The 57,671-nt window shown below is 50.1% G+C and carries 55 protein-coding genes (2 of these 55 cut by a window edge); 13 read left to right on the top strand and 42 right to left on the bottom strand.

The genetic code is table 11. The features are described from left to right. Together H8K26_RS09345 and H8K26_RS09340 are read left to right on the top strand one after the other, a co-directional pair. Nucleotides 1–244: the 3' end of a PilT/PilU family type 4a pilus ATPase gene (locus H8K26_RS09345; RefSeq protein WP_190479065.1), read on the top strand. The gene continues 893 nt to the left of window position 1, outside the view; only the last 244 of its 1,137 coding nucleotides appear in the window; its start codon lies off the left edge, out of view; it ends in the stop codon at nt 242–244. 2 nt (nt 245–246) lie between these two features. Continuing rightward, nucleotides 247–732 carry a glutathione peroxidase gene (locus H8K26_RS09340; protein WP_186882885.1) on the top strand — a complete coding sequence of 162 codons (486 nt, stop codon included), beginning with the start codon at nt 247–249 and terminating at the stop codon, nt 730–732. Nucleotides 733–768: 36 nt separating this feature from the next. On the opposite strand, the gene H8K26_RS09335 is transcribed toward H8K26_RS09340, so the two are convergent. From H8K26_RS09335 to rplM, 11 genes are all read right to left on the bottom strand, one after another. Continuing rightward, complete coding sequence (locus tag H8K26_RS09335) at nt 769–1,494, bottom strand: LrgB family protein (protein WP_186882884.1); 726 nt, start codon at nt 1,492–1,494, stop codon at nt 769–771. Further along, nucleotides 1,491–1,823: a CidA/LrgA family protein gene (locus H8K26_RS09330; RefSeq protein WP_186897016.1), complete on the bottom strand. Its 333-nt coding sequence runs from the start codon at nt 1,821–1,823 to the stop codon at nt 1,491–1,493. Before H8K26_RS09330 ends, H8K26_RS09335 begins: the two co-directional genes overlap by 4 nt. A gap of 9 nt (nt 1,824–1,832) precedes the next feature. Continuing rightward, nucleotides 1,833–3,062: a glycolate oxidase subunit GlcF gene (gene glcF / locus H8K26_RS09325; protein ID WP_190479064.1), complete on the bottom strand. Its 1,230-nt coding sequence runs from the start codon at nt 3,060–3,062 to the stop codon at nt 1,833–1,835. 6 nt (nt 3,063–3,068) lie between these two features. After that, entirely contained in the window at nt 3,069–4,133 is a 1,065-nt protein-coding gene (glcE, locus tag H8K26_RS09320; protein ID WP_190479062.1) for a glycolate oxidase subunit GlcE, read from the bottom strand. 33 nt (nt 4,134–4,166) lie between these two features. Next, entirely contained in the window at nt 4,167–5,654 is a 1,488-nt protein-coding gene (locus tag H8K26_RS09315) for an FAD-linked oxidase C-terminal domain-containing protein (RefSeq protein ID WP_190479060.1), read from the bottom strand. A 140-nt stretch (nt 5,655–5,794) separates the two neighbouring features. Next, entirely contained in the window at nt 5,795–6,145 is a 351-nt protein-coding gene (gene erpA, locus H8K26_RS09310) for an iron-sulfur cluster insertion protein ErpA (protein WP_186882879.1), read from the bottom strand. Nucleotides 6,146–6,195: 50 nt separating this feature from the next. Further along, on the bottom strand, nt 6,196–6,588 hold the full coding sequence (locus tag H8K26_RS09305) for a bactofilin family protein (RefSeq protein WP_186882878.1): 393 nt from the start codon (nt 6,586–6,588) through the stop codon (nt 6,196–6,198). A 78-nt stretch (nt 6,589–6,666) separates the two neighbouring features. Further along, nucleotides 6,667–7,392: a DUF6776 family protein gene (locus H8K26_RS09300; RefSeq protein WP_190479058.1), complete on the bottom strand. Its 726-nt coding sequence runs from the start codon at nt 7,390–7,392 to the stop codon at nt 6,667–6,669. A gap of 7 nt (nt 7,393–7,399) precedes the next feature. Next, a complete protein-coding gene (gene argC / locus H8K26_RS09295; protein WP_190479056.1) occupies nt 7,400–8,437 on the bottom strand; it encodes an N-acetyl-gamma-glutamyl-phosphate reductase in 1,038 nt (345 codons plus the stop codon). 149 nt (nt 8,438–8,586) lie between these two features. After that, the gene (rpsI, locus tag H8K26_RS09290) at nt 8,587–8,979 is read right to left on the bottom strand and encodes a 30S ribosomal protein S9 (protein WP_162039944.1); all 393 of its coding nucleotides are present in this window, start codon (nt 8,977–8,979) and stop codon (nt 8,587–8,589) included. Between the two features lie 9 nt (nt 8,980–8,988). Further along, nucleotides 8,989–9,417, bottom strand: a complete 429-nt coding sequence (gene rplM, locus H8K26_RS09285; RefSeq protein WP_186882875.1) for a 50S ribosomal protein L13 — start codon at nt 9,415–9,417, stop codon at nt 8,989–8,991. Between the two features lie 291 nt (nt 9,418–9,708). Between rplM and H8K26_RS09280 the strand changes: the two genes are divergently transcribed. Further along, complete coding sequence (locus H8K26_RS09280) at nt 9,709–10,164, top strand: OsmC family protein (protein WP_190479054.1); 456 nt, start codon at nt 9,709–9,711, stop codon at nt 10,162–10,164. Here H8K26_RS09280 and H8K26_RS09275 read toward each other — a convergent pair. The 16 genes from H8K26_RS09275 to H8K26_RS09200 all read right to left on the bottom strand — a co-directional run bounded on the left by H8K26_RS09275 (nt 10,155) and on the right by H8K26_RS09200 (nt 26,833). After that, nucleotides 10,155–10,928 (bottom strand): BPSS1780 family membrane protein, encoded by a 774-nt coding sequence (locus tag H8K26_RS09275; RefSeq protein ID WP_190479052.1) that lies wholly within the window; start codon nt 10,926–10,928, stop codon nt 10,155–10,157. The two genes, H8K26_RS09280 and H8K26_RS09275, sit on opposite strands and share 10 nt — an antisense overlap. Further along, on the bottom strand, nt 10,925–11,890 hold the full coding sequence (locus tag H8K26_RS09270; protein WP_190479050.1) for a homoserine kinase: 966 nt from the start codon (nt 11,888–11,890) through the stop codon (nt 10,925–10,927). The genes H8K26_RS09275 and H8K26_RS09270 overlap by 4 nt, the downstream gene beginning before the upstream one ends. Before the next feature lie 29 nt (nt 11,891–11,919). Further along, a complete protein-coding gene (locus H8K26_RS09265; protein ID WP_186882871.1) occupies nt 11,920–12,282 on the bottom strand; it encodes a hypothetical protein in 363 nt (120 codons plus the stop codon). A gap of 233 nt (nt 12,283–12,515) precedes the next feature. Next, nucleotides 12,516–13,517: a porin gene (locus H8K26_RS09260; protein WP_190479048.1), complete on the bottom strand. Its 1,002-nt coding sequence runs from the start codon at nt 13,515–13,517 to the stop codon at nt 12,516–12,518. Nucleotides 13,518–13,864: 347 nt separating this feature from the next. Beyond that, nucleotides 13,865–15,100, bottom strand: coding sequence for a multidrug effflux MFS transporter (locus H8K26_RS09255; protein WP_190479046.1), 1,236 nt, complete (start codon nt 15,098–15,100; stop codon nt 13,865–13,867). Between the two features lie 104 nt (nt 15,101–15,204). Next, the gene (locus H8K26_RS09250; protein WP_190479044.1) at nt 15,205–16,686 is read right to left on the bottom strand and encodes an NAD-dependent succinate-semialdehyde dehydrogenase; all 1,482 of its coding nucleotides are present in this window, start codon (nt 16,684–16,686) and stop codon (nt 15,205–15,207) included. A 237-nt stretch (nt 16,687–16,923) separates the two neighbouring features. Then, nucleotides 16,924–18,126, bottom strand: coding sequence for a THUMP domain-containing class I SAM-dependent RNA methyltransferase (locus H8K26_RS09245; protein WP_223826936.1), 1,203 nt, complete (start codon nt 18,124–18,126; stop codon nt 16,924–16,926). 113 nt (nt 18,127–18,239) lie between these two features. Beyond that, nucleotides 18,240–18,662: a CopD family protein gene (locus H8K26_RS09240; protein ID WP_190479041.1), complete on the bottom strand. Its 423-nt coding sequence runs from the start codon at nt 18,660–18,662 to the stop codon at nt 18,240–18,242. Between the two features lie 41 nt (nt 18,663–18,703). Beyond that, entirely contained in the window at nt 18,704–19,972 is a 1,269-nt protein-coding gene (locus tag H8K26_RS09235; RefSeq protein ID WP_190479039.1) for a glutamate-5-semialdehyde dehydrogenase, read from the bottom strand. A 136-nt stretch (nt 19,973–20,108) separates the two neighbouring features. Then, complete coding sequence (gene holA, locus H8K26_RS09230) at nt 20,109–21,128, bottom strand: DNA polymerase III subunit delta (protein ID WP_190479037.1); 1,020 nt, start codon at nt 21,126–21,128, stop codon at nt 20,109–20,111. Next, nucleotides 21,129–21,638: an LPS-assembly lipoprotein LptE gene (locus tag H8K26_RS09225; RefSeq protein ID WP_190479034.1), complete on the bottom strand. Its 510-nt coding sequence runs from the start codon at nt 21,636–21,638 to the stop codon at nt 21,129–21,131. Nucleotides 21,639–21,661: 23 nt separating this feature from the next. Next, on the bottom strand, nt 21,662–24,289 hold the full coding sequence (gene leuS / locus H8K26_RS09220) for a leucine--tRNA ligase (RefSeq protein WP_190479032.1): 2,628 nt from the start codon (nt 24,287–24,289) through the stop codon (nt 21,662–21,664). A gap of 86 nt (nt 24,290–24,375) precedes the next feature. After that, nucleotides 24,376–24,822 carry an ExbD/TolR family protein gene (locus H8K26_RS09215; RefSeq protein WP_190479031.1) on the bottom strand — a complete coding sequence of 149 codons (447 nt, stop codon included), beginning with the start codon at nt 24,820–24,822 and terminating at the stop codon, nt 24,376–24,378. 2 nt (nt 24,823–24,824) lie between these two features. After that, on the bottom strand, nt 24,825–25,511 hold the full coding sequence (locus H8K26_RS09210; protein ID WP_190479029.1) for a MotA/TolQ/ExbB proton channel family protein: 687 nt from the start codon (nt 25,509–25,511) through the stop codon (nt 24,825–24,827). Between the two features lie 12 nt (nt 25,512–25,523). Continuing rightward, nucleotides 25,524–26,336 carry a 4-hydroxy-tetrahydrodipicolinate reductase gene (gene dapB / locus H8K26_RS09205; protein ID WP_190479027.1) on the bottom strand — a complete coding sequence of 271 codons (813 nt, stop codon included), beginning with the start codon at nt 26,334–26,336 and terminating at the stop codon, nt 25,524–25,526. Between the two features lie 11 nt (nt 26,337–26,347). Continuing rightward, a complete protein-coding gene (locus tag H8K26_RS09200; RefSeq protein WP_186882860.1) occupies nt 26,348–26,833 on the bottom strand; it encodes an outer membrane protein assembly factor BamE in 486 nt (161 codons plus the stop codon). A gap of 130 nt (nt 26,834–26,963) precedes the next feature. Between H8K26_RS09200 and fur the strand changes: the two genes are divergently transcribed. Beyond that, nucleotides 26,964–27,392 (top strand): ferric iron uptake transcriptional regulator, encoded by a 429-nt coding sequence (fur, locus tag H8K26_RS09195; RefSeq protein ID WP_186882859.1) that lies wholly within the window; start codon nt 26,964–26,966, stop codon nt 27,390–27,392. Between the two features lie 64 nt (nt 27,393–27,456). Here fur and H8K26_RS09190 read toward each other — a convergent pair whose 3' ends face one another. From H8K26_RS09190 to H8K26_RS09180, 3 genes are read right to left on the bottom strand one after another with little or no spacing between them, the layout of a single operon-like run. After that, on the bottom strand, nt 27,457–27,840 hold the full coding sequence (locus H8K26_RS09190; protein ID WP_186882858.1) for a response regulator: 384 nt from the start codon (nt 27,838–27,840) through the stop codon (nt 27,457–27,459). Nucleotides 27,841–27,852: 12 nt separating this feature from the next. Beyond that, nucleotides 27,853–28,872 (bottom strand): heat-inducible transcriptional repressor HrcA, encoded by a 1,020-nt coding sequence (hrcA, locus tag H8K26_RS09185; RefSeq protein WP_190479025.1) that lies wholly within the window; start codon nt 28,870–28,872, stop codon nt 27,853–27,855. Nucleotides 28,873–28,916: 44 nt separating this feature from the next. Next, complete coding sequence (locus H8K26_RS09180; RefSeq protein ID WP_190479023.1) at nt 28,917–29,603, bottom strand: HAD family hydrolase; 687 nt, start codon at nt 29,601–29,603, stop codon at nt 28,917–28,919. Nucleotides 29,604–29,677: 74 nt separating this feature from the next. Here H8K26_RS09180 and H8K26_RS09175 point away from each other — a divergent pair, with 74 nt between their 5' ends. The 6 genes from H8K26_RS09175 (at nt 29,678) to H8K26_RS09150 (ending at nt 38,104) form a co-directional block, all read left to right on the top strand. Beyond that, nucleotides 29,678–30,571: an NAD kinase gene (locus H8K26_RS09175; protein WP_190479022.1), complete on the top strand. Its 894-nt coding sequence runs from the start codon at nt 29,678–29,680 to the stop codon at nt 30,569–30,571. Nucleotides 30,572–30,725: 154 nt separating this feature from the next. Next, nucleotides 30,726–32,372: a DNA repair protein RecN gene (recN, locus tag H8K26_RS09170; protein WP_190479020.1), complete on the top strand. Its 1,647-nt coding sequence runs from the start codon at nt 30,726–30,728 to the stop codon at nt 32,370–32,372. Between the two features lie 13 nt (nt 32,373–32,385). Continuing rightward, nucleotides 32,386–33,492 carry a ferrochelatase gene (hemH, locus tag H8K26_RS09165; protein WP_190479018.1) on the top strand — a complete coding sequence of 369 codons (1,107 nt, stop codon included), beginning with the start codon at nt 32,386–32,388 and terminating at the stop codon, nt 33,490–33,492. Nucleotides 33,493–33,503: 11 nt separating this feature from the next. Next, the gene (locus tag H8K26_RS09160; protein WP_190479017.1) at nt 33,504–34,331 is read left to right on the top strand and encodes a symmetrical bis(5'-nucleosyl)-tetraphosphatase; all 828 of its coding nucleotides are present in this window, start codon (nt 33,504–33,506) and stop codon (nt 34,329–34,331) included. Nucleotides 34,332–34,561: 230 nt separating this feature from the next. Beyond that, nucleotides 34,562–37,402, top strand: a complete 2,841-nt coding sequence (locus H8K26_RS09155) for a DUF1631 family protein (protein WP_190479015.1) — start codon at nt 34,562–34,564, stop codon at nt 37,400–37,402. 57 nt (nt 37,403–37,459) lie between these two features. Beyond that, entirely contained in the window at nt 37,460–38,104 is a 645-nt protein-coding gene (locus tag H8K26_RS09150) for a hypothetical protein (RefSeq protein ID WP_190479013.1), read from the top strand. A gap of 304 nt (nt 38,105–38,408) precedes the next feature. On the opposite strand, the gene H8K26_RS09145 is transcribed toward H8K26_RS09150, so the two are convergent. The 6 genes from H8K26_RS09145 to H8K26_RS09120 all read right to left on the bottom strand — a co-directional run bounded on the left by H8K26_RS09145 (nt 38,409) and on the right by H8K26_RS09120 (nt 43,261). After that, nucleotides 38,409–39,143, bottom strand: coding sequence for a lysophospholipid acyltransferase family protein (locus H8K26_RS09145; protein ID WP_190479012.1), 735 nt, complete (start codon nt 39,141–39,143; stop codon nt 38,409–38,411). 188 nt (nt 39,144–39,331) lie between these two features. Beyond that, nucleotides 39,332–40,615, bottom strand: a complete 1,284-nt coding sequence (locus H8K26_RS09140) for a dihydroorotase (RefSeq protein ID WP_190479010.1) — start codon at nt 40,613–40,615, stop codon at nt 39,332–39,334. An 82-nt stretch (nt 40,616–40,697) separates the two neighbouring features. Then, entirely contained in the window at nt 40,698–41,672 is a 975-nt protein-coding gene (locus H8K26_RS09135; RefSeq protein WP_186883317.1) for an aspartate carbamoyltransferase catalytic subunit, read from the bottom strand. Next, nucleotides 41,665–42,177, bottom strand: coding sequence for a bifunctional pyr operon transcriptional regulator/uracil phosphoribosyltransferase PyrR (gene pyrR, locus H8K26_RS09130; protein ID WP_190479008.1), 513 nt, complete (start codon nt 42,175–42,177; stop codon nt 41,665–41,667). The genes H8K26_RS09135 and pyrR overlap by 8 nt, the downstream gene beginning before the upstream one ends. Further along, complete coding sequence (gene ruvX / locus H8K26_RS09125; protein WP_223826935.1) at nt 42,174–42,581, bottom strand: Holliday junction resolvase RuvX; 408 nt, start codon at nt 42,579–42,581, stop codon at nt 42,174–42,176. The genes pyrR and ruvX overlap by 4 nt, the downstream gene beginning before the upstream one ends. Continuing rightward, complete coding sequence (locus H8K26_RS09120) at nt 42,581–43,261, bottom strand: YqgE/AlgH family protein (protein WP_186897045.1); 681 nt, start codon at nt 43,259–43,261, stop codon at nt 42,581–42,583. The genes ruvX and H8K26_RS09120 overlap by 1 nt, the downstream gene beginning before the upstream one ends. Before the next feature lie 85 nt (nt 43,262–43,346). Between H8K26_RS09120 and H8K26_RS09115 the strand changes: the two genes are divergently transcribed. Beyond that, nucleotides 43,347–44,834: a cryptochrome/photolyase family protein gene (locus H8K26_RS09115; RefSeq protein ID WP_190479006.1), complete on the top strand. Its 1,488-nt coding sequence runs from the start codon at nt 43,347–43,349 to the stop codon at nt 44,832–44,834. 157 nt (nt 44,835–44,991) lie between these two features. Here the strand turns inward: H8K26_RS09115 and H8K26_RS17720 are convergent, their stop codons facing one another. From H8K26_RS17720 to H8K26_RS09085, 6 genes are all read right to left on the bottom strand, one after another. Beyond that, nucleotides 44,992–51,333 carry an Hpt domain-containing protein gene (locus H8K26_RS17720; protein WP_223826934.1) on the bottom strand — a complete coding sequence of 2,114 codons (6,342 nt, stop codon included), beginning with the start codon at nt 51,331–51,333 and terminating at the stop codon, nt 44,992–44,994. A gap of 90 nt (nt 51,334–51,423) precedes the next feature. After that, nucleotides 51,424–53,634 carry a methyl-accepting chemotaxis protein gene (locus tag H8K26_RS09105; protein WP_390366684.1) on the bottom strand — a complete coding sequence of 737 codons (2,211 nt, stop codon included), beginning with the start codon at nt 53,632–53,634 and terminating at the stop codon, nt 51,424–51,426. A 183-nt stretch (nt 53,635–53,817) separates the two neighbouring features. Then, nucleotides 53,818–54,399: a chemotaxis protein CheW gene (locus tag H8K26_RS09100; protein ID WP_190479003.1), complete on the bottom strand. Its 582-nt coding sequence runs from the start codon at nt 54,397–54,399 to the stop codon at nt 53,818–53,820. Between the two features lie 54 nt (nt 54,400–54,453). Further along, nucleotides 54,454–54,819 (bottom strand): response regulator transcription factor, encoded by a 366-nt coding sequence (locus H8K26_RS09095; protein ID WP_186882842.1) that lies wholly within the window; start codon nt 54,817–54,819, stop codon nt 54,454–54,456. Nucleotides 54,820–54,845: 26 nt separating this feature from the next. After that, a complete protein-coding gene (locus tag H8K26_RS09090) occupies nt 54,846–55,247 on the bottom strand; it encodes a response regulator (protein WP_186882841.1) in 402 nt (133 codons plus the stop codon). A 137-nt stretch (nt 55,248–55,384) separates the two neighbouring features. After that, nucleotides 55,385–55,537: a rubredoxin gene (locus tag H8K26_RS09085; RefSeq protein ID WP_186883314.1), complete on the bottom strand. Its 153-nt coding sequence runs from the start codon at nt 55,535–55,537 to the stop codon at nt 55,385–55,387. A gap of 173 nt (nt 55,538–55,710) precedes the next feature. On the opposite strand from H8K26_RS09085, the gene thiD reads away from it, so the two are divergent. Next, nucleotides 55,711–56,529: a bifunctional hydroxymethylpyrimidine kinase/phosphomethylpyrimidine kinase gene (thiD, locus tag H8K26_RS09080; RefSeq protein WP_190479001.1), complete on the top strand. Its 819-nt coding sequence runs from the start codon at nt 55,711–55,713 to the stop codon at nt 56,527–56,529. A gap of 63 nt (nt 56,530–56,592) precedes the next feature. Further along, nucleotides 56,593–57,671 carry the 5' portion of a glutamate-1-semialdehyde 2,1-aminomutase gene (gene hemL, locus H8K26_RS09075; RefSeq protein ID WP_190479000.1) on the top strand. Its footprint extends 202 nt past the window's final position, so 1,079 of the gene's 1,281 nt are visible here — the first part of the coding sequence; it begins with the start codon at nt 56,593–56,595; its stop codon lies off the right edge, out of view.

The raw sequence follows: 57,671 nt of genomic DNA, 5'->3' as shown, positions 1-57,671 counted from the left end.
CGATCTGATCTTCAAAGGCCAAGTGCATGAGATCAAAGAAATCATGAAGAAATCACGTGAACTCGGTATGCGTACGTTTGACCAGGATTTATTTGATTTGCATGAAGCCGGTAAAATTACCTATGAAGATGCACTGCGTAACGCGGATTCTGTGAACGAATTACGTCTCGCAATCATGTTGCAGGGTAAAGAGTCAAAAGAGCGTGACCTTAGCGCTGGCACACACCATTTAGGCATCGTTTAACTATGAGCGCACTTGATTACACCGTCACTAATTTGCAGGGACAAGCAGTTGACCTGAAACAGTATCTGGGAAAAGTGGTACTGATCGTTAACACCGCTAGTAAATGCGGTTTTACGCCCCAATACAAAGGCCTGGAAGCAGTCTATCAGCAGTTTAAAGACAAGGGCGTGGTGGTGCTTGGATTTCCATGCAATCAATTCGGTCATCAGGAACCGGGGACGGCTGATGAAATCGGCAGTTTCTGCGAAAAAAATTATGGCGTTACTTTTCCTCTGTTTGAGAAAATTGATGTCAACGGCAAAAATGCGCATCCGCTGTTTCAACACCTGAAATCTGAAGCGCCCGGTCTTTTGGGCATACAGGCGATTAAGTGGAATTTCACTAAATTTTTGATTAAGCAAGACGGCTCGGTATTTAAACGCTATGCGCCGCAAACAGCACCGGCAGATATTATTCAGGACGTGGAAAACCTGATCGCCGGAAAATAAGTCGTGTTTTCAGTTGCATTGTATGGTTGGGAAAGATCATATTATCCCCAACCATTGCAATGCCAGCGGCAAAAATATTGCTGTCAGTAACCCCGACAATCCCATTGCCAGGCCAGCAAACGCGCCCATTTCCTCACTTAACTGAAAAGCTCTGGCAGTTCCTATGCCATGCGCACTCACGCCTAATGCGAAGCCGCGTACACTGTCATCTTTGATATGCAGAAAATTCAGGATACCCGTCGCCATCATCGCGCCGAGTATGCCAGTCAGCATGACCAATGCTGCAGTCAACGACGGCAGGCCGCCGACTTTTTCCGTAATCCCCATCGCAATCGCCATCGTTACCGATTTTGACGCCAGCGATAATACCGTCACATGTGAAGCACCGAACCATTGCGCAAGCAACATCGCAGTGCCAATCGCAGACGCACTTCCCAACACGGCAGCAAGCAGAAACGCCCGCCACTGCGAGCGTAGCTTGTTCATCTGCTGATACAGCGGCACTGCCAAAGCCACCGTCGCCGGACCAAGTAAAAAATGGACGAACTGCGCGCCTGAAAAATAGGTCTGATACGACGTACCTGTTCCAATTAATACCAGCACGAGCATTGCGACGGCAATCGCGACCGGATTCGCAAGCGGGCTGAATTTACATCGGACATAGATCGCATAGGCAAGCTGATAGGCAAGCAGAGTTGCAGTGAGCCCCAGCAGAGGCGACGCTGCCAGATAAACCCACACGTCCGCTAATCTTGCGTTCATCGCGACATCCACTTTACACACAAGGCTGTCACAACAATCGAAATTGCGGTGCTCAGCACCAGTGCGATGACCAACGGTATCCATTCATCCAAAACAGTTTTTCCGTGCACCATGATGCCAACACCGGCCGGAATAAACAGCAGGGATAAATGTCTGAGTAACTCTTGCACGCCTGGTATCAGTTTGGGAGCAGCCTCTTTTTTCAGCAACAAAAATCCAAATAGCAACAACATCCCGATAACGGGCCCTGGGACGGGCATTTTCGACATAAAGACAAAGCCTTCGCCCAGACACTGAAAAATCAGGAGTATTAAAAACGTCCGGATCATGATGTTGACTCAGGCGCTGGTTAACGCATGATCAATTAATTCGACCCAGTGTTTGACCGGTGTATCTGTTCCTGATTGCAAATGCGTCAGGCAACCGATGTTCGCCGATAAAATAATGTCTGGTTTTGTCGCCAGCAGATTGTGCAATTTCTTATCCCGCAACTGATAAGACAATTCCGGTTGCAAAACAGAATAGGTGCCTGCCGAGCCACAACATAAATGGCTGTCGGCACACATTTGCACATCAATTCCCAGCGCTTTCAGCAAGCCTTCGACTTTGCCGCGAATTTGCTGGCCATGCTGCAAAGTACAAGGCGGATGCCAGACTATGCGCTGTTTGAGTTTGCCTTGTAATCTGCCAACCAGCGCGGTCTCAAATGCAGGCAACACTTCACTCAGGTCGCGCGTCAGAGCAGAGATACGCTGCGCCTTTTCGGCATAAACCTCATCATGCGCAAGCAGATGCCCATATTCTTTCACGGTTACGCCACAGCCGGATGCGGTCATAACGATGGCTTCGGCACCAGACTCTACATATGGCCACCAGGCATCAATGTTATTGCGCATATCATCCAGTGCCGCATCCTGCTCATTCAGGTGATGACGAATAGCGCCACAACATCCGGCTTTCGGAGCACGGATCAGCTCGATACCTAAAGTGTTCAACACTCGGGCGGTCGCATAATTAATATTCGGTGACATCAATGGTTGCACACAACCATCCAGCAATAACATTTTCCGCGGATGCTGTTGCTGCGGCCACAATCCGGCAGCTTGCCTTACCGGAACCTTATTCTGCAATGTTTTGGGTAATAATGGCCGCACGGATTGACCCAGAGTCATTACCGGTTTAAATATCCAGGGCGTCGGCAACATCGTTTTCAGTGTGCTCCGAATGAGCCTTTGTTTAAGCGAACGCGGCACTTGCTCTTCCACAACTTTACGGCCAATATCGAGCAGACGCCCGTACTGAACACCGGAAGGACAGGTCGATTCGCAATTGCGGCAAGTCAGGCAGCGGTCAAGATGCTGCTGCGTTTTTTCGGTAGCAACTTTTCCTTCCAGCACCTGTTTGATCAGGTAAATGCGGCCACGCGGGCCGTCGAGTTCATCTCCCAGCAATTGATAGGTAGGGCAAGTCGCTGTACAAAAACCGCAATGCACACATTTGCGCAATATGTCATCGGCCTCTTTACCCTCACGGGTATTCTTAATAAAGTCTGCGAGATTAGTTTGCATAGCGAATTAAAAGTCCTTGTACAGGCGGCCAGGGTTAAAAATACCTGAGGGATCGAAAGCGACTTTCAGACGCTGATGTATCTTTGCCATTGGAGCGGATAAGGGCGTAAAGACGCCGATACTCTTGTCACCTCCACGGAACAGGGTCGCATGACCGCCAGCAGCTTGTGCCGCAGCGCGTATCGTTGCAGGGCTCTCGTCGCTGAACAACCAACGCTGCGCACCACCCCACTCTATCATCGACTTCCCGGTCAGAGCTAAAGGTGCAGTGGTAGATGGAACGGATAAACGCCACAAACCATGTGCCTCATCCTGTGAAAAAAAATCATGCGTCTGTTCACGCAAATCGTTCCAGGCAGAAGCGGCATCCTGCATCTCCTCGCCACCCAGTCGTTGCTTCGCTGCGCGCACAGCGGCCTCAGCGCCGGAGAGTCGCAACATCAGGCGCCCCACGTGCCAACAGCTACCGGACAACGGCAATGCCTGCCCAGCCCACTCATTCATCTTCTGAATCGCATCGGCTTCCGATAAAGCAAATACCAATGTCGTTTCCGCAAACGGGCGCGGCAACACTTTGACGGAAATATTCAGTACCAGCCCCAATGTTCCCATGGAGCCTGTCAGCAAACGCGAGACGTCATAGCCAGCAACATTCTTCATGACCTGGCCACCGAACTCCAGTACTTGTCCACGGCCATCCATCAATGTCGCACCAAGAATAAAATCACGTGCAGCCCCGACATACGGACGGCGCGGACCTGACAAGCCTGAGGCGAGCATGCCTCCTATGGTTGCCGTTGCGCTGAATTTCGGCGGCTCGAATGCCAGCATCTGATTGTTTTCGGACAGTAGTGCCTCGATCTCGGCAAGCGGTGTACCGCAGCGTGCTGTCAATACCAGTTCGGTCGGCTCATACGCCAGAATGCCGGAATACGCCCGGGTATCAAGCACGTCACCTTGCGGAGCCTGTCCATACCAACGCTTACTGCCACCGCCTTCGATTTGCAGTGGAAGGTGGTTCTGCGAGGCATTTAATATCCGTTCCCGGAAGCCTTCGATTATGTTGTTCATTGCTGTGTCCATCTGTACGTTTTTTTATTTTTTTCAGAAACGAGGTAAATCCGGAAATTTCAGATTTCCCTGTTTCACATGCATACGCCCATATTCAGCGCAGCGATGCAAGCTTGGTATCGCTTTATCCGGATTCAGCAAACTATGCGGGTCAAATGCACGCTTCACCGCAAAAAATGCATCCAGCTCTTCACGCGAAAATTGCACGCACATGGAGTTAATTTTTTCGATACCGACACCATGCTCACCGGTAATCGTGCCGCCGACGGTGACACATAATTCCAGTATCTCCGCACCGAATGCCTCAGCCCGCAGAAACTCGCCTTCCTGATTCGCATCAAACAAAATCAACGGGTGTAAGTTACCGTCACCGGCATGAAACACATTTGCGCAGCGCAAACCATATTTTTCTTCCATATGAGTAATGCCTATCAATACTTCCGATAAGCGCTTCCGGGGAATCGTGCCATCCATGCAGTAATAATCCGGCGATATACGTCCCGCTGCGGGAAACGCATTTTTACGACCGGACCAGAAACGCAAACGCTCAGCTTCACTCTGTGAAACCGCAATTGCCGTCGCACCAGCCTGTTCCAGCACGGCAGACATGCGAGCGATTTCTTCCTCAACTTCTTCCGTCGTGCCGTCAGACTCACACAGCAAAATCGCTTCCGCATTGATGTCATAACCGGCTTTAACAAAGGGTTCGACCATGCGTGACGATGTTTTATCCATCATCTCCAAACCTGCGGGAATAATACCGGCAGCAATCACGTTTGCGACCGCATTTCCGCCTTTCACCACATCATCAAATGACGCCATAATGACGCGGGCAACCTGCGGTTTAGGCACCAGCTTGACCGTCACCTCGGTGACGATTCCGAGCATTCCTTCTGAGCCGATAAAAACCGCCAGCAAATCTAAACCCGGAGCATCCAGCGCTTCGCTACCCAACTCAACAACGTCACCATCAATGGTGACTACGCGCGCGCGCAGCACATTGTGTACGGTCAGACCATACTTCAGGCAGTGAACACCGCCAGAGTTTTCCGCTACGTTGCCGCCTATCGTGCAGGCAATCTGCGACGAGGGATCCGGCGCATAATACAAACCTAAAGGTGATACGGCTTCCGAGATTGCCAGATTACGCACACCCGGTTGAACCACAGCCGTTCGCGAGTAAGCATCTACTTTCAGAATTTTATTGAATTTGGCAGTAGATAACACGACACCATCGGCGATCGGCATCGCGCCACCAGATAAGCCAGTTCCTGCACCGCGCGGTACGATAGGAACATTCAAACGGCGGCAAACTTCCATCACCGCGATAATCTGTGATTCATTTTCCGGCAGACAAACGATCATGGGCAACTGGCGGTAGGCTGCCAGACCATCACACTCATATGGACGAACATCTTCTTCATGATGCAAGACACAATGCCCGGGCAATACCTGACGCAGCGCCTTCACGACTTCCTGCTGCCGCCCGCCATACAAATCATTTGAACTGTTTTGCTCCATCGCTTTACCCCATCTGTTTTTTTGTCAGTGTAATCAGCTTTGATGTATCTGGGATGAATACTTTAAACTTTACTGACTGAATTTTTTTCAGGACATAAAAAAAGGACGCCACAGCGTCCTTTTTTTAGCATTCAGGGTGCTTACACGGAGAATGAAGATCCGCAACCACAAGTGGTGGAGGCATTAGGATTTTTAATCACAAACTGTGCACCTTCCAGATCGTCTTTATAATCGATTTCAGCGCCCACCAGATACTGATAGCTCATAGAATCGATCAACAACTGCACACCATTTTTTGTCATGGTGGTGTCGTCTTCATTCGTGATTTCATCGAACGTAAAACCGTATTGAAAACCTGAACATCCGCCACCTTGTACAAAAACGCGTAATTTCAAATCAGGATTACCCTCTTCTTCAATCAACTGAGCAACTTTTGCAGCTGCGCTTTCTGTGAAATTGATTGGTGTTGGCATTTCGGCTACAGCATTCATTTTTTGCTCCTTGGATCTAAGATGTTCTCATTATAGTCCCGACTCCGGAACTATGCATTGGACGCTGCAAGTTTCAGAGTTGCCGGCTCTTGAGCAAGATCATGCGTGAGTTTTCCGGATACCAGAGCACCACTGAGCATCTCCAGAGTTTTGTAATGAACGTCACCAGAAATTTTTGCCTTAGGCTGCAACTCTAACAGTTCTGTTGAAAACACTGGCCCGTTAATCACACCATTCACGACGATGTGTGCCGCCCTTACTTCACCATCAATAACGGCCTGCTCTGAAATGACCAGCATGCTCAATGACTCAGTATCAGCAATAACGTTGCCACGAATGTGCCCATCAATACGCAAGCCACCTTTGAAATGCAGATCGCCTTCAATTCTTGTAGTGGATCCAATAAGACTATCGATAGTGCTTTTGGTTTTACGACTGAACATGAAAGAATTCCTTTTCAGGACATAGATCAAAAATATTCATGAGCTTCATCATCCAACTCAGAAATAATTGATGCTGGTTTATAAATTAACCGCTTGTTGAGCGCGGACTTGCCCCCGGTCTAACACTTTTACCTGGACATTTTTGGCGACCGCACCATCCGGAAGAGTAATGACTCCCTCCAATCGCTGGTAATGTCTAAACGATAATTTTAATTTACCAGCTTCGCCCGATTTGGGATCAGGAAAATACATCGTAGCAGGTTTACCTGCCTGCACCAAACCTAATAAAAATTGTAATTCACCATTAAAATCTCTGCCATTTTTTACGCCTTGCATTACCAAAGCTCGATAACGCAATTGGCCGGGTGCGAGCATTTCTATCTTCAGATTCTGAACGGTAATACCATCATTCCCAGTCGTTGAAGGCATCACGCCTTCAAAAAAAGCCAGATCATCTTTCAGCTTTTGATTTTCTGCGGTCAGTGCTTTGATCTGATCCGTCAGCTCTTTCTGCATAGAACGATCAATGTTCTGCTTACTTTCTATCGTGTTTGCTTCTAATAGTAACTTATCGCGCTCAGCTGTCAGCTCTTTTACCTGTGTTTCAAGTGACTGCATCTGATTCAGATTAAACTTTGTGCCGAATGCAAAGCTCTTTCCAAGATCATAGGTCCACCATGCGACAGCAGACGTCAGTGCAATGACCAATGCCAGCATGGCCAGCCGGAGCGGCCACGGCTGTTGATGCGTAATGGTCATTTTCGACGCCAGATGGCGTCGTTGCCAGAGTCGTTTCTTTGCCATGAATGAATTACGGCAAAACAGGAATATGCTGCAATCCTGTTACTTCATCCAATCCAAACATCAGATTCATACACTGCACAGCCTGCCCGGATGCACCTTTTACAAGATTATCCTGCACGACAAGAACGATCACAGTTTTGCCATTATTTGGCCGATGCAACGCAATACGCAGCATATTGGAAGCGCGGGTAGAACGTGTTTCCGGATGAGAGCCAAATGGCATAACATCAACGAATGGCTCATCTTTGTAGGTACTTTCAAACAAAACCTGTAATTCGTCATTACTGATATCAGTGTTCAGGCGAGCATACAACGTTGAGTGCATACCGCGTACCATCGGAACAAGGTGAGGAGTGAATAACAGTCCCACTTTTTGCTCAGTCATACGCTGTAATTGTTCTACTGTCTCCGGTGTATGGCGATGGCCTGAAACGCCGTAAGCCTTGAATGTGTCGCTCGCCTCGGAAAACAAAATACCAATTTCAGCTTTACGTCCGGCACCTGACACTCCGGATTTGCAATCAGCAATCAAATCCGTTGCATCGACAATTCCCGCCTTCAATAATGGATAGAAACCCAATTGCATGGTCGTTGGATAACAACCCGGATTACCAATAACTCGTGCGGTTTTGATCGCATCACGATTCAGCTCAGGCAAACCATAAACAGCTTCGCTCAGCACATCAGGACACGTGTGTGGAATGCCATACCATTTCTCGAACTGCGCAACATCTTGCATCCGGAAATCTGCGGCAAGGTCAATTACCTTGACACCAGCCATCAACAATTCTTGCGCTTGTGCCATAGCAACACCATGAGGTGTCGCAAAAAAAACGACATCACACTCCGTCAGCTTTGCTTTATCAGGCGAAGAGAATGCCAGGTTAACACGCCCACGTAGTGATGGATACATGTCCGCCACAGGTAAGCCATCCTCTTTACGCGAAGTAATTGCCGTCAGTTCCACTGCTGGATGCATTGTCAGCAAACGCAATAACTCAACCCCAGTGTAACCCGTGCCACCTACTATTCCAACTTTAATCATTGACGTTCCTTGCAAGAAATTTTCCGTTATTTTAACAGCAGTCGCTCATCTCAAAACGCACTTCACGGAACTCATCCGCAATCAGCACACAAAAGCAAAAAGCCGCCCAAAGGCGGCTTTTTGTAGCAATTCCTGCCAGCGATAAAAAATTAACGCTTGGAGAATTGTTTTGCGCGACGTGCTTTGCGCAGACCAACTTTTTTACGTTCAACTTCGCGGGCATCACGAGTAACGAAACCAGCTTTGGACAATTCAGATTTCAAAGTTGCATCGTAGTCGATCAGCGCACGAGTGATACCGTGACGAACTGCACCGGATTGGCCGGATTCGCCGCCGCCGTGAACGTTAACCATAATATCGAATGTCTCGAGATTATTAGTCAGTTCCAGAGGTTGACGGATGACCATCAGGCCAGTTTCACGAGAGAAGTACTCGTTAGCTGGTTTGCCGTTGACAACGATCTTGCCGCTGCCGGATTTCAGGAATACGCGAGCAACTGCGCTCTTGCGACGGCCAGTTCCGTAGTTGTAATTACCGATCATGGCTAATCCTTAGATGTCGAGTACTTGTGGTTGCTGAGCTGCGTGCGGATGTGTTGCATCTGCATAGACTTTCAGCTTCTTGATCATTGCATAGCCGAGTGGGCCTTTAGGCAACATGCCTTTAACTGCTTTCTCGAGTGCACGACCTGGAAAACGCTGTTGCATTTTCGTGAAATTTGTTTCATAGATACCGCCTGGATAACCAGTGTGACGGTAGTATGTTTTGTTCAGAGCTTTAGTGCCAGTCACGCGCAGTTTGCCTGCATTAACAACAACGATAAAATCGCCTGTGTCTACGTGTGGAGTAAATTCTGGTTTATGTTTGCCGCGTAAACGGAGTGCCACTTCGCTGGCAACACGTCCGAGTACTTTATCTGTCGCGTCAATCACGAACCAGTCGCGCTGAACCTCATGGCCCTTAGCGGAAAAGGTTTTCATGTTGAATCCTAAAAAGTTAAATACGCCCTTTTTTGGTGGTTCTGCCTATGATTTGACAGACTCTCCCTTGTTAAACTCTCAGTCGGGCAAATTGAGAATCGGAAATTATAGGGTTTTCAAGGAGTTAGTGCAAGAACTGTTTAAATTTTAAGCAAAATTTCCATAAATTTCCAAAGCAGATCGGCAAATATATTTTTAAATAAATAATAATTTGATGCAGGCTCTCAGATTCGCCTGAATCATATGCAGTAAAATCTCTAACGAGTTAGATCACATCATAACGAGGAATAAATGGAAGCTACCGTACGCTGGACAGGCTTATCTGGCATGTCTTTTTTGGCAGAAACTGGCTCAGGCCATGCAGTTTTAATGGATGGTGCACCAGAAGGTGGTGGTCACAATCTGGCGCCACGCCCGATGGAAATGGTGTTATTGGGAACGGGCGGATGCACGGCCTACGATGTCGTATTAATTTTACGTAAGAGTAAACAAGATATACGTGGCTGCGATGTAAAACTCAGCGCGGAAAGAGCTGAGACAGAACCTAAAGTTTTTACCAAAATCAACTTTCACTTCACCGTTCGTGGACGTCAGTTAAAAGCTAATCTGGTCGAACGCGCAATCAAACTTTCACATGAAAAATACTGCTCTGCGTCTATCATGCTTGAAAAAACGGCTCAGATAACGCATAGCTATGAAATCATTGAAGATGCTGAGATACCTTCTGAGCACGATACTCAGGGATGAACGGGCTCTTCAGGTTGCTCAAAAATATCGAGATATGTCGGATAAAACGTGCAATACCTGATCGTCGTCAATAAAGCCAGAACAGGCATCATCAACAACACGACAAAACCGGTGTTGCCTGTGACCAGCGCTAAGATCTCAACAAAAATGGCTGGCAATAATCCTGAAATGAGAAACCAGGAAAGTGCGTAAATCAAAAACGCCTTGGCGGCACGTTTTACCGAAAAAAAACTGTAAAACAGCGCTTTTGGTACTGACATCCCGCGCCACATAATTAACGGCCCGGCAAACCAGAAAGCCATCAAAGCCGGCAAAAAGGCGAGTACCGCCATCAACATTCCTAAAAACAGACGCCCTTGAGGTAAATCCTTAGGATCAACTGGCTTTTCACTGGAAATAAACTCGAATAAGGCGCCATTATCAAAAAGTTGCGATATCAATGCTGCGCCGGAAATGGCCAGCAGGTACAGGCAACCTAAAGCGAATAAACGTAAAAAGAACTCAGAACGAAAACCCACCAGCAATACAATCGGCTTCACCCGCACACCATCCTCAATCAGACGGCAAGCCTGCATAAAGCTCATGGCAAATACGGGAATTAACACCAGAGGCAAAAAGCGGCCGATAAATGGCACCAGGCTAATTCCCATGTTAAAAAACATATATGCAAAAAAGAGTGTCAACATTTCTGCAGGTTGCTGGCGAAACAGGGCAAAACCACGTTTAACCCATACCCACCCCGTTGAAGCTGGTACTGAATTCATAAATCACTTGTTAAAGGGGGGACAGGCAAAGACTCGCGCAAACGTAAAATCCGTTCAAAGTGTGCGGGATCATGCGGCGTCAGCATTTCTGCATCTCGTGGTTGGTAGTAGTCATACAAGCGGGACAACCAAAAACGCAGAGCGGCTGCCCGCAACATCGGCTTCCAGGCAACCGACTCTTCAGGAGTAAACGGCCGCACCAGATGATAAGCATTCAACAAAGCCCTTACCCGCGCAACATCCAACTCACCGGTTGCAGTATCGATGCACCAATCATTCACGGTCACGGCAACATCGAAAATCCAGGCATCACAGCCCGCAAAATAAAAATCAAAAAAGCCTGTCAGCTTTTCGCCGTCAAACATGACGTTATTACGGAACAAATCCGCATGGACAGGTCCTCTTGGCAAAGCACGATAGATTGGCGTGCTGTCAAAGGCATCCTGATAATGCACCTCGGCGCACAACAGATGTCGCAACTCATCAGAGAGAAAAGGAAGAACTTTCGGCGTGGTTTCATGCCACCAGTTCAAAGAGCGTAAATTTTCCTGATACAAGGGAAAGTCTTTTCCAGCAAGATGCATGAGCGCAAGCATCGCACCGACTGCGGCACAATGCACGGGTTCAGGATGCATCTGCGATGCCCCTTCTAACTTGCTGACGATAGAGGCAGGTTTTCCGTGTAAAGCTGTCACCAGCTCACCATCGATATTCGCAACAGGTGCAGGTACCAATACTCCCCTATCGGCGAGATGGCGCATTAACTTCAGGTAAAACGGTAATTGCTCGAAAGTCAGATTTTCAAAAATCGTCAGAACATACTCACCGGTTTCTGTCGTAATAAAAAAATTACTATTTTCAATTCCAGATGCAATCCCTTTAATTGCCAGCGCTTTTCCCAACGGGAATTGTTTTATCCAGGAACTGAGGTCGTCGAGTGTGACTGAGGTAAAAACTGCCATTGTGATATCGCAAAAATAGAATAGAAAACTTACTTACCTGTAGCACTGGCTGGTACGGCCTGCGCTGGAGCTGGTGGCAATACAGGCGGCTGCTCGATTTCTTTGCTTTCTTTTTTTCCGCCGAATTCGAGAATAGTCCACTGCGGCGCCCGGTTTGCATTTCCCTGAACGGTACCTTTGGGAGCATTACCGACTTCAGGATCCGCTTTTAAGGTGTAATTACTTTTGCCCGACTTCACCTGCACTTCAGTGACTTTGCCAGCATTATTGCGTTTCTCAGTTACTTTATTCTTTGGTTCAGGTTTGCCTACAGATAATGAAGGATCTGCTGCGCCGTCTTCCAATTTATCCAGCTTAGGTGGCGCCTGGTCGGGCTTTTGCGTCTGAGCCAATACTACTCCTGAGAAACTCAACAAGAAGAGGCCAGAAAGAACTCCTGACAGGATTTTCGACATTTTTTTCATGGTTAATATCCAATTGGCTTGAACTGGCAGACATTGTAACAAAGCAGTGCTCTCACTGACAGAGAATATACGGTTCCAAATTCGATAAAAAAAAAGAGTCGTCTGACGACGACTCCTTTTTTGAATTTTCTAAATTAATTCGGGTTTAAGCCCGAATTCAATTAGAACTTGTGACGAATACCTACGCTGAACATTTTGTCTGTAGAGCCGTTCGCCGCTTTCAACATACCAGCATTTGCTAAGTTGTAAGAAGCATTGCTGTCGTTAGTTGTGCGTGCAAACGATGTGTAGACATCAGTACGCTTGGACAAATCGTATGTGTAACCGATAGCGAATTGTTTGCCGTCAGCGTTAGAAACTGCTTTGTTTTTCACTTGCGTGAAGTCAGCAAGGAATGCACCTGGACCGAACGGTACTGTCGCACCGATCATCCAAACGCGTTCGTCGTTAGTGCCGCCTTTGATAGTTTCGTACGCAGCGTGAGCTTTTACAACTGTGAAGTCATAAGTGCCACCAACGAATGTTTTCTTACCAGCATTTGCATCATTACCAGTTGCATCGTTCAGTTTTTCATAAGCGATTGCTGCGTACACTGGACCTTCAGAGTAAACACCGGAAACGCCAACTTTACGATTTGCGGAGTTATTGCCTGCAGCTTCACCGAAGCCATATTGCAAAGAACCTACAAAACCACTCAGGTTGTTTGTAGAATATGTGATTGCATTGTCAGTACGTGTCGATGTTTTGAACAAACGACCGATGTCGCCAGCCAGACCGATGTGGAATGGATCAACGTTATCGCCGATGTCATAAGTTACAGATTTTTGACGACCCAGGTTCACAGAACCGAAATCACCGGACAAACCAACATAAGCTTGACGACCGAAAGCCAGACCGTTTTGATCAGATGCGCCAGTATCAGTTTTCAAACCCATTTCCAAAACGAAGTTTGCCTTCAGACCGCTACCCAGATCTTCAACGCCTTTGAAACCCAGACGTGAACCGTTTTGAACACCACTATCCAAAGCTGTTCTTGCGCCAGCGCCGTTGTCGTCACGAACCAGACCCATGTCAACAATACCGTAGATAGTTACGGAAGATTGCGCGAAAGCTGCGCCAGAGAATGCACTCATCAGAGCAAGTGCGAGGAATGATTTTTTCATTGTCTAGTATCCAAAAATGAATGTTAAATTTTTGCTGCACCACAAACAAAACGCGGCAAAAAACTGAATTGCAGGTCAATTTACAGCCTTGAACCAATAATTGATCCAATGACAAATGTCACGATACCTGCGAAAAATGACATTTTGATGAAATCAGACTACTTAATAAACAAGGACTTACAGAGCGTTGCAATATAAAGACATAGCCAATTTTGAAAAAATTAATCAGGTATTTAACAAAGCCAGCGATGTCCAGGCTCGCATTATAGGCATTTTTTACCTTTGCTGCACAGCACCAGTCAGATAAGGGATATCCCGTATTTTTCAATAGATAGAAAAAAACATATTTATCCGACGGTTTCCCATGCATTTTGTTTCTGCGCCGTTTTCGACCGCCAGTAGGCACGACCGCTGTACCAGAGCACTGCCGCAATCAATGCACAAACCAGCTGACCAAGAGCTAACGAGAGAGCCGAATGATCTAACGCCGGCGCGACAACACCAGCAATTACTGCCCCAAGTAAAGTCAACGTTGCCGACTGGCAGGATGCAACGATACCTCTGATTGTAGGAAACAAGTCCAGAACCAGCAAGGTCGCGCCTGGTGCAACCAGTGACATGCCAAACGTGTAAAAAAACAACGGAGTTACCGACCAGAGCAGCACTGGCGAGGAGAAAAAATGAAATGTCACGTTAAAAACGGACGCTCCGATAAGGAAGCAGAAACCGATACTCACCTGCTTCCATACAGAGAGTTTGCCAGCCAATCTGTTTGCCGCCAGAGCACCTAAAAAAATGCCAGCGACAGAGGGAACAAATTGCCAGCCGAACTGATCGGCAGCAAGCTTCAGATGTTGAGTAATAAACACCGGGGCAGCAGAAACATATAAAAACATGCCAGCAAAATTAAAGGCAACAGTACCGGCTTTTAGATGGAATAAAGGAGACTTAAATACTTTTCGGTAACTAAGCCATAGAAATTCCATACTGAATTCCTGCCGTTTATCTTTCGGTAAAGATTCAGGTAAGAACTTAAAGCAGGCAAACCATAGCGCAATTGTGTACAAAAAAAGCAATAAAAAAATTGCGCGCCAGCTCATAAAGCCCACAATCCAGCCGCCGAGTATCGGCGCAATTGCAGGGGCTATCGAGAAGATCATTGTCACCATCGACAACAAGCGCTCCGCCGGAGCACCGGCATAAAGATCACGGATCATTGCCCGTCCGACCACCATCCCGGCACCGGCCGAAACGCCTTGCAGAATACGAAATCCCCACAGGTAATGAATGCTGTGTACCGACGCGCAACCAAAACTGGCGACGGCAAAAATCGCTAAGGCAGCCAGAATGACGTTACGCCGCCCGAACGCATCCGACAGCGCGCCATGCCATAAAGTCATAAACGCAAACGACAACATATAAGCGGTGAGCGTCTGCTGGACTTCCAGTGAAGTTGCCGCCAGGCTGCTCTGTATATTTGGGAAAGCTGGTAAATAAGTATCAATGGAAAATGGTCCCAACATCGCCAGTGCAGCTAATAAAGTGGCAAGTCCGGCATTGCTGAGCTGTTGGCGGGAGTGCATTTGTTGCCCAATCATTCAAAAAAATAAATAAAATGCTGTTACAAAAAAAAAGAAAAAAGGCGAAATATTTCGCCTTTTTGTTGCTAATGCGAGACACATCAGAATTAAATTCCCCCCATACAGAGGTATTTCATTTCCAGATATTCGTCCATCCCGTATTTGGAACCTTCACGTCCGAGTCCGGATTGCTTGACGCCGCCAAACGGCGCGACCTCATTGGAAATTAAGCCTGTATTAATCCCCACCATGCCGTATTCCAGCTTTTCGGCGACGCGCCAGACGCGGCCGATATCGCGTGAATAGAAATACGAAGCCAATCCGAAGTCGGTATTATTTGCAGCCGCGATGACTTCCTCTTCAGTAGTGAATTTCACTACTGCAGCGACCGGTCCGAAGGTTTCCTCATTCATCACCAGCATGGATGCTGTGACATCCGCCAACACTGTTGGTTCATAGAATAATTCCCCGGCACTATGTGGCTTGCCACCGGCGAGCAAGCGAGCGCCCTGCTCCATCGCGTCCGCAACGTGCTCTTCTACTTTCGCCACCGCTTGTGCATCGATCATGGGGCCCTGATTAACACCGGCATCGAAACCATCACCGACTCTGATTTTTTTTGCACCGGCAGCTAATTTACTGACGAATTCATCGTAGACCGATGCGTGTGCATAAAAGCGATTGGTACACACACAGGTCTGGCCCGAGTTGCGGAACTTGGATAACAAGGCGCCTTCGACAGCAGCATCAATGTCAGCATCCTCAAATACGATAAACGGTGCATGACCGCCCAGCTCCAACGCCAGCTTCTTGACCGTCGGGGCGGACTGACGCATCAGAATACGGCCCACCGGCGTCGAACCGGTAAACGACAAATGCCGGACGACAGAGCTATCGCATAAAACTTTACCGACAGTAATAGATTGCTCCGCATCGGCAGTAATAATATTAATGATCCCGGCAGGAATACCTGCGCGGTGTGCCAGTTCGGCAATCGCCAGCGCCGACAAAGGCGTCTGCTCAGCTGGCTTGATGACAATCGAACAGCCAGCGGCCACAGCCGGAGCGACCTTGCGGGTAATCATCGCAATAGGAAAATTCCAAGGCGTGATTGCGGCACACACACCAATCGGTTGCCGCAACACGACCATGCGCTTATCGCTCCAGGTCGAGGCCATCACGTCGCCCGCGACACGTTTCGCCTCTTCGGCAAACCATTCAACGAAACTGGCGCCGTAGATGACTTCGCCCTTTGCCTCGGCAAGCGGTTTTCCTTGTTCGGCAGTCATGATCGCTGCCAGATCATCGGCATGGCTGATAATCAGATCAAACCAGCGACGCATGATATTGGCACGCTCTTTTCCTGTTTTCGCCGCCCACAACGGAAAAGCAGCCTGCGCGGCAGCAATAGCGGCATGCGCATCTGGTTCCGCTAAATTAGGTACTGTCGCCAGCACAGCCTGGGTTGATGGATTCACCACATCAAACTTCGTTTGCGCCTGCACCCACGCGCCATTGATATATGCAGCGTCACGCAACAACGATGCGTCTTTTAAGCCTAATGATTTTGCAGTTTGTTCTGATGACATCACTCCGTCTCCATCATGTTTTGACTGATTAATGAATAGCAACTACCGGACTTATGCGACATCGCGCTCGGCAGGGTGATCGCTTCTGATCATATAAATATGTCAGCCTTAGCTGGCATCCCGTGCCGCAATAAAATTGCCGTAAGTCCGCAATAAAAAGGAAAGCCTAAAGCAAAACAGCCAGGTCTGCTTGACCCGGCTGTTTTATTCAGATGAATTATTTTGATTTCATCTTTGTTATTTTGGTTTGGCTTCCTCGCGACGGTTGAAACCGGCAACCATATCAAAGCGAAATAAGCGGCATTCCAGCGCACCATTAAAGAACGGAGTTTTGCGCGATTCTTTTAAACGCAGCATCTTCGGCACAGTCAGATCGGCAGTGAATAAAAAGACGCTCCAGCCGGCAAAACGTTGTTTCAAGGTGGTGCTGAAGGCACTGAAAAATTCTTTTGCCAGATCGTCGGTTTCCAGCGAGCTGTCGCCACGCACGCCGATACGTTCGCCATACGGTGGATTAGTCAGCAATATGCCTGGCTGCGTTGTCGGTGCCTTGATTTCCTGCGCTTCGATCTGTTTCAGCGGCACTTCAAAACGGATGCCCGCTTTATTCAGATTATTGCGCGTCATGACGACCATATCGCCGGAAATATCGCTGCCGAAAATCGTCGGTTCAGCGGGCAAAGGATTTGGCTTCGCGGCGGCTTTGATAGCAGCCCACGCATCAGCATCAAACTGATGAAATTTTTCAAAGCCAAATTCGCGTTTTAATCCCGGTGGAATTCCCGCCAAAATTTGTGCGGCTTCAATCAGTATCGTGCCGGAACCGCACATAGGATCGAACAAAGGCACGCCCGGTTTCCAGCCCGCCGTACGCAACAAACCTGCGGCCAGATTTTCACGCAAAGGTGCGTCACCGGTTTCCATACGCCAGCCGCGCTTAAACAAAGGTTCACCAGAAGTATCGAGATAAATCGTGAAATTATGCGCATCGAGAAAACCGACGATACGCATATCCGGTGTTTTCGTATCGACCGAAGGACGCTGGGTAAACTGATCACGGAAACGGTCACAAATCGCATCTTTGATTTTCAGTGTGATGAATTCCAGACTCTTGACCGGTGATTTCACTGCCGTGACGTCGACGCGTATCGTGTGGTGATAGCCGAACCAGTCTTCCCACGCCTGCGCTAACACCAGATCGTAAATATCGTTTTCATTCGAGTAACTCGCATGCGCCATACGCATCAGCACGCGTGAAGCAATACGGGAATGCAAATTGATGCGCCAGCCGTCCTGCAAACTGCCGGAACAATGCACACCACCCGGCACTTGATTATGCACCGCCATGGTTTTATCCATCGCAGCGATTTCGTTCAACTCTTCAGCGAGAGCGATTTCCATGCCGCGCGGGCATGGACAAAAATAGGAATGACGTGTCATGGGGAACCTTTTATCCGTTGTAATTCAAAAAATACAGGGTGAGCATGGCTCCCCCCTCACTACAGTAGCACGCTGCGATTTTTCTTCAGCAACGCACTGCCTTTTGTCGCCAATCAGAAAGGCTTGACGACAACTAATATCACGACGATCAGCAATAAAATCACCGGCACTTCGTTAAACCAGCGGAACCAGACATGGCTGCGCTTATTCGTACCTTTTTCAAATTTTTTCAGCAAACTGCCGCAGGCATGGTGATAGCCAATCAGCAAAATCACACACAATAATTTTGCATGCAACCAGCCATTACCGGGGCCTTTGCCGATGCCGTAGCCCAGCCACAAATACCCACCAAGCAACACCGCTGGCACCATCAGCATCGTGGAAAAGCGATACAACTTACGAGCCATCAGCAACAAGCGTCCGGTGCTGGTGGTGTCGGTTTCCATCGCCAGATTCACCAGTATGCGCGGCAGGTAAAACAAGCCAGCAAACCATGACGTGACAAACAGAATGTGCAGCGCTTTAATCCAGAGCATAATTTGCTTTCAAAATAGCTTACAAAGTGACGTTCAACAATTTACTGACGAACTTCGCCGTGACCAAACACGACGTATTTTAACGACGTTAAACCTTCCAGTCCGACCGGGCCACGCGCATGCAGCTTGTCATTGGAAATGCCGATTTCAGCCCCCAGCCCGTATTCAAAACCATCCGCAAAACGGGTTGAGGCATTCACCATCACAGAAGCCGAATCCACCTCACGCAGGAAACGCAGCGCGCGGCTGTAATCTTCGGTGATGATCGCTTCGGTATGCTTAGACGAGTAGTCATTGATGTGCGTCATCGCCGCATCGATATCCGCGACGACTTTGACCGCCAGCACCGGCGCCAGATATTCTGTGCTCCAGTCTTCTTCGGTGGCTTGCGCGAGATAAGGGTAGCCCGCCAAAATCGCTGTCGCTGCGGGGTCGCAACGCAATTCGACTTGTTTGGCCTCATACAGTTTTGCCAGCGGCGGCAATACCTGCGCTGCAATTCTTTCTGCGACCAGTAAAGTTTCCATCGTATTGCAAGTACCGTAACGATGGCATTTGGCATTGAATGCAACGTCCAGCGCTTTTTGCAGATCGGCTTTATCGTCGATATAGACGTGGCAGATACCATCGAGATGCTTGATCATCGGCACGGTCGCTTCCTGCATCAGGCGGGCGATCAGACCTTTGCCGCCACGCGGCACGATCACGTCAACATACTGCGGCATGGTGATCAGTTCGCCAACCGCAGCGCGGTCAGTGGTTTCTACGATCTGCACTGCATCAGCAGGCAAACCAGCACCCGCCAGCCCTTCTTTCACCAGTTTTGCCAATGCCTGATTGCAGTGAATGGCTTCTGAGCCGCCGCGCAGTATCGTCGCATTGCCGCTCTTGATGCACAGACCTGCCGCATCAACGGTCACATTCGGGCGCGCTTCGTAAATGATGCCGATCACACCGAGTGGCACACGCATCTGCCCGACTTGTATACCGGTCGGACGATACTTCATGTTGGATATTTCACCGATAGGATCAGCGAGGCTGACGATTTGCTCCAGACCTTCTGCCATCGTGGCAATCGCTTTCTCTGACAAAGTCAGCCTATCGAGCATCGCGGCTTCCATGCCATTGGCGCGGGCAGCGGCGAGATCGAGTTCGTTGGCGGCGCGCAATGCAGCTGCGTCGCGCCGGATCGCGGCAGCAATCAGACTCAACGCCAGATTTTTTGCCGCCGTATCCGCTTTTGCCATCGCCCGCGATGCCGCGCGGGCGCGGGCGCCGAGATCGTTCATGTAATGTTTGATGTCCATCATGTCATTTTGGGAGCTTTATATACTCCCCCGTGTATTTTTTAAAGCCCTTTATTTACAAGGACATTAGGTGTGTTTTTAAGGATACTCCCCCAATTTCAGGGATTTTTGGCATTTCCGGCAGTGCTGCGACGGCAGTTCAGGCGGCGGTCGCGACTTTTAATCCCAACTGCAGCAGCGCATCCCAGGCGTCGCCGGCAAATGCTTTGGCACGTAAACCTTTGACCATCTTATCGACTTGCGAGGCTTCTTGCAGCGCTGTTTGCAAGGTCTGCAAACTGACTCTGCGTAATGCCGGGTCCATGAGTTTTTCTCTGGGTCCCCAAATTCTGTATTCTTTCAGCAGGGCAGATAACGGTCGCCCTTGTTGCATGCCGGATTTCAGTTTCAGTAAAGTGCGGATTTCTTCCGCCATCGCCCACAACACCAGCGGCAATGCTTCACCTTCACCTTTAAGTCCGTTCAGCATCCGCGATAAACGGGCAACATCGCCAGCCAGCATCGCTTCATTGAGTTTGAACACATCATAACGGGCAACATTCAGCACCGCGTCGTGAATTTGTTCAAAGCTGAGTTTGCCTGCCGGATGCAGTAAAGCGAGTTTTTGTATTTCCTGATGCGCAGCAAGCAGATTGCCTTCGACGCGATCGGCGATGAAATCCAGACTTTGCCGGTCCGCACTTTGTTGCTGCAAGGCGAGCCGCTGACTGATCCAATTCGGCAAATGATTGCGCTCGACCAGTGGAATATCGATGTACACCGCCGCTTGTTGCAAACTGCTGACCCAGGCTGCTTTTTGCGTTGCCCAATCGAGCTTGGGCAAGGTAATCAGCGTCAGATTATCCGGCGACAGATTTGCCACATAATCCTGCAGCGCTTGTCCGCCATCCTTGCCGGGCTTGCCGGTCGGAATGCGCAGATCGATCAGTTTTTTATCGCCAAACAGCGACTGCGACTGATTCGCTGCCAGCAGCGCACCCCATTTGAAACTGCGCTCGACGGTTAAAATTTCACGCTCATAAAAGCCCTGCGCTTTGGCCGCGCGACGGACTTTGTCCGCAGCTTCCAGCGCGAGTAAATGCTCATCGCTGGTGATCACATACAGTGGTGCCAGCGTTTTCGCCAGATGGCCATCGAGGGCATCGAAGCGCAACTGCATTTATTGATCCATCTTCACAACTGACAGGCGGCGCATGATCTGCTGCACCAGGTCACTTTGCATATCGCGGTACAGCAAGGCTTCTTCGGATTCTTTCGCCAACACCTGTGCTTCATTGAACGTGATCGTGCGTTTCAGTTGCACCGTCACTGGCTCCAGATATTCTTTACCGACCGCATCACGCAAACGGAAACGGAAGTTATACAGCAGATTGTATTCACGTACCCGGCCCTGGCTATTCAAGGACAGAATTTGCTTTTCACGGGTTTCGCTGAGGACATCCAGTATTACTTCCGCATCTTTCGCCTCAGCCGTGATCTGCGTCTGCCCGTTCGCGCGTATCTGACGTTTTAACTCGCCGCCCAGCGATGAACCATCAGACAGGCCGATATAAATACTTTTAAATGGAAAGCTGACCGGTCCACGCAAGGCAAAACCGCATGCAGACAAACTCACCAGCATGGCTATCGCTAGCAGCCATGTCAGTTGACGTGAAAAAACAGAACGCATGCGGATGACTCCTGTAACAAAAATTAAGCGACGATATTGACCAGTTTACCCGGTACAACAATAATTTTCTTCGGCGCACCTTCGATGAAACGCTGCACGCTTTCGCTGGCCAGCGCGGTGGCTTCTATCGTGGCTTTATCCGCATCTTTACTGACCTTGATGCTGCCGCGTAGTTTGCCGTTCACCTGTACCATCAGTTCGATTTCATCCTGCACCAGTGCTGCTTCATCGACTTGCGGCCATGGCGCATCGATCAGCTCGCCAAGCTCGGCAGCAAAGCCCATTTCCTGCCACAGCGCATGCGTGATGTGCGGGCAAACCGGATACAGGCCGCGCAACAAAACGCTGAATGCTTCACGCAATGCAGCGGCCGAACCTTCGGCTTCCGATTTGAATGACTCTATCGTGTTGAGTAACTTCATCGCACCGGAAACCACAGTGTTGTATTGCAGGCGATCATAATCGGCATCGATTTGTTTCAATGTCAGATGCACTTCACGGCGCAATACTTTCACATCCGCCGCGTAATTCGCCGGTGCTGTCGCACCAGTGGCAATCGTCGCAGACAATTTCAATGCTGATGCCCACAGGCGGCGCAGGTAACGCGAGGCACCTTCGACACCGCTGCTGCTCCAGGCAGCACTTTGATCCGGTGGGCCTGCAAACATCGTGAACAGACGTGCCGTATCAGCACCGAACTGGGTGATGATGTCTTTTGGTTCAACCACGTTGTTTTTGGATTTCGACATTTTTTCTATGCCGCCCATTTGCACTGGCTGACCATCAGATTTCAGGCTCGCCGATACCGGACGGCCTTTGTCGTCGTGTTGTACTTCGATTTCATTCGGATAGAACCAGGTCTTCTTACCGCTGGCATCTTCGCGGTAGAACGATTCGTTCAGCAACATGCCTTGCGTGAACAGATTCTTGAATGGCTCGTCAATCTTGACCAGACCCATATCGCGCATCGCTTTGGTCCAGAAACGGGCGTACAGCAAATGCAATACCGCATGTTCAACACCGCCGATATACTGATCCATCGCCATCCAGTAATCATTGCGTTCATCGACCATCGTCGTCGCATCCGGGCAGGTATAGCGCATGAAATACCAGCTGGAATCGACGAAAGTATCCATGGTGTCGGTTTCACGCTGAGCTGGCTTGCCGCATTTAGGGCAAGGAACATTCAGGAACGCTGCATGCGTTTTCAGCGGATTACCGGAACCATCAGGAATACATTCGGTTGGCAATACCACCGGTAAATCTTCGTAAGGCACAGGTACATCACCGCAGCATTCGCAACGAATGATAGGAATCGGCGTGCCCCAGTAACGTTGACGAGAAATGCCCCAGTCGCGCAAGCGCCAGGTGGTTTTTTTCTCGCCGACGCCTTTGGCTGCGAGATCAGCGGCGACAGCATCTACCGCTGCCTTATAGCTCAGTCCGTCGTATTTGCCGGAATTGACTGTCACGCATTTCTGTTTGTCGCCATACCAGTCAGCCCATGCGTCAGTGGTAAAGCTCTCACCTTCAACAGTCACAACTTGTTTGATCGCAATGCCGTATTTTTTGGCAAACGCAAAATCGCGTTCGTCATGTGCAGGTACGCCCATCACAGCGCCGTCGCCATAAGTCATCAGCACATAATTGCCGACCCAGACTTCGACTTGCTCACCGGTCAGCGGATGCGTGACGAATAAGCCCGTTGGCAGACCTTCTTTTTCCTTGGTCGCCATTTCGGCTTCCGTCGTACCACCGGCTTTGCATTCTTCGATGAACGCTGCCAGTTTTTCGTTATTTTTTGCAGCGACAGTCGCCAGCGGATGCTCCGCCGCCACGGCGCAGAACGTCACGCCCATGATGGTGTCTGGACGAGTCGTGAAGACATACATTTTGCCGTCTTGTACCAAGGCGCCGGTGTCGTCTTTGATCTCGTGACTGAATGCAAAGCGCACGCCTTCGCTCTTGCCTATCCAGTTACGCTGCATGGTGCGCACTTGTTCTGGCCAGCCATCGAGCGTATCGATACTGCTCAGCAATTCCTCGGCGTATTGGGTGATGCCGAAGTAGTAACCGGGGATTTCACGTTTTTCCACCAACGCTCCAGAGCGCCAGCCGCGACCATCAATCACCTGCTCATTCGCCAGCACGGTCTGATCAATCGGGTCCCAGTTCACGACCTGAGTTTTTTTGTAGGCGATGCCTTTTTCCAGCATCTTCAGGAACAGCCACTGGTTCCAACGGTAGTAATCGGGATCGCAGGTCGCTACTTCACGTGACCAGTCGAATGCCAGCCCCAGCGGTTCCATCTGCGACTTCATGTCTTCGATATTCGCGTAAGTCCATTCTGCCGGTGATTTTTTATATGCAATCGCGGCATTTTCGGCGGGCAGACCAAATGCATCCCAGCCCATCGGCATCAACACGTTATACCCCTTCATACGCAGCTGGCGGGCCAGCATGTCGTTGATGGTGTAGTTACGCACGTGACCCATGTGCAGCTTGCCGGAAGGGTAAGGCAGCATGGAGCAGGCGTAGTATTTGCCTTTAGGGAAACGTGGATTGTTTTCTACGGCCTTATAGGCGTCGATTTTTTTCCAATGGGATTGCGCCGATTGCTCGACGTCGGAGGGCGTGTATTTTTCTTGCATGGCGTGACCAGAAGTAGATGCGGAAATGACTCAGAACCTTAGATTATAACTGGTTCAGGGGTGATATTGAGCAATGCTTGCGAGCATCAGGGTTTGGCAGCGACCGGTTCCGTCACGGGTTGCATCACAAACGCAATTTTGTTCAACCCCTGCACCTGCGCCGCCGCCATCAGTTGCGCAATCATGTCGTAACGGGTGGATTTGTCGGCGCGTAATTGCAGATCGGGTTGCGGCTGTTGCAAAGCTGCCTGCCGGAAACGGGGCTCCAGCGCCGCCAGATCTGTCGCAACGCCCTGCAGATAAATGATGCCTGCGGCATCAATCGCAATTTGCAGCGATTCTGGCTGTTGCTGACTGGCCTTCGCCGTAGCTTGTGGTAAATCCAGTTTGATTGCCGGCGTCATCAGTGGTGCGGCGATGATGAAAATCACCAGCAACACCAGCATCACATCCACCATAGGAGTGACATTGATATCGGCCATGCTGTGCATCTGTGATCGTCCGGCTTTGTCATTAAACGAACCAAACGCCATGCTTACACCTGTTTTTCAGAATGTTGCTGATCGCCGTCGCGACTGCAATGCGCATGCAGATCGTGCGCGAAGCCATCAAGCTCAGCGAATGTCATACGATTGAAACGATTAAAAACATTGTAAGCAAGCACAGAAGGAATGGCGACGATCAGACCAAAGGCAGTCATGATGAGCGCTTCACCGACCGGCCCGGCAAGCTGATCTATCTGTATCGTACCTGCGGACGATATCGTCGTCAGCGCATGATAAATGCCCCATACCGTACCAAGCAAGCCAACAAACGGCGCAGTGGAACCAACGGAGGCCAGCACCGTCAGGCCATTTTCGAGACGACTTGTGGTTACCTGCAGTTGCTGGCGCAAAGCACGCGTCAGTGCGTCATTCAGACTGCTGTCAGCACTCAATGTTGATGCACGCTGAGCGGCATCCATTGCCGACATCGCCGCTACCGCCAACGACAGATACACCTGCTCTTTATCGCGCTGTTGTAACAGCATCTGCGCATCGGCCATACTCGGCGCGAGCCAGAATTTCGGCAAGAACGGCGCTGCTTTACGCACACGCCAAAAAGACCAGACTTTGGCAAAAATCAGCGCCCAGCTCAACAGAGACATCAGCAGTAAAAGATAGGCGATGGCATGCCCGAACTGATCTGCCTGCTCCCAGTAATGCGCGATTGCAGCGTTCATGCGATAGATAAGTTAGTGGTTATTCAGCCCGAGTACGTCGTACATATCGAACAGTCCGGTCGCCTTATCATTCAGGAAACGTGCCGCCCGCAGACTGCCGTGCGCGTAGGTGACCCGACTGGAAGATTTATGCGAAATTTCTACGCGCTCACCGATACCGGCGAACAACACCGTGTGATCGCCGACAATGTCACCACCACGTATCGTCGCAAAACCAATCGAAGACGGATCACGTTCGCCCGTCACACCTTCGCGCGCAAAGACGCCGACTTCTTTCAGATCGCGTCCCAACGCATCCGCAATCACCTCGCCCATTTTGAGCGCAGTACCGGAAGGCGCATCAACTTTATGCCGGTGATGTGCTTCAACGATTTCGATGTCATAGCCTTCGGCGAAACTCTTGGCTGCCATTTCCAGTAACTTCAGCGTGACATTAACGCCAACGCTCATGTTCGGCGCAAAGACAATCGCGGTTTGTTTGCCCGCTGCTGCGATTGCCGCTTTACCGGCATCGTCAAAACCTGTCGTGCCGACAATCATTTTGATGCCGTGCGCTGCACAGTAGTCGAGATGCTTCAACGTCCCTTCAGGACGTGTGAAGTCAATCAGAAATTCTGCGTTGGCCAATGCCTTAGCCAGATCAGACTCAATCAACACACCGGCAGGTTTGCCCAGAAATACGCCAGCGTCGGTACCTATTGCCGGGGAACCGGCAACATCCAACGCACCGGCCAGCACCATGTCGTCTGCGTTGCTGATAGCTTCAATCAGCATTTTCCCCATGCGGCCGGAAGCGCCCGCCACCGCTACTTTTAATGCAGTCATACCAGCTTTCTTTATTTTTTATCTTTTTTCTTCGGCGTGCCGTCGAGATCATTCAGCGACTCAACTTTATCTAAGCCCAGCGCCGACTCGGTAATCCTTGCCAGATATTCTTTTTCCGTTGGCAGACTACCGCCTTCAAATTTAGAAACCGTATTGTTTTTAAAATGAATGGTGACCTGACTGACTACCTGCTCGCCATTCGGCTTAGTCAGGCGGAAAGGATAATCCCAGCGGTCTTCGTGGAACATATCGGTCAACAAAGCGGTACCGAGCACAAAACGGACTTGCTCACGCGTCATCCCTTCTTTGATCTGCGCCATCATTTCCTGAGAAACGAAGTTACCTTGCTGAACGGTAATACGATATGGGGAAATATAGCCCAGGAATTTACTCACCCCTGTCGGTGCGTATATTTGCGTACCGGCCGTTGCTGACACAGCTTTGTCCGCCACTGGCGGTTTCGATGCGCAAGCAGATACGCCCAGTAATAATGTCATGCCTGCAAGCCGGATGGCTTTACCTTGAACAGATTTTGAAAACAACAATCGCATAGGTACCCTCAGTAATTGAGCAACATGCCCTAAAACCCGATATCATAAAGCAGATAGCCCTCTTTTGACCGAAAACATGACAAACAGCACTCCAAATCTGAAAGCCAGCGGACTTAAAGCAACCTTGCCACGCCTGAAAATCCTCGAAATTTTCCAAAGTAGTAAGGTTCGCCATCTGACTGCAGAAGACGTCTATAAAATACTTTTGAATGAAAATATGGATGTCGGTCTGGCAACTGTCTACCGCGTTCTGACACAATTTGAGCAGGCGGGTCTGCTGCACCGGAATCATTTTGAAACTGGCAAAGCTATTTTTGAATTAAACGAAGGCTCACACCATGATCATCTGGTCTGCCTCGATTGCGGTCGCGTTGAAGAGTTTTTTGATGCGGAAATTGAACAGCGCCAGCATACCATCGCTCTGGAGCGCGGCTTTAAAATCGCAGAACATTCACTCGCGATCTACGGTAGTTGCACGAAAGAGAACTGCGAGCACAAAAATTAAGTATCAACGTGCTCATACCAATGAGCATTGAAGCGCTTGTAACAGGATGCGTGGGTGCGTTGGGTTATTTTTTTATTTTTGCAGCGACACCAGCAACGGTATCGATAATTTTCTGCGCATTAAATGGTTTCAGAATAATGCCATGTATGCCTGATTTCACCGCTTCCGACAAAATGTCCTTATCGTGACTCGCTGTCACCAGCAATATTCTGGTATCAGGCAACATATCTTTAAGTTTTGGCAGCACATCAAGACCACTGACTTTGGGCATCACCACATCCAGCATAATCACGTCCGGCCGTAGTTTGAGCGCCATATCCAACCCGGTTCCACCGTCTGTCGCCTCACCTGCAACCGTGTATCCCTCGTTGCGCAACACGACACGTAACACTTCGCGGGTAATATCGTTGTCGTCGATGAGTAATATGGAAATATTTTTATTTAACATCGCATGTCTCTTTTACTGACTCAAGGCGTTAGAAAGTAATTTCGCCGTAATATCGACTATCGGTATCACTCTTTCATACGCCATCCGCGTCGGACCGATCACACCCAGGGTGCCGACAATCTTACCGTTAACCTCATACGGCGCAGTGACAACGCTCATCTCATCCATAGGCAACAACTGCGATTCCCCACCGATAAAAATCTGCACCCCCGTCGCTTTACACGATACATCCAGCAATTGCATCAGACTGCTCTTTTGCTCGAACATGTCGAACAGCTTACGCAGTGATGTCATGTTGGAGGATAAATCCTGCACATTCAGCAAATTGGTTTTTCCTGAAATAACCATTTCATCACTTTGCTCAGACAAGGCATCACTGCCCGCTTCGACAGCGGCTTGCATCAGACTGGTCATATCTGTTTGCAACTGCCGTAATTCGTTATTAATACCGAGGCGCGCATCTTCAAAAGCATGTCCGCTGAAATTCTGATTCAGATAATTAGCTGCCTGCGACAACTGCGCCGGGGTGTAATCAATATCCGTCAGGAGCAAGCGGTTATGCACTTCTCCGGTCGGTGCCACAACTACCAGCAAAATGCGTTTTTCCGACAGACGCAGGAATTCGACCTGCTGAAAAATTGATTCGGTTTTCGGCGTCATAACAACACCGGCAAATTGCGACAACGAGGATAATATCTGTGCGGCATTCGCAATAATTTTTTGCGGGGGTTGAGATAACAAACCCGATTGCAGCCGGGATTCCAGCCCCAGTTCACTGATTTCCTGCACCGTCAGTAATTTATCAACAAATACGCGATAACCTTTGGGAGTGGGAACGCGGCCAGCCGACGTATGCGGGCTGGCAACCAAACCCATCTCCTCCAGATCAGCCATCACATTACGGATCGTCGCCGGCGACAGATCAAGGCCGGAAATTTTTGAGAGAGCACGCGAACCTACAGGCTGACCGTCGGCGATGTAGCGTTCTACGAGGGCTTTTAAAAGAGTTTGAGCGCGAGTGTCTAGTAGCATCTGTTCATTTTATGCGACTGAAGCAAACATGAACATAGAAAACTTCATAACCATTTTGTCAAATCATGTAAATTTTTAAATTCTGCATCAGGCTGAATATGTTGATGGCGCTCATCCTTGATCTCCAGACTATGCCGGTTCATCCATGCCCCACGCAATCCTGCCTGTTGCGCGCCTTGCACGTCGAGCAATAAATCATCGCCGACATATAAGGCTTCGTGCGGCGCTACGCCCAACGCGTCACAGGCGGCGAGAAATATGCGCGGATCAGGTTTTGCGCAACCAAACTCACGTGCCGCAATCGATGTACGGAAATGTGAAGCAAGACCAATTTCACGCAGATCAGCAAAGCCATTTGAGACCGAGCCCAACAGAACCCGCTGCGACAATACCTTTAGCGCCGGAACGACATCATCATACAAACTCACCTTATTGCGGGCATCGGCAAATACCGCCATGGCCTGATCGGCCTTCGCGACAGGCACATCATGTTCTGCGAATATCTGGCTAAGCAAGGTATGTCGCAAAACCCACAGGTCGTATTGAAAACGGGGATCGGTTGGTACCAGCTTATTGCGACGTTGCCGCATTGATTCGACGGAATAATTCGCTGCCACTGCTGGCACATGTTCCTGCATCCACTGATACAAGCTCGCTTCCGCATGTTGAATCACCGGCGCAACCGGCCACAAGGTATCGTCTAAATCCAGTAATACAGCTTTAATTGTCATAAATAGCAGTCAGTTGATTCATTTCTACGCTAATTATGGTCTAATCTGACGAATCACGTCACCACTCTTTTTTTATGACTGTCCCTTCAAAAACGATTGCACTTGTTGGTAAATTTAATGCTCCCGGTATAGCAGAATCAATGAGTGAACTCGCCAGCTTTCTTGACCGCGCAGGCAATACGGTTGTAGTCGAAGCTGAAACGGCGCAATACATAGAATTACCGGGGTTTCAGGCCATGTCAGTCGCAGACATAGGAAAACATGCAAATGCCGCGATTGTGGTCGGCGGCGACGGTACGATGCTCGGTATCGCCCGGCAACTGGCGCAATACCATATCCCGCTGATAGGCATTAATCAGGGGCGACTCGGTTTCATTACAGATATCCCGCTTGATCGTATGATTCCGGTGATTGCTGAGATGCTGGAAGGTAAATACGTCTCTGAACGGCGCAGCCTGTTGCAGGCTATCGTTGTCCGTGAAGGACATCAGATCTTCAGCGGTCTCGCCTTTAACGACATTGTAGTGTCTCGTGGGACCGGTTCCGGCATGGTCGAGCTCAGTGTCGAAGTCGATTCTCATTTCATGTATAACCAGCGCTCGGATGGGTTGATTGTCTCCACCCCGACTGGCTCCACTGCGTATTCTCTCTCAGCAGGCGGGCCGCTGCTGCACCCCAGCCTGAGCGGCATCGTCATGGTGCCGATCGCACCGCATGCTTTATCGAATCGCCCTATCGTGCTGCCGGAAAGCAGCGAAATCGTGATCGAAATCGTTGCTGGACGCGACATCAGCGTCAACTTTGACATGCAAACCTTTGCCAGCCTGTTGCGTCAGGATCGCATCGTCGTCAAACGTTCCAACCACACGGTGACTTTCCTGCATCCTCAGGACTGGAATTATTACCATACGCTGCGGGAAAAACTGCACTGGAACGAATACCCTACCGTGGAAGGTGCGCTGAATTAATGGCAAACGGCTCTCCGCTGAATTTGGGGGATGCGAGACGCTGCTTATAGGGTTACTTATTGCTAAAATAGCTTTGCTAATCCAGTCTGAATTTTTTCCTTTTTTCATTTCGTTTTTTTATTTCGTTTTTTTATTTTTAACTACTCCTGCTCCTATGCTGCGCACGCTTGCCATTCGTGATTTTGTCATTGTTGATGTTCTTGAACTGGAATTTTCATCCGGCTTCAGTGTCCTGACGGGTGAAACCGGCGCAGGTAAGTCGATACTGATCGATGCACTGACACTGGCGTTAGGCGGGCGTGGCGATGCGAGCATGGTGCGCGAATCTGCCGCAAAAGCAGATATCTCTGCCGAATTTTCGATCTCGGATAGTGTCCAGCAATGGCTGCTGGAAAATGAATTCAGCGATCCTGAGCAACAGTTGATTCTGCGCCGCACGATCGATAATGCTGGACGCTCGAAAGCCTGGATCAACGGCATCACAGCCACCGCGACGCAATTACGCGAACTGGGTGATCTGCTGGTCGATATCCATGGGCAACACGCGCATCAGTCTTTACTCAAAGCGGATGCACAACGCTCGCTGCTGGATATGCAAGGCGGCTTACAAGAGAACGCCGCAGAAGTTGCAACGCGTTACAAAGCCTGGCGTAATCTGAGCCGGCAGCGCGAAGAATTTGAAACCAACGCCAAGAATGTCTTGCAAGAGCGCGAGCGTCTTGAATGGCAGGTAGGTGAACTCGACAAATTGCAAATCAAAGCAGGCGAATGGGAAAACATCAGTCAGGAACACAGCCGTCTGGCACATGCAGCAAGCCTGCTTGATGGCGCGCAAGAAGCGGCAGCACTGATTTCTGATTCAGAACATCCAGTGCTATCGCAATTGACTGCAGTACAACAAAAATTACTCAAGCTGCTGGATTACGATGCCGCGCTGAAACCAGTCACCGAAGCGCTGGAATCTGCCTGCATCAATTTGCAGGAAACAACTTATGCGCTGAACGATTATCTGAATCGCACCGAGCTCGATCCGGCACGCTTACGTGAAGTCGAACAACGCGTCGAAACCATACATACCACTGCGCGTCGCTTTCACGTCGCTCCTGAATATTTACATCAGGAATTTGCAACTTTATCTGAGCAATTAAAACAGTTGTCCGATGCCAGTGATATGGATGCGCTTCGCTTGCAGGAAGAAAAAGCGTATCAGCATTATCTGCAAGCCGCACAACAACTGAGCAAAGCGCGCGAAAAAACAGCAAAAACACTGAGTGTCGCGGTAACGGCAGCGATGCAGGAATTAAGCATGGCCGGTGGCAGTTTTGCCATCAGTCTGAATCCATGTGAGGCTGCTGCATACGGTATCGAGCAGATTGAATTTTTAGTCGCTGGTCATGCCGGAGTGCAAGCCCGTCCGCTGGCAAAAGTGGCGTCTGGTGGCGAGCTGGCGCGCATCTCCTTAGCCATTTCCGTCATCACTTCAGGTGCGACGGCAACACCTACCTTGATTTTCGACGAAGTCGACAGCGGTATTGGTGGCGGTGTTGCAGAAGTAGTCGGACGCTTACTGAAACGTCTGGGACAAGACCGTCAGGTATTGTGCGTCACCCATTTACCGCAAGTGGCGAGTCAGGCGAATCAGCATTTTCAGGTCAGCAAAACGAATCACAACGGCAAAACCATCTCTCATATCGACGTGCTTGATAACAAGCAACGCGTCGAAGAAATCGCCCGCATGCTGGGTGGCATAGAAATCACCGCAACCACTCGTAAACACGCCAGAGAATTACTGGCCTCTTAAAAAAATAAATACCATGCGCTTTCTGAAAGAACCTGATTACTCCCACGGAAAAATCGGAAAAACGGCGGTCGTACTGATCAATCTCGGTACGCCGGATGCACCGACCAGACCGGCAGTGCGCCGCTATCTGAAACAGTTCTTATGGGACAGACGTATCGTCGAAGTACCCCGTGCAATCTGGTGGCTGATCCTGCATGGCATCATCCTGCCTTTCCGCTCCGGTCAGTCAGCGAAGAAATATACGTCTATCTGGACCAATGACGGCTCACCGCTGAAAGTACACACGGAAAAACAGGCCGTACTACTGAAGGGCTATCTTGGCGAACGTGGTCATGAGGTACACGTCACTTATGCGATGCGCTACGGCACACCGTCGATACCCGATGTGCTGCAAAAGCTGAAAGCAGATGGTTATGATCGCTTATTGATTTTGTCGGCTTATCCACAATATTCTGCGACGACAACGGGATCGAATTTCGACGCGGTGTTCAGCCATTATCAACAGGTCAGAAATATTCCTGAACTGCGTCTGGTCAAAAATTATCATGATCACGAGGCTTACATAGAAGCGCTGCGGCTATCAGTGCTGGCAAGCTGGCAAACCAACGGCAGGCCGGAAAAACTGGTCATGAGTTTTCACGGTTTGCCAAAAGCATTTCTGTTGCGCGGTGACGTCTATCATTGTGAATGCTATAAAACCGCACGCCTGCTTGCTGAAAAGCTAGGCCTATCGAAAGATCAGTACATCGTCACTTTCCAGTCGCGTTTAGGAAAAGCCGAATGGCTGCAACCTTACACTGCACCAACGGTAACGCAACTCGCCAAAGATGGGGTGCGGCGCGTTGATGTGATCTGCCCCGGCTTCATCGCCGACTGCCTGGAAACGCTGGAAGAAATTGCGATGGAAGTACGGGCCGATTTTCTGCAAGCCGGTGGTAAAGAATTTAATTACATTCCTTGTCTGAACGAATCGCCATCCTGGTTACGCGCTCTGGCGGAAATTGCGGAACAACATCTGATCGGCTGGCCAACCATGCTGACGGTCAGCATGCGCGAAGAACAGAAGCAACAGGCGCTGCTCAGCCGCGCCGAAGCCAAACGCATGGGTGCGAATCAATAAGCGCCAGAGACATGACGACAGCCACATATTTTATCGGTGACATTCAAGGTTGCGACGGTCAGTTGGGTGAACTGCTGCATCGCATAGAACAGCACTCACGTTCCGCCCGCTATCTGTTTGCCGGTGATCTGGTGAATCGCGGTCCGAAATCCTTGCAGACTCTGCGTCGCGTCCGTGCTTTGCAACAAGCCGGGCGAGCAGAGAGTGTGCTTGGGAATCACGATCTGCATCTGCTGGCGGTTGCTCATGGCATACGTCCCGCGCATCGCAGCGATACGCTTACAGAAATATTAAATGCGCCGGATTGCGCTGAATTGCTAGAATGGTTGCGCCAGCGGCCGATGGCGATAACAGAGCAACAGCACTTACTGATCCATGCCGGACTTTTCCCATCGTGGTCAGCCGAAAAAACCATGGCACTCGCTGGTGAAGTGGAAACCATGTTGCGCAGTGCGGACTGGCTGGGCTTTTTACGGCAAATGTATGGCAATACTCCGGCTTACTGGGATGAAGGTTTACAGGGAGCAGATCGCTTGCGCTGCATCGTCAATGCCCTGACACGGATGCGTTTTTGCAGCATCGAAGGACAGATGGATTTTGCCAGCAAGGATGGCGTCGGTACTGCTCCGCAAGGACATGCGCCCTGGTTCGATCTGCCACGTGCCTCGGACAACAGCACGGTAGTGTTTGGTCACTGGTCCACCTTAGGACTGGTATTACGTTCCAATCTGATCAGCCTTGATACCGGTTGCGTCTGGGGCGGTAAGCTGACCGCAGTTGCTCTTCACAACAGAACGCTGGTACAGATCGACTGCCCGCAACAGCAAAGACCTGGCTGATATAAGCAACATTTTTCCCATTAGAAACAATCTAACGGCAAGTGCGCTCAGCCCACTTGCCGTTGTTGTATTCATGACGGCGACGACGCAAAACAGTTGTGAACAATGTTTAAAACATTACATTCAAATAATAATTTAGCAAAATTCTGATCTATACTTCCAGATAACAAATTTGTTACATTTATTACGTTTTTAAACATGTGCCTGCGCGCAAAATCTGGGAAAAATATATGGATCCGAATGAATTTCTGCCCGCCACCCGAACAGAGTTTCACCGGACTTTTCTGAGCTGCATAGAAGCCGCAACACCGCACACACTGGAAGCCTTATTTAAAAAAGCCGAGGCCGCCCGCAGCTCAACAGAACAAAGAGATTATCTGCATGCCAGCATGCGCCTGCGGCAAGGCAGGCAAATGCTCGATGCCATGAGCGAAGCGATGGATGGCTTGCTGAACCGGAGCTTCCAGACCACCTACAATACGTTTCGCCCGGCATCCATCTTAAAAATGCAAAGCGACAGTCTGTCACTGGTCGATTCGCATGCGCTGGAAAACGAACTGCTGCTCAATGAAATTACGGCGCGTTTCCGTGCCGAAGCCGAAGAGCAGATACGCGATCTGAATATACGTATCGCTCTGTTGTTCAGTCAGGAAAAAATCAGCGAACGAGAGAATCCTTTCCGGCCGTATTTAATCACCCGCAGCATCGCCAGCGGCATAGAAAAATTTGAACTGGACGACGATATTTCTGCGGCCGTTATCGCACAGATTGCAGAAGATCTGACGCCACATATCGGTAAAATTTATGATGCAGTGAATAACTACTTCGCCGCCAAAGGGGTGGCAGCGGAACTACAGTTAAAAATCAAGAAAACACCGCCCGCTGCAACCACTGCAACCACGGCGACAACTGCCGCCGCGCCTGACACGGCCCCGCCGGTCAACGATAGTATGCCCTCCACGGATACGCATAATGAAGGTGCAATGCCGGGCGCGATGCATCAACAATCATTCTCAGGCAACGAAGGATTGCCTTCGCCAGCATATCCAGCGCAACAGTTACAAGCCACTCCGGCGGCGACACCGGTCAGCAAAGTCGAACAATTATTCAACAGCGTGCGGGATCTCGCAGCTGGAATAAGCGCCAGCAAAATCGGGTCAGCAACACAGCAATTCACTCAACAACTGGTGCAACAAGCCGCGTCTGCTTTTACATCACAGCCGAAAGTCGTTGCGCCGTATCCAGGATTGGACGGATACGCCGCGCCGTTGGCAGACCCAGGTCAGGCACGCGCCAGCGCATTTCAATGGCTGGAAAAAAATCAATCCGTCGGCTCGACCTTACGACAGTTATTCGGTGGCCACGGGGAGATAAACAGCACGAACGACAACGCAACAAATCGCACAGCCAATAGCGCCAGCAATAGTGTCAACAACAATCTTAACGCCAGCAATGGCGTAGCAACCGGCAATGCGGAAGGGCATGCCACCGACCAAACGCTGAACGGCGCCCACCATCTGCCGCACACAGCATACGGATCAGCACAAACCAGCGCGACACCAACGGCAAATAGCGACCATCGCAACCATTCCGATCCCGCTTACAGCATCACTGACAGCAATCATTCAGAGACCAGTACAGGCATAGTACGGTCGGTGCATGAGCTACAAAAAAATAACATCATTGCCGGCGAACAGATGTTCAATCATCTGGGCGGCATCCGTAATCTGATACTGGAGCAAAGAACCACGCTCAATGACATGACGGATAATGTCGATGAGCAGATGACCATTGATGTCGTCGCAATGCTGTTTGAATTTATTTTGAGCGACCCGCAGGTACCGGCAGAAATACGTGCGCAGCTGGGGCGATTGCAATTTCTGGTGCTGAAAATCGCCCTTCGCGATCAGACTTTGCTGACCCAGAAAGGGCATCCGGCACGCATGCTGATCAATCGTGTCGGCTCGATTTCACTGGGACTGAAACAGATAGATCCAACGGGTGCGCACATCACCCAGGAAATCTGCCGCATCGTCGAAACATTACTGGAAGACGACAGCGAAAATTCGCAATTATTCATCCGCATGCTCGATGAGTTTGATGCGTTTATCGCGCGCGAATTGCGCTCCAGTGAGCAAACGATTGCGCACACCGTAGAAGCTATCGAAACCGCGCAGAACCGCACTTTGCGCCTGGTGCATATCTCGGCGCAGTTACGCGAGGTCTTGCAAAAACTGCAGATTGATCCCTATCTGCGTGATTTTTTAGAAAATACCTGGGTACATGCGATCGAATATGCCGAACGTGAAGATGCCAAACGCGGTATCCGTTATCGCCTGCTGATTCCCGATCTGCTCTGGAGCATCGTCGCCAAACTGAACGAAGAAGACCGCACACAACTGTTCGCTTTGCTGCCCATCATACTGAACACGTTGCGCGAAGCACTGACTGCGATTCAGTGGAATAACGCTAAGCAGAAACATTTGCTCGACTGGCTGGTGGATGCTCATACGAATGCCTTGCGTACCGTGCAGCAGCCGCTTAACCCGCAGACACGTTCATTAAGCTTACCGGCAATTCATGAGCATTTTGCCGACTTCATCTATCACAACGAAGCCTCGCAGGAAGCATTGCACGAACAGTTGCGTGCGCCGGAAACCCAGCAAAGACTGGACAAAGCAATACGCGACCTCGACATTCAGGTGCAGATGCTGGATGAGTTTTTTGATAGCGAGTTAGCGACAGAAAGTGCCATTGGCGAAAAGCCCGCCGACGCCGTGGAATTTACACAGGAAGTCATACAGGAACGCCTGCGCAGCGGTATCAGCCTGGAAGTGAAACTGGGAATCAAACCCAGTATCGCCACGCTGAACTGGGTTGATCCATCACATCATAATCTGGTGCTGACGCTGGCAGGCAATGAAAAACCCTCGCTCGTCAGTGTGCGCATGTTCCGCCGCATGATTGCTCACGGTCGTGTGCGTTTTCTCGAAAATGAGCCGCTGTTTGAACGCGCAGTGCAAGCCTTACTGACTTCGGCAGATGCGATTGACCATCCCGCATTCGCTTGAACTTTATAACGACCTCGGGTGTCAGAGGCGATACTGCCAACCAGACCATCGCCTGTCATGACTGTGATCTATCGCCACGATGAGTGGGATGCTCAGCGCACAACCGTGCGGCTGTGCTCTGCACTACTGGCGGCGGGAGTCACGCTGCTATTGATATTAGCCCTGTCGCGTCCGCTCGATATCGTCAAGACGTCCGATACTTTCGTTCATCCAGTGTCAACCATGTTGTTGCAATTTCCACTGAATATCCGCCTGGCTGTCGACGCTGCGAAAGACGCGCCTGCGACTATGGCACCGGCCTCCGATGCTATGCGTAAGGTACACAACAAATCAGCCTCGACTACCGTATCAACAAGCGCTGCCGACATTCCTGAAAGCGTTAATGTACCTGTCTCTGCCAACGCTAACACTGCAAACGATTCAGTAACTCTGGATATCAGCCCGCAAAGTATTGCCAGAGCCTATCAGGCAAGTAAAAGTGAATTGCAGCAACGTGCCGAAGCCAGTGGCAAGACCCTGGAAAATGCGGCACCGGGTAAATATGAGCGTTTGCAGAAAGATTTACAGCAGGCGACGATTCCGGGATGTGCCGATGACGATGCATTAAAACATCGTCCGGCAAAAATCGGCGGCGTTTCCTTTATCGGTTTACTCGCAGCACCGTTCTGGGCACAGGCGGCGATATCGGGGAAATGTCGCTGACTCTGCCGCGACAGAAGACCGCCTGAGTCATACAACGGCTGCTGGACGCCTGAAAATACTCCCGGGGAGTATTTTTTAAAGCCTTTTATTAACGCTGAGAATAAGCGGTTTTCTTCATATACTCCCCATAAAACCAATTTTTAAGGAGTATCGGCGCGGGTTTACGGCACGCAGATGGACGCTGAGCACACCGGAAAAAATCGCCAACACAAGGACGTCAGAAATACCGTTTTTATCCGGCGTTTTTTCGTGCATTTTTTGTCCGGCGCTTTTGTCCGGCGTTTTTGTCCGTCTAATCAGGCAGCTATTGCGATAGTCCTAATTCTCGCATTACCAGTTCGTGCGCTTGCAAGGCGATATCGCGGCGATGCGCACCTTCTGTCGCAATCGCTGGCAGGCGGATCACTTCTGCAGTCATGCGTGGCGCTCTTAAGATCGTGCTCATGCTTTCGGCAAACGTCATGTCACCAATGAAATCGGCTGCCGGATGAAATTTTCCTTGTGCATCAACGTAGCGCAGCACGAAAGGCTGCACCGGCACTTTGGCCTCTATCGCCGCTTCAAATAAATTGGCGTGAAATGGCAGCACCGTGCCCTGCGCTGCAGTAGTCCCTTCGGGGAAAAAAGCGATCCGTTTGCCATCATGAATCTGATGCACCAGACCTTCGTAAATCCGCCGCACTTCACGCTGCTTGCCGCGCGCTAAAAAGATGGTTCCGGCTTTTTCGCATAACCAGCCGAGCACAGGCCAGGAGCGGATATCTGCTTTCGCAACAAAGTGGCAGGGATGCACCGTGTTGATGACGAAAATATCGAGCCAGGACACGTGATTCGAGACAATCAGCGCCCTTTCGGCAAACAGCCCCTGGCTGGCATCCTTAAACACGACATCCACCGTGCAGATTGCCATCAGTTGCTTCGACCAACGCTGCACCAGCGCTTCTCTTCTGGCTGCTCCGACTAAAGGAAAGAGCACGGCGCAAGTCAGCAAACCTGCGACCAGATGAAGAAAAACGCGGAAAAAATGCCAGAAAATCATACGGACTCGCCAGATACTCCAAGAGAGTATTTATAAAAATTTTGGTTCTTCGGCACAAAGCCAAACAAGGCACGGCAAATACTATCCATACGCCCTGTTTGCTTTGTGTATAGCGCTTATTGCGAGCACACCAGCCACTACATCACTCGGCAACAGCGGACGATGCGGGTGACGGTGTTGAATGCAGGTTACAGATTGTCAAAGGCAATATGGCCATCCACCATCGTCAGCCTGACCACGCCTGGCAATTCGTAACCCAGAAATGGCGTATGTTTGCCCTGACTTGCCAACGCAGCGGCTTCCACTTTCCAGTGTGCTGCGGGATCAAATACACACAGATCAGCCGCACTGCCAGCGGTCAGTTGACCCGCAGCGATACCTGCGACCTGTGCCGCGCCACTACTGATTTTCGACAAGGCTTGCGCCAAAGTGACGGCGCCACGGCTGTCGTCTGCCCATTTGAGCGCGAGCGACAATAATAATTCGAGCCCGGTTGCGCCCGGTGATGCTTCCGCAAACGGCAACAGTTTTTCATCATCATCGACTGGCGTGTGATCAGAGCAGATCGCATCGATCGTGCCATCCAACAGTGCCGCTTTGATTGCATCACGGTCACGCTGACTGCGCAACGGCGGCGTCATGCGCGCATTCGAATCAAAGTAGCCGATATCGTTATCGGTCAGATGCACATGATGGGCGCCAACATCACACGTCAGCGACAAGCCTTCGGCTTTCGCCTGACGCACCAGTTCCAGACCGGCGGCAGATGAAATCCGGCACAGATGCACTTTTGCACCAGTGGCACGCATCAGCTCAAACAAGGTATGCAGCGCGATCGTTTCTGCCATGACAGGCACACCAGATAAGCCCAGACGCGATGCCAGCGGGCCGCTATGCGCGACGCCGCCTTTGCCTATGTAGGCATCTTGCGGACGTAACCAGACCGTGTATCCGAACGTGCTCGCGTATTGCAAAGCGCGTTGCAGCGTATTCGTGTCGGCAATTGTTTCTTCGGCTTGCGAAAAACCGATACAGCCGGCGTCGGTCAGTGCAGACATTTCTGTCAGAGACTCGCCTTTGAGTCCCACCGTCAGCGCGCCCAGTGGATACACATGCGCTTTGTTCTGTGTGCGCGCACGCTGTCGCAGCATTTCGACCAGACCCGATTCATCCAGCACAGGATCGGTATCCGGTGGACAAACCAGACTGGTGACACCACCACGCATGGCCGCCTGCAATTCCGATTCCAGCGTTGCTTTGTATTCAAAGCCGGGTTCGCGCAAACGCGCACTTAAATCCACCAGCCCCGGCGCCACAACAAGCCCGCTGGCATCCACGACTTTATTGGCAACGAAATCAGCCGGTACTGTGCCGATCGCAAGAATTTTTCCGGCGGCGATAAACACATCCTGTACCGCATCAACGCCACTCGCCGGATCAATCACGCGGCCATTTTTAATTTGAATTTTCATGTTGCTTCCCTGTACGTCTCACCTAACGGATAACGCACGATCAGTTATCGCCGGGCCTGCGCCTGGCTGAATCTCACAGATATCAGGCGTCACTGCCGCTGTTACCGGCGACAATACTCATGACGGCCATACGCACGGCAATACCGAAAGTCACCTGCGACAAAATCACTGCCTGCGGGCCGTCAGCCACCGCAGAATCGATTTCCACGCCACGGTTCATCGGCCCCGGATGCATGACGATCGCCTCAGGATGCGCCAGCGCCAGTCGCTCCGGCGTCAGACCATAGCTTTTGAAATATTCCTGCGCCGACGGCAGCAAGGCTCCGCTCATGCGTTCATTTTGCAGGCGCAACATGATAATCACGTCAACGCCTTTCAGGCCTTCATTCATGTCGGTAAAGACGCGCACACCCATCTGCTCCAGACCGCCGGGCAGCAAAGTACGCGGACCGATCACGCGCACTTCCGGTACGCCCAGCGTGGTCAGCGCGTGAATGTCGGAACGCGCAACGCGGCTATGCAACACGTCGCCAACAATCGCGACAGTCAGATTCGTAAAATCTTTTTTATAGTGGCGGATGGTGTACATGTCGAGCAAACCCTGAGTCGGATGCGCGTGACGACCGTCGCCCGCATTCACCACATGTACATGGTGCTGTTTTGTGTCATTGAGATGTTTGGCAATCAGGAAAGGTGCGCCGGACGTCGCGTGACGTACCACAAACATATCGGCGTGCATCGCGGCCAGATTGTCGATGGTATCGAGCAAGGATTCACCTTTACTGGTACTCGATGCCGCAATATTGAGATTGATCACATCGGCCGACAGGCGTTTGGATGCAATCTCAAACGTGGTGCGGGTACGGGTGGAGTTTTCAAAGAACAGATTGAACACACTTTTACCGCGCATCAGCGGGACTTTTTTGACTTCGCGGTCGCTGACACTGACAAATGACGAGGCTGTATCGAGAATATGATTAACGATGGATTTAGGCAGACCGTCTATCGTCAGCAAATGCTGAAGTTCGCCGTGTTTATTGAGCTGTGGATTATGCATGATCGATAGAGAAACTAAGTGTGCCGTCGTCTGCGCGTTGCAGATTTACAGAGACAGCGGGTTCAAATGAGGCAACATGTGCAACAAAATCGGCAGCAATCGGCAATTCACGCCCACCGCGATCGACCAGCGCCGCCAGCATGACACGGGTGGGTCTGCCGTAGTCAAACAACTCGTTGATCGCTGCGCGCGTCGTTCGTCCCGTGTACAGCACATCGTCCACCAGTATGATATGAGCGCCATCGACTTCGAACGGAATATGCGTCGGTTTGACATCAGCATGCAAACCCTTTGCCGCATAATCATCGCGATAAAATGACACATCAATCAGACCAGGTTTATTTTTCAGGCCGAGATCATTCACCAGACGTTCGGCAATCCAGGCGCCGCCAGAATAAATACCGATGATCGCCAGATTATCATTTGCCACGGCTTGTGGTTTGATCTGCTTCAGAAGCTGCAGATACAGCGCTTCCGCATTCAGTGTGGGGGAAACATTGCTCATGGGTTCTCGTCAAAATATTGTTGCAGAATCAGGGCTGCGGCATCGTCATCTATGTGTGCACCGCGCTTGCCGTTCAGAACGGCGGAGGAATAACGTTCATCAACCAGTATCGTCGGAAGTTTGAAGCGGCCTTGCAGCTGGTTCGCAAAGCGGCGGCAACGTTGGGTCATTTCATGCGACTCGCCATCCGGATGCAACGGTAAGCCGACCACGCATAAGACTGGCTGCCAGTTGCCGATCAGCGCCGCGACTTCGGCAAATTTGCCATCGTTAGTCGGCGCATGAATGATGTTGAGTGGCTCGGCCTGGCGCAGGAAGGTATTGCCGACCGCCACACCAATACGTTTCAATCCGAAATCAAAGGCAAGCACCGTACCATCAGCCCTGGCTTCGAGCATAGTCATCAGGCATGCCCCGCTTCGGACGACAGCATGATGGGATCAATACCAAGTAATTTGATGGCTGCATTAAAACGTTCTTCGACCGGCAGCGAAAAAATAATTTGCGGATCAGCTGCAACAGTCAGCCAGCCATTCGCGAGAATTTCTTTTTCAAGTTGCCCTGCGCCCCAACCAGCATAGCCAACACTCATGACAATACGCTCCGGCCCCTCGCCAGCGGCAATCGCTTCCAAAACATCGCGCGAGGTCGTGAAGGCGATATCGTCGGTCACTTTGAGCGAAGAAGTATATTCGCCGACAGGAGAATGCAGCACAAAGCCGCGATCATCCTGTACCGGACCGCCAAACATCACCAGATGCTTACCCATAGGATGCGAATCGGGAATCACTTCCAGACGCAGATCGATGCGGTCAAATAATTCAGCCACGGTCATATCGGTCGGGCGATTGATCACCATGCCCATCGCGCCGCGTGGATTGTGTTCACACAGATACACCACGCTACCGCCAAACACAGGGTCATGCATAGAAGGCATTGCAATCAGGAAATGATTTGTTAGATTTAAATCAAATTCTGGAACGGTATCGCCGCCCGCTGTTGCAACAATGTCAGAAATCGCACCGGCCGGTGCGGGAACACCGTCGGACAGTTCAGAGTGTGGGGATTTTGTTTGCTTCGCCATGCCGCCATTTTAGCATTTTTAACGTGTATTTTCGATGTGTGCTAAGGTTCCGCACCATGATTCCGACTTTCCTATTCTGATACTTATGCAAGAAAAATCTGTTTCTTTTCGGCGCACTCTGGTCTGGTTCCGGCGTGATTTACGCTGCTTTGATCATGCCGCGTTATATCAGGCTTTACGGCATAGCAAAGAAGTCATCTGTGTTTTTATTTTTGATCAGAACATATTGAAACATCTGCCAGCCAATGACAGGCGCGTGCGTTTCATTCACGACAGCATCATTGAACTTGAACAGGAAATCAGCAAACTTGGCGGCAGCCTGCTGGTGATACACGGCGATCCTGTCACCGAAATTCCACGCCTTGCAGAACAACTGCAAGTCAACGCGGTCTTCGCCAATCGCGACTATGAACCAGCGGCATTACAACGGGATACCGCGGTGAAGACCGCGCTCGGTAAGCAACAGTGCGAATTCTTAAGCTATAAAGACCAGGTGATTTTTGAGAAAAGCGAAGTTTTATCACAGGCTGGTACGCCCTTTTCCGTCTTCACACCGTACAAGAATGCATGGCTGAAAAAATTCTATGCGGAAGGTAGTGATTTTTACGCAAAATCATATCCGGTAGAAAAATATGCAGCAAACTTCTATCGTCTTGATGTGCCCGCCATACCGTCGCTGTCAGACATAGGTTTTGCCGCTGCACAAACACAGACCATTCCCCTGCAGGCCGGGATGTCCGGCGGCACACAGCTGATCCAGGATTTTCTGGCGCGGATGAAACATTATGATGTTGCCCGCGATTTTCCTGCGCTGAAGGGGCCGTCGTATTTGTCAGTGCATCTGCGTTTCGGTACCGTTTCTATCAGACATCTGGTGCGTGAAGCGATGCAACAAATCAGAACCAGCAGTAATCACGGTGCAGAAATCTGGCTGGCTGAACTGATCTGGCGTGATTTCTATTTCATGATCCTCCACCATCATCCGCATGTGGCAGAGCGTTCGTTCAAACCCGATTACGATGCAATTCAATGGGAAACAGGTGAACAAGCGGATGCGCATTTTGCGGCGTGGTGCGAAGGTAATACCGGCTATCCGCTCGTTGATGCAGCGATGCGGCAACTGAATCAGACCGGTTACATGCATAACCGCTTGCGCATGGTGACCGCCTGCTTTCTGATTAAGGATCTGGGTATAGACTGGCGGCGCGGTGAATCTTATTTCGCCGAAAAACTGAATGACTTTGATTTATCGGCAAACAACGGCGGGTGGCAATGGGCCTCGTCATCCGGCTGTGACGCGCAACCGTATTTCAGAATTTTTAATCCGATAACACAATCCGAAAAGTTTGATGCCGATGGCAAATTCATTGCGCGCTATTTACCTCAACTAGCCAGACTGGATAAGCGCTCGATACACGCGCCCTGGAAAGCGGCTCCCCTGCTATTACAGCAAGCGGGCGTCAGTCTGGGGAAGGATTATCCTTATCCCATCGTCGAACATGACGAGGCGCGAAAGAAAACCCTTGAGCGTTATGCTGTGGTCAAAAAGGCGGGAACACTTTCAACGGATTGAAGTGCCTCAAGCAGCGACAAGCATTCGATGGAGTTGATGAGAGCTCTGGAGCAATCAAACCAAAGTCAATTCAGCGTCGAACATAAAACAGCACGCAATTAACATAAAAAAAGCAGAGATAAATCTCTGCTTTTTTATTTGCTAAATCAGGAATTACTTACACTACGATTGCCTGTTCTTTGCCAACAAAACCAACAATCGCTTCAAGTAAATCGTCTTCACGGTAAGGCTTACCGAAATATTCGTTCACGCCAAGTTCACGTGCGTAGTTACGATGTTTATCGGCGGTACGCGACGTAATCATGATGATAGGAATATGTGCCGTACGAGCATCACTGCGAACGTTACGCGTCAAATCGAAACCATCCATGCGCGGCATTTCAATATCGACCAGCATCACGTCTGGCGTCACAGATTGCAACTGTTCCAACGCATCAATACCGTCTTTCGCCAACACGACCTGATAGCCTTCACGTGTCAGCAAACGCTGAGTAACACGGCGCACGGTCAGCGAGTCATCAACGACCATGACGATATGCTGTGTCCGCAAGCCCTGAACCGGCTCGGCATTCACCTGCGCTGTGGTGTTTTCGTGATGCAAATCAGCAACGGCACCTAAATCAGAAACGGCTTCTGCTCCAGACTGCATACCGGACTGCGGCAGACGGGCATGCTCATGCTCTACACGCTGCGCCAAAGGCACAGGGTTCAGAATCAGAACGACATCACCGGAACCAAGTACTGTTGCGCCGGCAATACCCACCATACGCGCCAGTTGCGGGCCGATGTTTTTAACAACGACCTCACGATTACCGACGATATCATCGACGTGGATCGCCACGCGATCAGTACCGCTCTTCATGATCAGCAACGGTGTGTATTGCTGGGTCACAGGCACTGCGTCACGCTGACCTAACAGAGCAGACAGATAATGCATCGCAACACGTTGGCCCTGCCACATTAAAGCACCGTCATTGTATGCATTGGCCAGCGCATTCGACTTCAGATGCTGCACCTGTTCAACCAGAACCGATGGTACCGCGTAAGTACGTCCACCGGAACTCAGCAACACGACCTGTGTCACAGCAAGCGTGAGCGGCAGGCGAATAGTAAATTCAGCGCCCTTACCTTCTACCGTAGAAACTTCAACACGACCACCCAGTGATGCGGCCTCAGAACGGACGACGTCCATACCGACACCACGTCCGGCCAGCTCAGTTACTTCATTCGCCGTTGAGAATCCAGGTTCAAAAATAAGGCTGGCAGTTTCCGCATCGCCCGGTGTTTCATCTGTACCAATCAGACCAACGCTGAGCGCTTTCTGACGGATGTTTTGCAAATCCAGCCCTTGTCCATCATCGTTGAAACGAATAACAACTTCGTTACCTTCCTGACGAATCTCGATCAATAACTCACCGGTTTCTTGTTTGCCATTTAGACGGCGCACGTCACGTGTTTCGATACCATGCACGATCGCATTCCGCAACAGATGCTCAAACGGCCCGACCATTTTTTCCAGAACGCCACGATCCACTTCAACGCCGGAACCACGGATATCCAGATTGACGCGCTTGTCTACTTCTTTCGAGGTCTGACGGGTAACACGATACAGACGCTCAGAAACGCTCGCAAACGGAATCATACGCACTCGCATCAGATCCTGTTGCAACTCACGTGTCAGGCGCGCCTGCACATGCAAATTACCGGAAGCGCCATCTATCGTCCGCGTCAGATTCGTCTGCACTGTTGCCACGTCGCTCACGCTTTCCGCCATCATGCGGGTCAGCTCTTGCAAACGGGTAAAACGGTCAAACTCCAGTGGATCAAATTCACGATCACCGGACAGCGCCATACGCGATGTGATCTGCGTTTCAGCCTGAATCTCTACTTCACGCAACTGATCACGCAAACGACTGACGTTGGCGGTCAGTTCGCCTAATGACGAGCGCAAAGTGCTGACTTCATTCTCTAAACGTGAACGTGAAATAGACACTTCACCGGCCTGATTGACCAAGCGATCCAGCACGTCGGCTCGTACACGCACCAGAGGCACCGGCGCACCTGCAGGCGCACTGACAGGAGCATGCGGAATTGCAGTCGTTCTGACCGCAGACTGACTATCAGTAATCGGCATCAAAGGTGTCAGGCTGACCATTTCACGCGGCGCTTCGACACTCTCCGCAGGAGCGATACCAGCCTCACTCGCGACCAAGGCTTCCTGGAACTGATCCAGTTCTTGCGCGGCAGTTAATGGCTCAGGCAACAATGGCTCAACGTGAGCCTCAGGGTTTTGCAAACGATCAAACAACTGCATGCTGTAATCATGGCGCGCCATTAAATCATCCATCAACGGTGCACGTACTGCACCACTGGTGTGCATCAGACTTTCAATACGCGTTTCCATGTCATGGATGTGCTGCCCTAATCCCATCGCACCGGCCATCCGCGCACTACCTTTAATCGTATGCATCAGACGTGCAATCGACTGCGGTATTGCCGTGTCATCAGGCTGTGCCTGCCAGCTACGCAATAACTGACCGACCATCGGCAATAAGTCATTTCCTTCTTCAAGGAAGACCGGCAACAAATCAAGATCGAGGTCATCTTTGACCTGTGTTGTTTGTTGCGGAGTACTTTCCGGCAATGCAACGTTCAGTTGCTGCACGACAGTCTCATCCGCCAGATGCAGTGTGCCAGATTCTTCAGTAGGTGTTTCCGCCAGGCTATCACCAGACAACTCTTCAATGACCGCCGTTCCTGACAAGTCTGCCGGATTCAGTTTTTCATTCGTTGAGGTGATGAACTCCTCATCTGCACCGGAACTCGAACGTGCGATCACGTCTTGCAATAACTGATCTAACTGTCTGACATCATCAGGGGCAAAGTCGGCCATTTCAGACAATGCAAATTTCTGCAGCATCCGTTTTGCAGACTCCAAAGCATGATCCAGCATGTCGAATTCAGCAGAGGTCAAGATAACCGGATGACGCTCAAGGCGCTGTAAAACAGATTCCAGACTATGTGCCAACTCTTTCAAAGGAATCAGACCAACAGTTGCGGAACTGCCGGCAAGAGAATGACTCGCATGAATCGCATGTGTGGAGACATGGCGCTCGGGTTCGTGGCGCCATTCAGATAAATCCTGAGTCAGGAAGCGAACAATTTCGTCGGTTTCTGCCATGTATATGGAGTACAGCGGCAGGCTGATTTCAAGATCACCGATACGCTTGATATTGTCATCGAGCGTCACAGCCGGCTTATTCAACTCCGGAAACTCAATGATTTTTGCGCCAGCAGGATCAGAAACTGGTTCATCCACTGCAACCGGCTCCTCAACTATCTGTGGTACTGAGTGTTCAATATCTGCACCAGAAGAAACTTCTTCAACAGCATCCGCAGATGTCATTACAGTTGCCACGATCTGCTCTTCCACCGGACTCAGCAAATCAACAACCTCTTCAGGCTCAGTTACCGGATTTTGAACATCCTCAGCAACCGCATCGGGAGCAGAAAAACTGATTGTTTCAATTGCTTCAGTTTCAACACTTGCAGCAGTTTCAGCAGCAATAACGATGTCATCAGAAGCAGGCAAAGAATGCCCTGTCGTGACATCATCAAGCGTCGCTGCAGTCTCAGCCAATATGTTCGCCGCACTTGGCAAATCGTCGAATGCACTGAGTTCAAACCCAGATGTCAGCGCGTCTGTCACCGCATCCGTGGTCACATCCACTAACGGCAAGGCCTCTATCGTTTCTGCACCGTCGTCAAGAATCGCGAATGCCGCACCGTCCACGGGAAGCGAAGTTGCAATAAGGGGTTCATCAAGCGCACCGGCAATCGCTGAATCCTCTACTTCAGATACATCATGTGCGACTGGTTCTGGCAACAATTCATCTTCAGGCTCAATTACCGCAGGCTGCGCTGAAATTTCTGAGGCCACGACTGGCAACTCGTCGGCCTCCTGATAATCGAGGCCGGCTTTGGTTCGCTCCGCCGCAGCGATAATCGCAGCACCGGTTCTTGCTGACTGGCCTGATTGCTTGAGCTCATCGACCCAGGCATTCATCTCACTTGCCGTACGTTCGAGCAGTGCATACAGATTGTCGTCACCTCGACGCGACTCCGACAACCATAAGTTCATCACCTGCTCAATGCTCCAGGCAGTTTCACCGAACACATTCAGTCCTACCATGCGGCTACTGCCCTTCAACGTATGGAAGGAGCGGCGCAGGCTGGTCAGATATTCCTGATTGTCAACATCGGCGCGAGAACGTGGCAACGTGTCCTGCACAAAATGCAAAACTTCATCGGCCTCTGTCAGGAAAATTTCGAGCAACTCAGCATCAATTGCCTCATCACTTTGCGGTAAAACAGCAGCAACATTCGTCGCCTTCACTTCGGCTACTGCAACCGGTGAGGTGGCAGCAACGATATCCTGTAAACTCTCAGTTGAATGAGACTCTTCACCAGATCCAAGCAACTCAATCGCTGCTTTTGCACGACCACTTGCAGCTGAGTCATCCAATAAAGTCGCCACCGAGCGTTCAGACTCCAGCGAATCTTTCAATTGCGCCTTCAGTGTTTTATCGTCAGGATTTTCAGCGAGAGACACGGCAAGACGTGCCGATTCATGCTGTTGGTTAAGTAATTCTTTTTCTGCGGTTAAAACGGAAGAGGACTCTTCGGTAGAAGTTTGTAACTGATCAGCTGAAAAAATCACATCCTCGCTGACAGGCAATAACTCTTTCTGCGCCGGCGCATCGAGCAGATTTGGGCGGAAAAGACCTGCATCAGCGTCAAACACAAATTTCTTTTTCGCTGTTTCTGGCTGGGTCTGCAAAGTTTCGATGAAAAAACTGAGAGCGCCAATATTTTGCGCCAGTTTTTGATGCTCAGCTTCACGATCAGATTCAGACAACTCTTTGGAGTCTGCCAATGTAGCAACCGTCTGTCTGGTCGTTTCCAAGGCTTGCATCGCCGCATCCTGATCCAGAATCGCCATCGCGCCACTGACCTGATGCAACATGTTATCGATCGAATGCAAAGATTCACTTTGCGCAGGATCACGGAAGTATTCGTCCAGTGTTTTTTCAACCTGGCGCAGGCTCGTCTGAATTTCAGAAACGAGAACCGTCATGGTCTGACGCTGCTGAGCCTCGCGCGAAATTTCTCCCATCCACGCCGCTTGCGACTGCGGCTCATCGCCGGACACAACGGATAATAAACGTGCTGTAATTTCATCCGCGCGCTCGGAAAAATGCGCAGGTAAACGGGTAATCTGATCCAGTGCATTTTCAACGAATAACAAGCTGGTCGCTAATTCCAGTGCCAGCTTACTGCCATCTGCCGAATGTGCGACATGTCTGGCAATACCGCTTAATTCGCGCAAAAGCTTAGATAGCGAAGGCACATTTAAACCCGTGCCCGTCTCTGCCAGATCCTTCATTTTTTGCGAAAGCTTGTCAGCCAGACTGGCATCGCCGTTCGCAATCCGACCCCATAAATTTTTAACGGCGGTGAGCTGTTCTTTTGCGGTACTTAATACACCTGCCGCAATCTGACCGTAATTTTTCTCGTTATAGTCAGTCGGTACTTTGTTATCCAGTTGATATGCACGACGAATACTGGACACGAACGCAGACGGTTTTTCAACCTGAGCCAAAAAGAATAAGGCATCTCTGAGCAGACGCTCAGGAATCGTGTTGACGCCATCGACAAGACGACGTATCTGTAAATTAATACGTCCGAAAATTTGTTTTACATATTGCTGGTCGTCGATCCCACCATCGGCGACCGCCTCAACAAATGCCCGCATGACAACCCAGAAAGCTTTCGCCTGAGAATTGGTCTGCATCTGATCGATTTCATGAATCAAGCCATGCATGTTCTCGGCTGCTTCACGTCGCTTTTGCTGATCTTTGCTAGTCAGTACCGTCAACAGTAATTTCTCAAAACGCTGACGTAATCCACTGTAATTCGCAGATTTGCCGTTGGGCGTTACAGCGAGTTCGGGAATTTTTTCACTGACAGATAACGCTGGGAAAAACAAGTCCGCCGGATGTATCCGCTCCGCGCCCTTGAGCTCCAGCAGCGCGCGGTAGTAGGGGAACAATCTGACTGGCTGATGCGGTGCCCCGGAGAGTAAATCCTCAAGGTAACGCAATACAGCATGAAAAGCGTCGAGAATGACATCGATATTTGCCTGCGTCATTTCTAACTGACTGCTTTGCAAGCGTTCTATCAATTCCTCAATGGTTTCGGTGACGATAGAAACGCCGTCAATATCAACGATTTGCAAGGCACCATGTGCCTGATGCAAATAACTTTTCGCATGTAATAAAGTAGTGGATCTTGCGTCAACATCCTGTGCAAGCGCTTCGGTAAGCACCTTGCCAGCGTTGGTCATCGCTTCCCGCACCTCGGGCATAACCCAGGAGAGTGGTCCAGTATCAAACTGTTCCTGAGGCAGATGTGACGAATTTGAAAAATCGGATGTCATGCGCGCTCCGCAAACTCAAGAGACGATGAACCGCGGTTCATCGTCTGCAAATATGATAGGGTCGTTTTAAGCAACCCATAGACTGGAAAATCAGGCAGTTACACGGAAACGGGATACTGAGTTTTTCAATTCCTCAGCCAACAGAGACAATTGCTTAATCGACTCGGATGTTTGCTGTGTACCGTTCTGGGTCTGTTCGGTAATAGTCAGAATGTGCTGAATATTTTGTGCAACACCGTTTGCTGATGTCGCTTGCTGTTCAGTCGCCAGAGAAATACCCTGAATCAGTTCAGCAAGACGGTTCGAAACGCTACGGATCTCAGACAAGGCGGTACCCGCCGCATCTGAGAGTTTTGCTCCCTCAACCACACCCTGAGTGGATTTTTCCATCGCAGCAACCGCGTCATGGGTATCCGTTTGAATCGTACGCACCAGCGCACCAATCTGCTTGGTCGCTTCAGCCGAACGTTCCGCCAGACGCTGAACCTCTTCCGCAACCACCGAGAAGCCTCGCCCCGCTTCACCTGCAGACGCCGCCTGAATCGCCGCATTCAGCGCCAGCACGTTAGTTTGTTCAGTAATGTCGGAAATCAGTTCGGTGATCTCACCAATTTCCTGAGAAGATTCACCCAGACGTTTAATACGTTTAGACGTTTCCTGAATTTGCTCGCGAATCTCGTTCATACCCTTGATCGCATCTTCCACCGCATGCGCCCCCTGTTCCGCCGCCGCAACCGATTGACGCGCAACCTCAGCAGATTCATTCGCAGAGCGGGAAACGTCGGTAATATCCTGCGCCATCGTCAGAACCACCTGACCGGCATCGGAAATTTCACGTGACTGTTGCTCTGACGCTTCAAGCAAGTTATCGGAAATACCTTGCGCCTGATTCGACGCAGACGTAACTTGTTCCGCAGTCGTCGTAACCCGGCCGACCAGACCTCGCAACTCTTCCACCGTGTAGTTAACCGAGTCGGCAATCGCACCAGTAATATCTTCGGAAACCGTTGCCTGAATAGTCAAGTCACCATCCGCAACTTCTTGCAATTCATTCATCAGTCGCAAAATCGCGGCCTGATTCTGATCGTTTGCAGCTTTCGCTTCTTCCTCTTGTTTTTGCGCTTGCAACATTTGCTCCGCAGCTTCCTGACGGCGTTCATTCGCTTCTTTAGCGCGATTACGACTATCCTGCAACAGAACCAAGGCAATACCAACCGCAGACGCTAACGCAACAGCAGCGGAAATCAACATCAGCCAGAAAGAAAAACTGGTGGAATCCTGCTGATCCGTATAAGTCTTTTGCAACTTAGTCAGTTTCGACTTCAGCTCTTCGTTTTCGTTAAACAATAACTGCTCAGATTGTTTGGCGGCAATGAAGTTCTGCAAGTTACCCAGAATAGTAGAAACCGAAGCCTGATACTCAGCAAACGCCTTTTTCAATTCTTCCAGTTTTTCGCGTGTATCTGCATCTTTCGTCGGAGTCAGGCGGAGAACTTCACTACCGTTAAGGAAACCTTCGACCAGATCGCGGAAAGTATTCGTATCTTTACCAAGCAGGAAAGCAGTCTCTGGATTAACACCCTCAGAAGTCAAGAATTCATTCGCACTACGACCCAGACGCTGGGTCAACATGACCAACTGACCGGAAGCAGAAATCTCACGAGCAGATCCGCCGCCTTGCACTTTCAGCGTAGAAATCTGTTCAGTCAACTCCAGCAATACCGGAGACAATGAGTTCAGCTTTTGCAGTGTCTGACCAAAACCGGTCAGTTCCTGACGGCGTGCCAATATTGTTTCAGCTGCTTTATTAGAATTCTGCCAGGACTTGATCGTTTCTTTTAAAACCGGCTCCAGTGTGGAGTCGGCAGATTTAACATCACGACCTTGATAAGTACCACCATCCAACAGGATTTTCAGATCGTTATTAATTTCTTTACGACTGTCTTCCAGCTGTTTAAATGCCTGAACGTTACCCTGAATTGAGTTTGGCGCAGCCTTACCAATACGCTGGGAATGCATCAGCACATCACCGGAAATCTGCACCTGAGTGGATATCAGTGTTGAGTGATTCGCATTAAGCCAGACGAAAAATGCACCCGCCACTAACGCACCAACCATGATTGTGGACAAAATGCGCATTTGCCTTTGCAATGACATTTTGCCGATGATCGGTAAATAAATGTCGCCGCCTTTTTCCAGGGCATCACCGATGAATGTTGCATCGGCGCGATTATGAGTCGTATCGAAGTCAGTTTCAGCTTGCTTATGCTCGCCTTCCTGAGATGATTCTGGCGTTAACATTTTCACGTTACTGGCCTCCTCAACTTCAACCGAGCCAGCATTACCGAATGACCTTGCCGCAACTTCTGCTCCGTCAATTTCCGGATTTTCTTTTCCCTTGGACAAGAACGGTAGTTTCAATGCCATTACTGAATCTCCTAAACGATTGAATATCTGTCAGCGTTGCTTCAAGTGAAGCACTGACTATAAACCTATATGCAGAAAATCCTGATTCTGCACCAACGCAGCCAGGCTAAGTTCATGCCACACATTACCATCACGGTCACGAAACCGTCTTTGCAACCATTCCTGACTATTCCCGTCAGTCTCACCAGATGCAATCTCTTCCATCTCAGCAAGGTTACGCAAGCCCAGAACCTGCGACACCAGCAAACCACTATTGAACCCCAACGACGGTGCAAAACCGACGATACGACAAGAATTATCGAGTTTGGTCAGTTCAAAGCCCTGAAACCGCGACAAATCAACCACACTGGTCAGGTTACCGCGGATATTTGACAATCCCACGTACCAATCCTTGGTTAACGGGACGTTGGTTAATAATGTGGCACTAACAATTTCGCCAGCTTCCCGCAGATCAAGCAAATAACGCTGCTGCCCGATAATGATCCCCAATTGACTAAGCTTGGAGAAGCCGCCACGCTGCGCAGCCTGCATACGCTCAACCAACTGCGCCTGAAACTCACGCAAGCGCGTACGTCTCACGCCACTGTCTGACTTGGTAATTTCAAGGTTGGCAGCAGAGTCACTCAAAGTCTTAGTCATGAGGCTATCCGGGTATTTCTTATAAATAGAGGCAAGCAGGCTATCTGCGGATCATTAACTAAGAGCGGCAATTTTTGCTAACAACTCTTGTGGGTCAATCGGCTTTACCAGGTAATCCTTGGCGCCTTGACGCAAACCCCAGATACGATCCGTCTCCTGATTCTTGCTGGTACAGATAATAATTGGCACATCCTGCGTTTCCGGATCTTTGGCAATAGCACGCGTGATCTGAAAACCATTTTGCCCAGGCATCACGACATCCATCAGAATCAACTGTGGTTTATCTGCCTTAATTTTCGTCAGGGCTTCCTCGCCATTTTCAGCGGTAGATACAGAGAAACCATTTCTAACCAAAACTTCTGTTAAAAAATAACGTTCTGTAGGAGAGTCATCTACTATTAATATTTTTTGAATAGCCATTCGCTAATTCCTCACATAAAACTGAATTATTTTTCCTGTGTATCGGACGTGTAATTCCGCACAGTTCTCAAAAGACTATCTTTTGTAAAAGGCTTGGTCAGATATTCATCAGAACCGACCATGGCGCCGCGCGCTCTGTCAAACAATCCATCCTTGGAAGATAACATAATGACAGGTGTATCCCTGAATTTGACACTTTTCTTTATCAAAGCGCAGGTTTGATAACCATCCAGCCTTGGCATCAGAATATCGCAAAAAATCAGGTCAGGATGAGAATCGTTAATCTTTGCGAGTGCGTCAAAGCCATCCTCCGCCAAGACGATTGTATAACCAGCTTGTCCGAGGAATATCTCTGCCGATCGACGTATCGTACTGCTATCGTCAATCACCATGATTTTCAAGTTTTCATTGCTTGCCAACGCTGACATAAAATCATCTTCCCGACAGAAAAATAGCAAGCTACCACTTTAACAAAAAAAATTTCGATCTGGCGTTTATTTCCCTGGAATAAACATTCCGTATCGCCAAAAAGACACACTTTTATAGTCTAAAAGACACATTCCTATCAAATTGCTGTCATTTCAAAATCTTCTTTACGAGCACCACATTCAGGACAAGTCCAGTTCATGGGTACATCATCCCATAAAGTGCCAGCAGGAATGCCATCTTCGGGGGAACCTTGTTCTTCATCATAAACCCAGCCACAAATCAGACACATCCATGTTTTATACTGTGGCTTTTCGCCAGCACTATCACTCACGACTAAAATCCTTCAATCAAGTAAAATATTAAATATCACGCATAAAATTACAAAAGCTTGCATTCCTGTGTAATTTTTCTTTTTCGAACCATCCCTGGCTCGTTAAGGTTGCCTATATTAATCTACCAAACGTGCAAAACCAAATTTCTCCCATTATTCTTAGTTTCGGCGCATCTGATCCGGTCGGTGCAACGGGACTATTTGCAGATCTGGCATCATTTGCCGCAATGGGCTGCCACGGATTACCGGTTGTGACCGCCATACTCACCGGCGACACGTCACAGATCGACGGTATCCATCCTCTGGATGCGGATCTGATTGACGAACAGGCCAGAACTGTACTGGAAGATATGCCTGTGCTCACGATTAAAGTTGGCCAGGTCGGTAGTGTGGATAACGTCACGACCATTGCCGAGATCGTCTCCGATTATCCAGAAATGCCCTTGATTCTGGATCCATTTAATACCGCCATCACGGATCACATTCCCGATGCGGAAGATCTGACCTTATCTATACGAGAATTATTAATCCCGCAAGCGACGTTATTACTCATTTCAGCGGTGGAACTGTCACGCCTGGCAGAAACCTGGAAGGAAAATGCAGAACCGGAAGACTTAACAGCAGATGCCATGGCGTTAATTGATTCCGGCTGTGAATATGTTTTTGTCACCGGAACACCGTGCAACAGCGGAGAAGTCGCGAATACGCTGTTCAGCGAATCTGGCATCGTCAGAAGAGACGTCTGGCAGCGTGTCTCTGGTTCTCATGCCGGAGCCGGGTCAACGCTCTCGGCTGCAATTACAGCCTTACTGGCAACAGGTCTTGAAATTCCCGAGGCAGTAATGGAAGCACAGGAATTTACCATGGCAGCCGTGAGCCACGCGCAGCAGTTAGGGATGGGGAAACTGATTCCTGACCGCTATTTCTGGGCGAGAGAACCTGAACACTGAATATACGCTGCATGAATACATCATCCAGCGGCAACATCATCCGAATCAATTACCCTTTCTATCATGACGAATAAAAACGAAACCCTGTTTGCACGCGCACAAAAAACGACTCCCGGTGGCGTCAATTCTCCAGTCAGAGCTTTTCGCTCTGTCGGCGGCACGCCGCGCTTTATCACCCGCGCTGAAGGCGCCTACTTCTGGGATGCAGAAGATCAGCGTTACATCGACTATATCGGTTCCTGGGGACCAGCGATTGTCGGCCATGCACACCCAGATGTGGTGCAAGCCGTTCAGGAAGCCGCTGCCCGCGGACTGAGTTTTGGCGCGCCGACGGAAGGCGAAGTGCTGATGGCAGAAGAAATCTGCCACATCGTTCCAGGGGTAGAACAAATCCGCCTGGTATCGAGTGGAACAGAAGCGACGATGAGCGCCTTGCGCCTCGCCCGCGGCGCGACTAAACGCGACAAAATTATTAAATTCGAGGGTTGCTACCACGGCCACGCCGATTCGTTGTTAGTGAAGGCTGGCAGCGGCTTGCTGACTTTCGGCAACCCGACATCCGCTGGCGTTCCGGAAGATTTCAGCAAACATACGCTGGTGCTCGACTATAACAACAGCCAGCAATTGGAAGACGTATTCCAATCAATCGGTGATCAGATCGCCTGCATTATCGTTGAGCCGGTTGCGGGCAATATGAATCTGATCCGTGCCACCCCAGAATTCCTGCAAACCATGCGCCGCCTTTGTACTGCGCATGGCAGTGTGCTGATTTTTGACGAGGTGATGTGCGGCTTCCGCGTCGGACTGCAGGGTGCGCAAGCCTTGTTCGGAATACAGGCCGATCTAGTCTGTATGGGCAAGGTCATCGGTGGCGGCTTGCCGGTCGCGGCATTTGGCGGGCGCGCCGATCTCATGGCGCACATGGCACCGCTCGGCGGCGTCTATCAGGCGGGGACTTTGTCAGGCAACCCAGTCGCCGTCGCAGCAGGCATGACAACATTGAAGATCATCCAGCAACCTGGCTTTTACGAGCAATTGACGGCACAAACCCGCAAACTCGCGGATGGCCTGACTGCAGCAGGACAACAGGCAGGATTTGACTTCTGTGCCGATGCGGTCGGCGGCATGTTTGGCCTGTATTT

Source organism: Cognatundibacterium aquatile, from assembly GCF_014699135.1.
Classification (GTDB): Bacteria; Pseudomonadota; Gammaproteobacteria; order Burkholderiales; family Burkholderiaceae_D; genus Undibacterium; species Undibacterium aquatile.
The sequence above is the reverse complement of the archived record's forward strand: the minus strand, read 5'-3'. Positions and strand labels throughout refer to the sequence as shown.

What these genes read in the sequence shown, in the direction of transcription:
- H8K26_RS09340 (WP_186882885.1), top strand. Translation starts at nt 247, where the DNA reads ATGAGCGCACTTGATTACACCGTCACTAATTTGCAGGGACAAGCAGTT.
- H8K26_RS09335 (WP_186882884.1), bottom strand. Translation starts at nt 1,494, where the DNA reads ATGAACGCAAGATTAGCGGACGTGTGGGTTTATCTGGCAGCGTCGCCT.
- H8K26_RS09330 (WP_186897016.1), bottom strand. Translation starts at nt 1,823, where the DNA reads ATGATCCGGACGTTTTTAATACTCCTGATTTTTCAGTGTCTGGGCGAA.
- glcF (WP_190479064.1), bottom strand. Translation starts at nt 3,062, where the DNA reads ATGCAAACTAATCTCGCAGACTTTATTAAGAATACCCGTGAGGGTAAA.
- glcE (WP_190479062.1), bottom strand. Translation starts at nt 4,133, where the DNA reads ATGAACAACATAATCGAAGGCTTCCGGGAACGGATATTAAATGCCTCG.
- H8K26_RS09315 (WP_190479060.1), bottom strand. Translation starts at nt 5,654, where the DNA reads ATGGAGCAAAACAGTTCAAATGATTTGTATGGCGGGCGGCAGCAGGAA.
- erpA (WP_186882879.1), bottom strand. Translation starts at nt 6,145, where the DNA reads ATGAATGCTGTAGCCGAAATGCCAACACCAATCAATTTCACAGAAAGC.
- H8K26_RS09305 (WP_186882878.1), bottom strand. Translation starts at nt 6,588, where the DNA reads ATGTTCAGTCGTAAAACCAAAAGCACTATCGATAGTCTTATTGGATCC.
- H8K26_RS09300 (WP_190479058.1), bottom strand. Translation starts at nt 7,392, where the DNA reads ATGGCAAAGAAACGACTCTGGCAACGACGCCATCTGGCGTCGAAAATG.
- argC (WP_190479056.1), bottom strand. Translation starts at nt 8,437, where the DNA reads ATGATTAAAGTTGGAATAGTAGGTGGCACGGGTTACACTGGGGTTGAG.
- rpsI (WP_162039944.1), bottom strand. Translation starts at nt 8,979, where the DNA reads ATGATCGGTAATTACAACTACGGAACTGGCCGTCGCAAGAGCGCAGTT.
- rplM (WP_186882875.1), bottom strand. Translation starts at nt 9,417, where the DNA reads ATGAAAACCTTTTCCGCTAAGGGCCATGAGGTTCAGCGCGACTGGTTC.
- H8K26_RS09280 (WP_190479054.1), top strand. Translation starts at nt 9,709, where the DNA reads ATGGAAGCTACCGTACGCTGGACAGGCTTATCTGGCATGTCTTTTTTG.
- H8K26_RS09275 (WP_190479052.1), bottom strand. Translation starts at nt 10,928, where the DNA reads ATGAATTCAGTACCAGCTTCAACGGGGTGGGTATGGGTTAAACGTGGT.
- H8K26_RS09270 (WP_190479050.1), bottom strand. Translation starts at nt 11,890, where the DNA reads ATGGCAGTTTTTACCTCAGTCACACTCGACGACCTCAGTTCCTGGATA.
- H8K26_RS09260 (WP_190479048.1), bottom strand. Translation starts at nt 13,517, where the DNA reads ATGAAAAAATCATTCCTCGCACTTGCTCTGATGAGTGCATTCTCTGGC.
- H8K26_RS09255 (WP_190479046.1), bottom strand. Translation starts at nt 15,100, where the DNA reads ATGCACTCCCGCCAACAGCTCAGCAATGCCGGACTTGCCACTTTATTA.
- H8K26_RS09250 (WP_190479044.1), bottom strand. Translation starts at nt 16,686, where the DNA reads ATGTCATCAGAACAAACTGCAAAATCATTAGGCTTAAAAGACGCATCG.
- H8K26_RS09245 (WP_223826936.1), bottom strand. Translation starts at nt 18,126, where the DNA reads ATGACACGTCATTCCTATTTTTGTCCATGCCCGCGCGGCATGGAAATC.
- H8K26_RS09240 (WP_190479041.1), bottom strand. Translation starts at nt 18,662, where the DNA reads ATGCTCTGGATTAAAGCGCTGCACATTCTGTTTGTCACGTCATGGTTT.
- H8K26_RS09235 (WP_190479039.1), bottom strand. Translation starts at nt 19,972, where the DNA reads ATGATGGACATCAAACATTACATGAACGATCTCGGCGCCCGCGCCCGC.
- holA (WP_190479037.1), bottom strand. Translation starts at nt 21,128, where the DNA reads ATGCAGTTGCGCTTCGATGCCCTCGATGGCCATCTGGCGAAAACGCTG.
- H8K26_RS09225 (WP_190479034.1), bottom strand. Translation starts at nt 21,638, where the DNA reads ATGCGTTCTGTTTTTTCACGTCAACTGACATGGCTGCTAGCGATAGCC.
- leuS (WP_190479032.1), bottom strand. Translation starts at nt 24,289, where the DNA reads ATGCAAGAAAAATACACGCCCTCCGACGTCGAGCAATCGGCGCAATCC.
- H8K26_RS09215 (WP_190479031.1), bottom strand. Translation starts at nt 24,822, where the DNA reads ATGGCGTTTGGTTCGTTTAATGACAAAGCCGGACGATCACAGATGCAC.
- H8K26_RS09210 (WP_190479029.1), bottom strand. Translation starts at nt 25,511, where the DNA reads ATGAACGCTGCAATCGCGCATTACTGGGAGCAGGCAGATCAGTTCGGG.
- dapB (WP_190479027.1), bottom strand. Translation starts at nt 26,336, where the DNA reads ATGACTGCATTAAAAGTAGCGGTGGCGGGCGCTTCCGGCCGCATGGGG.
- H8K26_RS09200 (WP_186882860.1), bottom strand. Translation starts at nt 26,833, where the DNA reads ATGACATTATTACTGGGCGTATCTGCTTGCGCATCGAAACCGCCAGTG.
- fur (WP_186882859.1), top strand. Translation starts at nt 26,964, where the DNA reads ATGACAAACAGCACTCCAAATCTGAAAGCCAGCGGACTTAAAGCAACC.
- H8K26_RS09190 (WP_186882858.1), bottom strand. Translation starts at nt 27,840, where the DNA reads ATGTTAAATAAAAATATTTCCATATTACTCATCGACGACAACGATATT.
- hrcA (WP_190479025.1), bottom strand. Translation starts at nt 28,872, where the DNA reads ATGCTACTAGACACTCGCGCTCAAACTCTTTTAAAAGCCCTCGTAGAA.
- H8K26_RS09180 (WP_190479023.1), bottom strand. Translation starts at nt 29,603, where the DNA reads ATGACAATTAAAGCTGTATTACTGGATTTAGACGATACCTTGTGGCCG.
- H8K26_RS09175 (WP_190479022.1), top strand. Translation starts at nt 29,678, where the DNA reads ATGACTGTCCCTTCAAAAACGATTGCACTTGTTGGTAAATTTAATGCT.
- recN (WP_190479020.1), top strand. Translation starts at nt 30,726, where the DNA reads ATGCTGCGCACGCTTGCCATTCGTGATTTTGTCATTGTTGATGTTCTT.
- hemH (WP_190479018.1), top strand. Translation starts at nt 32,386, where the DNA reads ATGCGCTTTCTGAAAGAACCTGATTACTCCCACGGAAAAATCGGAAAA.
- H8K26_RS09160 (WP_190479017.1), top strand. Translation starts at nt 33,504, where the DNA reads ATGACGACAGCCACATATTTTATCGGTGACATTCAAGGTTGCGACGGT.
- H8K26_RS09155 (WP_190479015.1), top strand. Translation starts at nt 34,562, where the DNA reads ATGGATCCGAATGAATTTCTGCCCGCCACCCGAACAGAGTTTCACCGG.
- H8K26_RS09150 (WP_190479013.1), top strand. Translation starts at nt 37,460, where the DNA reads ATGACTGTGATCTATCGCCACGATGAGTGGGATGCTCAGCGCACAACC.
- H8K26_RS09145 (WP_190479012.1), bottom strand. Translation starts at nt 39,143, where the DNA reads ATGATTTTCTGGCATTTTTTCCGCGTTTTTCTTCATCTGGTCGCAGGT.
- H8K26_RS09140 (WP_190479010.1), bottom strand. Translation starts at nt 40,615, where the DNA reads ATGAAAATTCAAATTAAAAATGGCCGCGTGATTGATCCGGCGAGTGGC.
- H8K26_RS09135 (WP_186883317.1), bottom strand. Translation starts at nt 41,672, where the DNA reads ATGCATAATCCACAGCTCAATAAACACGGCGAACTTCAGCATTTGCTG.
- pyrR (WP_190479008.1), bottom strand. Translation starts at nt 42,177, where the DNA reads ATGAGCAATGTTTCCCCCACACTGAATGCGGAAGCGCTGTATCTGCAG.
- ruvX (WP_223826935.1), bottom strand. Translation starts at nt 42,581, where the DNA reads ATGACTATGCTCGAAGCCAGGGCTGATGGTACGGTGCTTGCCTTTGAT.
- H8K26_RS09120 (WP_186897045.1), bottom strand. Translation starts at nt 43,261, where the DNA reads ATGGCGAAGCAAACAAAATCCCCACACTCTGAACTGTCCGACGGTGTT.
- H8K26_RS09115 (WP_190479006.1), top strand. Translation starts at nt 43,347, where the DNA reads ATGCAAGAAAAATCTGTTTCTTTTCGGCGCACTCTGGTCTGGTTCCGG.
- H8K26_RS17720 (WP_223826934.1), bottom strand. Translation starts at nt 51,333, where the DNA reads ATGACATCCGATTTTTCAAATTCGTCACATCTGCCTCAGGAACAGTTT.
- H8K26_RS09105 (WP_390366684.1), bottom strand. Translation starts at nt 53,634, where the DNA reads ATGTTAACGCCAGAATCATCTCAGGAAGGCGAGCATAAGCAAGCTGAA.
- H8K26_RS09100 (WP_190479003.1), bottom strand. Translation starts at nt 54,399, where the DNA reads ATGACTAAGACTTTGAGTGACTCTGCTGCCAACCTTGAAATTACCAAG.
- H8K26_RS09095 (WP_186882842.1), bottom strand. Translation starts at nt 54,819, where the DNA reads ATGGCTATTCAAAAAATATTAATAGTAGATGACTCTCCTACAGAACGT.
- H8K26_RS09090 (WP_186882841.1), bottom strand. Translation starts at nt 55,247, where the DNA reads ATGTCAGCGTTGGCAAGCAATGAAAACTTGAAAATCATGGTGATTGAC.
- H8K26_RS09085 (WP_186883314.1), bottom strand. Translation starts at nt 55,537, where the DNA reads ATGTGTCTGATTTGTGGCTGGGTTTATGATGAAGAACAAGGTTCCCCC.